The sequence below is a fragment of the Bartonella vaga genome, from assembly GCF_037070895.1.
Classification (GTDB): domain Bacteria; phylum Pseudomonadota; class Alphaproteobacteria; order Rhizobiales; family Rhizobiaceae; genus Bartonella.
Window position 1 is genome coordinate 57,672 of sequence record NZ_JAYMZK010000001.1, and the last position, 57,671, is coordinate 115,342.

The window sequence follows — 57,671 nt, forward strand, 5'->3', positions numbered from 1 at the left end:
AATATACAGCATGAATTTATACAAGGACGTACATTAGACAATTATATAATTAAAGACATCCTTACCATTATTGGTGCGATTTTGCTCATTCTGCCCGGATTTATAAGCGATATATTTGGAATATTACTTCTCATTAAACCAACTCGTAATATTATCTGGTCTTTGTTTATAACATTGAACAATAAACCCAGCTGCCATACTAAGAACAATACTAATACCAAAAATCAATTTGAAAAAGTAATTGAACTTAACAAAGAAGAATACAAAGTCGATAATGTCAAAGAATCGCCATGGTATAAAAATGATGATAATGATCACTGAAATACCAAGAAAATCGTGACGAATATAAAAAATAATTTAAAGAGAAAAAGAGAGCGTTTCTTGCAACCTTTTGCAAGGCGTGATAATCACCTTTGTCCTTGGATCTTAAACAAAAATATACACGTGATTATAAGAGGTTTTTAATTATGCTCAAAAGTGAAATTAATAACAATGGTGAAGAGCCTGTTTTTTCTGTATTGACACAATATTTAAAAGATTTTTCATTTGAGAATCCAAGTGCCCCAAACTCACTACGTGCACGTGAAAAGGCGCCACAAATTGACATCAGTATTAGTGTCAATGCTAATCCAATTGGTGATGATAATTATGATGTCGTTTTATCTATCTCAGTCAAAGCCAATGATGACAGCGAAACATTGTTCCACGTAGAGCTAATTTATGGTGGTGTTTTCCATCTTGAAAATATTCCACAAGAACATGTTATGCCACTAGTCTTTATTGAATGTCCTCGTCTTTTGTTCCCATTCGCTCGACAAATCATATCTAATGCCACACAAAATGGCGGTTTTCCGCCCTTGTGGATTGATCCGATTGATTTTGCAGCTTTGTTCCAAAAGCGTATTGCGGAAGAACAAAAAAACAACCAAATACGTCCATCTTAAAAAGATGTATTTCATTATAAAAAATCTCTGAAATATCAGAGTTTTTTTATAACCTTTTTGCATGGTAAGCGGCTAGTGTTGCAATATTAAGAATATCTGTATCGCCTTCACTCAATGGTGCGATTTGGATGGATTTTTCTAGTCCAACCAAAATAGGACCAATAACCGTTGCTTCACCAAGTTCCTGCAACATTTTTCCAACGATAGAAGACGTATGATATCCAGGCATCACAAGGATGTTAGCAGATTCCGTTAATCTCATAAAAGGATATTGTTGCATCAACTTAAAATTGAGTGCCACATCAACGCTCATTTCTCCATCAAATTCAAAATCAACCTTGCGTTCATGTAAAATATTAATAGCACCCCTAATATTCTTGGTAACCTGTCCCTCCATGTCACCAAAATTAGAAAATGCTACAAATGCCACTCTTGGCTGATATCCAAATCCACGGACAAAATAAGCCGTTTGTTCTGCTATATCAGCAAGTTCTTCAGCATTAGGATTCTCGTAAACAGCAGTGTCTGCAATAAACAAAGTTTGCCCACGGAAAATAGCCATCAAGATACCAATTAATCGTTCTTTTGGTTTCTCATTGATTACCAGCTGTATATCAGTCAACGTTGTTTCATAATTGCGTGTTACCCCTACAACCATCGCATCAGCATCCCCTAATGCGACCATACAAGAAGCAAAATAATTTTTATCATTACTAATACGATGGCGACAATCGCCTAATAGCCAACCTTTGCGCTTCATTCTTTTATAAAGGTAATTAGCATAGGCATCTGTCTGGCAAGAGAGCTCAGCATTCATAATAGAAATATCTTCATGCTCAAGATCAATTCCAGCAACAGCAGCAATTTCTCTCACTTGTTGTTCATGACCAATCAAAATTGCTTGTCCTAATTTTTGATGAACGTAGGAGACAGCAGCTCGGATCATCTGCTCCTCTTCACCTTCTGTAAAAACAATTTGTTTTGGCGCTTGGCGAACATGATTATAAACTCCACGCATTATAGAGGAAATAGGATCATGTTTTGCACTCAAATCACGTTCATAAGCCTCTAAATCATCAATATGCTTTTGCGCAACACCGCTTTCCATTGCTGCTTTTGCCACTGCCATTGAAACAACTGTGAACAAACGCGGATCGAAAGGAACGGGAATGATATAATTCGGGCCAAATTTCAATCGCTTTCCACGATAGGCTGCTACAACACTGTCAGGTATTTCTTCATGGGCCAAACCTGCAATAGCTCTTGCCGCAGCAATCTTCATATCTTCATTCACAACCGTCGCCCGCACATCAAGCGCACCACGAAATATATAAGGAAAACAAAGAACATTATTAATTTGGTTTGGATAATCCGAACGACCTGTCGCGACAATTGCATCATCACGCACTTGCATAATCTCTTCCGGCGTAATTTCTGGATCGGGATTGGCCATAGCAAAAATGATCGGCTGAGGTGCCATAGATTTTACCATTTCTGGGGTAACAGCACCTTTAGCAGAAACTCCGAAAAACATATCTGCACCTTCCATTGCTTCAGCAAGCGTGCGTTTATCTGTCCGAATAGCATGAGCAGATTTCCACTGATTCATTCCCTCTTCACGACCTTCATAGACAACGCCTTGCGTATCGCATAATATGATGTTTTCAGGCCGAAATCCCATCGCCTTCACGAGTTCAATACAAGCAATCCCAGCAGAACCAGCGCCATTACAGACTAACCGTGTATTCTGCATATCACGCCCTGTTAAATACAAGGCATTAATCACGCCAGCAGCGACAATGATTGCGGTACCGTGTTGATCATCATGAAAAACAGGAATATTCATGATCTCACGTAAGCGACTCTCAATTATAAAACACTCTGGTGCCTTAATATCTTCAAGATTTATGCCACCAAAAGAAGGCTCTAAATGACGCACAAGATTGATAAAACTTTCCGTATCATTCGTATCAATTTCCAAATCAATTGAATCAATATCCGCAAAACGCTTAAAAAGTACTGCTTTTCCTTCCATCACTGGTTTAGATGCCAATGCACCTAAATTTCCTAGACCTAAGATAGCGGTTCCATTTGATATAACAGCGACAAGATTCCCCTTTGCCGTATAGTCATAAGCCAAATCTGGATTTTGAGCAATTGCTTTAACTGGAACAGCGACACCTGGCGAGTAAGCAAGTGCTAAATCATGCTGTGTTTCCAGCGATTTTGTTGCAATAATTTCAAGCTTTCCAGGCCGACCACGGCTATGAAAATCAAGGGCCTCCTGCTCACTGGTAGTATAAGCCGTTTGATACGTTTTCTGATCCTGATCACTTTTTTTCATCTCACTTAACTCTCTCAAAAACAGTGTAAACTCTGTTTGACAATATGTGTAATTATCTGATTTTAAAATTTGCTTCATACGCCAGAAATCGCTATGCTTATTAAACAGCTATAGCCATACGCTCCAATACAGAGATAGTGAAAATAAATATTGAAGCAAATAAAAAAGCTACAAAACCCTCTATTGAAATAAATAAATGCTTAAAAATGTATAAAAAGACTGACAAGAACAATGATTTAATCCCAAATATCGCATCCTCATCTGCTCAAAATCGGGAACGCCTCACACCCATGATGGAGCAATATATAGAAATCAAAGCAATCAATCACGATTCTCTTCTCTTTTATCGTATGGGTGATTTCTACGAATTATTTTTTGATGATGCAGTTGAGGCCTCTCAGGCTTTAGGAATCACACTCACAACGCGCGGTAAACATTTGGGTAAAGATATCCCCATGTGTGGTGTTCCAGTTCATGCTGCAGATGATTATTTGCAAAAACTAATTTCTTGTGGTTACCGCGTCGCGGTTTGTGAACAAACAGAAAGCCCAACAGAAGCTAAAAAACGCGGAGCAAAATCAGTCGTTCGACGTGATGTTGTTCGTCTTGTCACACCTGGAACCATAACAGAAGAAAAACTTCTTGATCCAACGCGTGCAAACTATCTAATGACGCTTTCTCGTATAAAAACTAGCGACGGAGAAGAATTTGCTCTTTCTTGGATTGACATCTCAACAGGTATATTTCGTGTAACAGAAAGTCGCCATGAAAAACTTTTGGCAGACATTATGCGTGTAGATCCACAAGAAATTATTGTAGCTGATTCCTTTTTTCACGATAAATCTCACAAGTCGCTTTTTAATGTTCTTGATCGCATCATTTCTCCTCAGCCAGCGAATCTTTTTGACACAATCACAGCTGAACGCGAAATCTGCGACTATTTTAAACTTTCAACTCTTGAAGGTGTTGCTGATTATTCACGTCCAGAACTTTCTGCAATCGCTGCGGCTATTCGTTATATTGAAAAAACGCAAATTTCTCATCGCCCTCCTCTTATGCGCCCTGAACGACAAAACGAAAGTGCAACCCTTTTTATTGATGCAGCTACTAGATTAAATCTTGAGCTTGTTCGAACAACATCAGGTCAACGTGATGGAAGTCTATTAAAAGCTATTGATCGTACCGTTACAGGAGGAGGATCACGTCTTCTTGTTGACCGCTTAATTGCTCCTCTAACTACACCTGCAGCTATTGATGAACGCTTAGATTCGATTACTTTTTTTATGCAGAATACATCTCTTGCAGAAGGTATAAAGCTCATTTTAAAAGGGGGACCAGATATGCCCCGAGCAGTTTCACGTTTAGCTCTTGGACGAGGAGGACCACGTGACATGGCTGCAATTCAACGTGGCTTTGAAATTATTCGTGAACTCAACCAACTTCTTGACAATCAATTGCTTCCTCAAGAAATAAGCGATATACAGCAGGTTTTTTCACATTTACCTGCTGCTTTGCATTTGCATTTAAAACAAGCATTAGCCGATGATCTTCCACTGCTTAAACGTGATGGTGGTTTTATTCGCCCTCATTACCACAAAGAGCTTGATGAAATGCGTGCTCTGCGCGATGAATCTCGCCGTGTTATTGCAGAACTTCAAGCACAATATATTCGAGAGACAGACATTAAAACACTCAAAATAAAGCATAACAACATATTAGGCTACTTCATTGAAGTAACCAATTTACAAGCATCTGCCCTCACCGACACCCCGCAAGCAAAAGCACGTTTTATTCACCGACAAACAATGGCAAACGCTATGCGTTTTACAACAACAGAGCTGGCCGAACTTGAAAGCCGCATTGCTCATGCAGCCAGCCACGCCATGACTCTTGAGCTGGAAATTTTTGATACTCTTGTTAACGAAATTACAGAGCAGGTTGATTTCATTCGTAAAGCCGCTGAAGCACTTGCCGTTTTAGATGTATCCGTTGCTTTAGCGCACTTAGCAGAAGAACAAGGATATTGCCGTCCCAAAGTTGATCAGTCACTTACTTTTCATATCACCGCAGGCCGTCATCCTGTGGTCGAGCAAGCATTACGAAAGCAAATAGCAGCCCCTTTTGTTGCTAATAACTGCAATCTCTCTGTACAAGAAAAACATAAATATGCAGCAATTTGGTTATTGACGGGGCCAAATATGGGAGGAAAATCAACTTTTTTACGGCAAAATGCTCTCATCGCTATTATGGCGCAAATGGGCTCTTTCGTTCCAGCAACCGCAGCACATATCGGTGTTGTTGACCGTTTATTTAGCCGTGTTGGTGCTTCTGATGATCTTGCTCGGGGACGCTCAACCTTTATGATGGAAATGGTTGAAACTGCAACAATTCTTAATCATGCAAGTAGCCATTCCCTCGTTATTCTGGATGAAATCGGACGAGGTACATCAACCTTTGATGGACTTTCAATTGCGTGGGCAACAGTTGAGTATCTTCATGAGGTTAATCACTGTCGTGCTATCCTCGCCACACATTTTCATGAAATGACAACACTTACCGAAAAGCTTGATCGCCTTCATAATGTAACAATGAAAGTCAATAATTGGAATGGCGATGTCATTTTTCTGCATGAAGTCACACAAGGAGCTGCTGATCGATCTTACGGAGTACAAGTTGCAAAGCTTGCTGGGCTTCCTCCAGCAGTTATTACGCGTGCTACAGATGTTTTGCATCAATTAGAACAAAGCGACATAGTTGGAAAACGACATAAGTTAATTGATGATTTACCTCTGTTTTCCTTGAAAGAAACATCTTTTACCAATGAAAAAACAAACAAACATTGCGCACTTCATGAAGCTTTAAAAGATATCCACCCTGACGAACTTTCTCCTAAAGATGCTTTAGAAGCACTTTATCGTCTCAAACAACTTGAAAAAAGTAATCTCTGATAGAAAAATTCAAGGCAGTGTTTTTTGATTATTCTCACTGACTATTATATTTACTGCACTCTCTATATCTGCAAAGTATAAAGAGGAAAAACTTGCGCAAAACACCCTCTAATATATTTAGTTTCAATGTAAAATAACAAAATCTATATCAACCCTAAAGCTATATTGGCAATGAATTGAAATACCTCGCTAAACTAATAAACCATATGCTTAGAATTTAGAATATTGTAAAAAAATATGAAAGTACTGCAAAAATATTATTTACCTTCTTTAAGAAAACTTCTTTACCTATAAAACATTACGAACAGCACCCTTTGCAGCGGAAGTTGTCATAGCGGCATAAGCTTTAAGAGCTTTTGAAACTTTACGCTTACGCTCTTCAATTGGTTTCCACGCCGCCTTTCCTTTTTTTTCCATTTTAGCACGACGGTGCATAATATCAATATCATCAACTAACATGTTTATGGTACGGTTAGAAATATCAATTTCTATTATGTCACCCTCTTCTACTAAAGCAATTTCTCCGCCTTCAGCAGCCTCTGGTGAAATATGTCCAATCGAAAGTCCTGAAGTTCCTCCTGAAAAGCGACCATCTGTTATAAGTGCGCAAGCCTTTCCTAATCCTTTAGACTTAAGATAACTCGTTGGGTAGAGCATTTCCTGCATTCCAGGTCCACCACGTGGACCTTCATAGCGAATTAAAACGATATCACCTGACTTAATTTTGTTTGTTAAAATCGCCGAAACAGCAGACTCTTGGCTTTCAAAAATTTTTGCTGGCCCCCTAAAAGTTAAAATGGATTGATCAACGCCTGCTGTTTTCACAATACAGCCATCTTTCGCAAGATTTCCGTAAAGAACGGCTAATCCTCCATCTTGCGAATATGCGTGTTTAACATCTCGAATCACACCTTTTTCACGATCCAGATCAAGACTATTATAACGACAAACTTGACTAAAAGCTGTCAGCGTTGGAATACCACCTGGTGCTGCACGATAAAATTCATGAATTGCTGGCTCATTAACCTGTTTCACATCCCAGCGACGAAGGGCTTCTTTCATCGTTTTCGCATGAACAGTATAAACAGATGTATCAATGAGACCAGCTGCATCCAATTCACCTAAAAGCCCCATAATACCACCCGCGCGGTGAACATCCTCCATGTGTACATTAGCAACAGCAGGTGCAACCTTACATAAAACAGGAACCCGGCGCGAAAGACGATCAATATCCGCCATGGTAAAATCTACCTCACCTTCTTGCGCTGCTGCTAAAAGATGTAGCACAGTATTGGTTGATCCCCCCATAGAAATATCCACTGTCATTGCATTTTCAAAAGCCTTCCGCGAAGCAATAGAACGCGGTAAAACGGTTTCATCACCTTTTTCGTAATAATGCTTAGCCAAGGCAACAATTTTTCGTCCTGCTTCTTCAAAAAGCATTCGACGATCTGCATGTGTTGCTAACATAGATCCGTTTCCAGGAAGAGAAAGCCCTAATGCTTCTGTAAGACAATTCATAGAATTTGCTGTAAACATTCCTGAACAAGAGCCACATGTAGGACAAACCGCACGCTCCATTTCAGCAACTTCTTCTTCTGAATTATATTCAGAAGCTGCAGCAATCATCGCATCAACTAAGTCAACGTGCAGCTCTTGATTTTTCCATTTAATCTTGCCAGCCTCCATAGGACCACCTGAAACAAAAATTGTTGGAATATTTAACCGTAAAGAAGCCATTAACATCCCAGGCGTAATTTTATCACAGTTAGAAATACAAACTAGTGCATCAGCACAATGGGCATTGACCATATATTCAACAGAATCAGCAATAATTTCACGTGAAGGCAAAGAATAAAGCATTCCATCGTGTCCCATAGCAATTCCATCATCTACAGCAATTGTATTAAACTCCTTCGCAACACCACCGGCCATCGTTATCTCTTGTGCAACCAACTGTCCAAGATCTTTTAAATGTACATGCCCTGGCACAAATTGTGTAAAAGAATTAGCGATCGCAATGATGGGTTTACCAAAATCAGAATCTTTCATCCCTGTCGCGCGCCAAAGACCGCGAGCCCCTGCCATATTACGTCCGTGAGTTGATATTCTTGAACGGTAAGAAAACATTTTTTCCCCTCAAATAATTCCATTTGGGTCATTGTGTTACAATCCAATCCCAAAAATAAAAAAATCCTCTTATAGAAAACATTTAAATCACAAAATTGTTAATGTGTGTTTCAACTCAACATGGGACAGCTATTATTCATAAGCCAATAAAATTTTCTTAAGAAAAATTATCTAGTAATCATTGATAGAAGCAATAACCATTTCCCGCTATACAGAAATCTTTAGATTAATGCATAACACATAATTGAGTATAAGTGCGTTATAAAATTATTGGAAAATATAAGAAGAAATTGTCATAGAAAGTATAGTGCTCTCCATCAGCGCACAAATCCTTTCTTATAAAAGCAAACGCTTTATTGAGCAAATATCTTGATTTTTTTGGTGGAGCTAAGCGGGATCGAACCGCTGACCTCTTGCATGCCATGCAAGCGCTCTCCCAGCTGAGCTATAGCCCCACATAAAGAAATATCTCCCTTAAGTCAGTCAACAACCTTAGGGAGAATTTTGTAGAACGAGAAAAATTGAAGATCAAGAAGAATTTACATTCAATGAAAAGAAAATATCTTATTACTTCTCTTAAGAATCGTCATCGGTCGAAACACCACCTCCGAGAATATCAGCAACGTCATCATTCTCATCATCTTCATCGTGAGACAAAAATGTATCATCGTCATCACCGAGATCAACATCACTATTCTCCAAATCAGGGAGATCATCATCTTTAGCATCGTCAACATCTTCTTCAAGAAGCATAAAGGCAGATTTTTCAAGTGCTGTATCAAGCTCTTCAGTGTCAACATCTTCTTCACTATTTGCTTCAGCTGCAGCAACCTCAAAATAAGAACGCGGATAAGAAATTCCTGTATAAGGCGATACAATAGGGTCGCGATTAAGATCATAAAACTTCTTTCCCGTTTCTGGATCAATACGCTTAGTTCCAAGATCCTGTTTTGCCATGAACCGTACCCCTTTAATTAACTATAATTCCATTAAAAGATAAATTTTATGGTGCTTAATCAAAAAATAATGTCTTTGTCAAAAGATAAATATACCGTTCCACGTGGATTTCCTCATGACGCCGTTTAAAGCATGTGTTAAAGGATGTCGATTTAATAAGAATGTAGATAGAGCTAAATAGAGTTTCTATGCAAAAAGCAATACCCATCACTGCCTATAAATCTACTAGTCTTTCTGGAAAAATTAAAATACCGGGAGATAAATCAATCTCTCATAGGTCTCTTATATTGGGAGGATTAGCAAGTGGAAAAACACATATTCACGGACTACTTGAAAGCGATGATGTTCTCAATACAGCCGCTGCTATGCAAGCTATGGGTGCTTGTATTCATAGGAAAAAAGGTCTCTGGATCATTCATGGGACAGGAAATGGCTGTCTCTTAACTGCACAAAAACCTTTAGATTTTGGCAATGCTGGAACAGGTGCTCGCCTAGTTATGGGATTAGTTGGTCCATATCATATGAAAACAACTTTTATCGGAGATGCCTCTCTAACAAAACGCCCAATGGGACGTATCCTCGACCCATTACGTTTAATGGGCGTTGAAATTGAAGCAACACACGGCAATCATCTCCCTTTAACGCTTTATGGGCCGAAAATGGCTAATCCGATTCGCTACCGTATTCCAATGGCTTCTTCCCAAGTTAAATCAGCAATCCTACTTGCTGGACTTAATACAGCCGGGACAACAACTGTTATTGAACCGATTCGCACTCGAGACCACACTGAAAAAATGTTAAAAGCGTTTGGAGCTGAGATTGAAGTAGAAATCAATACAGAAGGTGTAAGTTTTATTCACTTGAATGGCCAACCACACCTGACCGGGCAAACTATTGATGTTCCGGGTGACCCTTCTTCTGCGGCTTTCCCATTGATAGCAGCTCTCCTTGTAGAAGATTCTGATATCATTATTGAAAATGTTCTTATAAATAATTCTCGAATGGGGCTTATCGAAACATTATGGGAAATGGGTGCCAATATTGAACTATTGAATCAACGCCAAACAGGTGGAGAAGATGTTGCCGATATGCGAGTCCAATCATCAATTCTAAAAGGCATAACTATCCCCAAAGAACGAGCTCCATCCATGATTGATGAATATCCAGTTTTAGCAGTAGCAGCGGCCTTTGCTGAAGGTAAAACAGTTATGTTAGGAATTGAAGAGTTGCGTGTTAAAGAATCAGATCGACTATCTGCTATTTCTCAAGGACTAACAATTAATCATGTAAACTGTGAAGAGGGTAAAGATTTTCTCATTGTTCATGGAAAAAATTCCTCAAAAGGATTGGGTGGTGGACATGTCACTACACATCTTGATCATCGAATTGCTATGTGTTTTCTTGTTTTTGGACTAGCATCAGAAAAACCTGTTACTATTGATGATAAACGCATGATAGCCACCAGCTTTCCAGAATTTATCCCTTTCATGCAACAACTAGGGGGACAAATTTCTTGAAACCTTTTGTTATTGCAATTGATGGACCAGCAGCATCTGGTAAAGGGACATTAGCACGAAAAATTTCTGCTCATTATCATCTTCACCATTTAGATACCGGCCTCACTTATCGTGGTGTTGCACATGCGCTTTTACGCAAAAAATTATCTTTTGATGATGAAAAAAATGCTGTTGCTTGTGCTATAGCACTCGATTTTAATACTTTAGATCCAAATGTTTTGTCTTCTCATGAACTTGGAGAAGCGGCTTCAAAAATAGCGCTCATACCAGCTGTGCGCGAAATTCTTGTTACAAAACAGCGTGACTTTGCTAAAACTCTGCCAGGCAGTGTACTTGACGGCCGTGATATTGGAACTGTTGTATGCCCTCATGCAGATATTAAACTCTATATTCTAGCCAACGTTCAAACACGTGCAAAACGTCGCTATCAAGAGATTTTGAAAAAAGGAGTCCAAGCAAATTATAATGAAATCCTCGTCAATCTTAAACAACGTGATAGTCGTGATATGAACCGCAAACAAAGCCCGCTAAAACCAGCAAAAAACGCCCACTTGCTTGATACGTCAGAATTGAGTATAGAAGCGGCATTCGTAACTGCATGCACTTTTATTGATCCCATCATAAAAGCGTATGCAGTTAGATGAAGTCGTTTTGGTAATTTCTAGCCTAGCGCTAATTTTTCTTTCTATATTGAGAAAAAAGGCAAGAACTTACCCTATATCAACACTAACCTAGCGCTTACACCTTTAAAATAAAGGTGTGTATCAGGAGTTTTTATGTCACAATACAATCCCACAACAGCGGATTTTGAAGCCCTTCTAATGAAATCCTTTCAAACAAATGATCTTAATGAAGGATCCGTTGTTAAGGGTCATGTCATTGCAATTGAAAAAGACATGGCTATCATTGATGCTGGACTTAAAGTCGAAGGACGTATTCCACTCAAAGAATTTGGAGCTAAAGGAAAAGATGGCTCCTTGCAAGTTGGCGATGAAGTTGAAGTTTATGTTGAGCGCATTGAAAATGCGATGGGTGAAGCTGTTTTATCGCGTGAAAAAGCACGGCGCGAAGAAAGCTGGATTCGTTTGGAAGAAAAATTCAATGCTGGCGCACGCGTCGATGGAGTTATCTTTAGCCAAGTAAAAGGAGGTTTTACAGTTGATCTTGATGGTGCTGTTGCTTTCTTGCCTCGCAGCCAAGTTGATATTCGCCCCATTCGTGATGTCTCACCTTTAATGCACAATTCACAATCCTTTGAAATTTTAAAAATGGATCGTCGTCGTGGTAATATTGTTGTCTCACGTCGTACTATTTTAGAAGAAAGCCGTGCTGAGCAACGTTCAGAAATCGTACAAAACCTTGAAGAAAACCAAATTGTTGAGGGTGTTGTTAAAAATATCACGGATTATGGTGCCTTTGTTGACCTTGGTGGAATTGATGGCCTCTTACACGTCACAGATATGGCTTGGCGACGTGTTAACCATCCATCTGAAGTCCTTACAATTGGTCAAACTATTAAAGTCCAAATTATTCGCATCAATCAAGATACACACCGTATCTCTCTTGGCATGAAACAGTTGGAAAATGATCCTTGGGAAAGCATCAGTGTTAGGTATCCAATTGGTAAAAAAATTACTGGTGCTGTAACCAACATTACTGATTACGGTGGTTTCGTTGAAATAGAGCCAGGAATTGAAGGATTGATTCACGTTTCTGAAATGAGTTGGACAAAGAAGAATGTTCATCCAGGAAAACTTTTATCCACATCACAAGAAGTGGAGGTAGTTATTCTTGAAATTGATCCTTCTAAACGACGTATTTCTTTAGGCCTAAAGCAAACATTTGAAAATCCATGGGTCGCTTTTGCAAATAAATTTCCTGTAAATTCGCAAGTTGAAGGAGAGGTCAAAAACAAAACAGAATTTGGTCTTTTCATTGGCCTTGAAGGCGATGTTGACGGCATGGTTCATCTCTCTGATCTTGATTGGAATCGTCCTGGCGAACAAGTCATCGATACTTACAATAAAGGTGATATCGTTAAAGCTGTGGTTCTTGATGTTGATATTGAAAAAGAGCGTATTTCTCTTGGAATTAAACAACTTTCCAATGATAAAGTTGGAGAAGCTGCAGCCTCCGGTGAACTTCGAAAAGGTGCTGTCGTAACATGTGAAGTTACCGCAATTAATGACAATGATATTGATGTAAAATTGATTGACCATAATCTTGAAACGACCATTCGCCGTGCTGACTTAGCTCGTGATCGTGATGAACAGCGTCCTGAGCGCTTTGCAATTGGTCAGAGAGTAGATGTCCGCATTACTGCATTTGATAAAAAAACACGTAAACTCTCAGTATCTATAAAAGCTTTAGAAATTGCAGAGGAAAAAGAAGCCGTTGCACAGTATGGTTCTACAGATTCAGGTGCTTCTCTTGGCGATATTCTTGGTGCAGCTTTGAAAAAACAAGAAAAAGACTAGTATTCAAACTATTAAAAATTATTACAATTAAGGCCACTCCAAAAATGAGTGGTCTTTTTTATTGTTCAAAGAAATTATCTGATTGCTTCTTCAATTATCTCATAAAAAATTGCAAATACTTTTAAATAAAAACAAGAAGTTTAATTATTTTATGAATTACTCATTACTAATGATAAAGCTATTTACAACCTATTAAATATACAAAGCCACATAATTGAATAATAATAGAATCTTATAGACAATATCTTTCATGAAGTATTTTTTCTAAAAAAACAAAAATCTATTTATCCTAATAAAAGTCACTTACATTTAAGCAAAATCCAAACAAAAAATTAAAGGATATAGTATGACAAATATTCACATGATCCTGCAAGGAGAAGGCGGGGTAGGGAAATCTCTTGTAGTTAGTCTTGTGATGTAATATTTACTAGAAAATAAAGCAGACGTTAAAGCGATTGATACCGATCCAGTCAATCAAACTTTTGCCAACTATAAAAATTTTAATGTAAAGCATTTAGAACTTCTCCAGAAAAGTGCAATAATTCCTCGTAATTTTGATGCCCTCATGGAAGAATTGCTTAATTCTGATTGCCAATATGTTATTGATAACAGGGCAACAACATTTTTACCTTTAGCTTATTATCTACAAGAAAATGAAGCTTTTGATATACCAGCCGATGCTAAAAAGAATGTAATCATCCAGACAATTATCACTGGAGGTCAAGCATTGGATGATACACTTTCAGGATTATTTTCTCTTTGTACAAAAATTCCATCAACAGTAAATATTGTTATTTGAAAAAATGAATTTTTTGGATAATTATATTGACCAAAGCATTACAGAAAATGATATCAAATTAATTTCTAGTGATTTTGTTCGCTATCTTAGAGACCCTTTACCATCTGCAACAACCATACTTATCGTGAAAGCAAATGAAACAGACGATAAATTTACTTCTCTGTTAATCAATATTTTTCAGCAAAATGGCTATGAGGTTCTTTATATAGACACACCAGAAAAATCTCAAAATCCTAGCGTAAATTTGACCTATAAAGTTATGCTAATGGATCATGGCATCGTCTTAGTTGCTAAGTATGGTGTAACCGAAGTAACGCGTTATTATATCCGTTTAACAACAGGAAATTTCTTTAAATGTAATGACAATAAATCCCAATTTAGTGAAAATTCGCATGTGCCTGGAGAAAAAATTCCTCTACAGACACCCATCAACCAAAAACTCAATTATTATTCAAGATTCAGATTCTATCGTTTTAAAATCGCTCTTTTAAAATCCTTCTCCTGAGCGTGAATTGACAAGTTCTCCTGAGAAAAATAATTCGGTATCTGCTTGTAATAAATTTTTACAATTTTTAGTTGGCTTCACGGAAAAACAAAGTGAACATTTTGGTCTCCATTCTTTTCTCAATTTTTCATATTTCCCCTTCTTAAAAAACTCTAGCCCTTTGATGATAACCTAAGCCATTACATCACATTAATATTTTTCACAAAAATACAAAAACTTAATAATAAAAACTACCAATGATAATTAAAAAATTTTTTCATATTTTTAGAAACTAATTTTTTGCTTTTATTCTAACCAATTGTTCCCCCCATATTGTTAATTCGCTTTAATTTTCACTATAAAATTTATTTTGCAACTATACAAAAAAAATAACAACGAAAACAATTTTTCTCTTTCTTTAAAGAATAAAGCGCTGCTTCAAGTTAAGCCAGAGACATGGACTAAAGCCATGTCTGATTGTACCTATTAAAGGCAAAGATAAAAGTTGATTACAGTCCGCTTTGCGTCCTGATAGATAAATTTGGTTATGGAAAACTATTATTTTCGTTAATGCTTTAGCTTACCCGTATCAGTCGGTCACTACAGCGCTATATAGAAGCGCGTTCCCTCCCCTTTATGTTGCTTCGCATAGCAAATGTAAAAAGACGAGCACTTTTTATTATTACTTATTATAGCATCACCTTTTTCTCATAAGCATTCATAAGAATTTCCCAAAATTCACTATGACAATAACGACCTTTTTTAGCCATAGTACCAAAACGATAGATGGTAGCCGCGTTAGCTTTTATATTTATCTGTTCATCATCTGACTTTTCACAGCTTGGAAACTCTTTTGTTGTATCTATTTTTTTGCATTTTGTAGTGTATTTAATAGATACACTTTCTCGTGTTTAAAAATCTTCAAGATCAGAAAAATTCAATGGATTTCTTTCATTAGTGATTATTTAATTTCCTTTCTTTTGAGCTAATTTTAGTTTTGTGATAACTTCTGAAGCCAATGATTTAACATTACCAATCACAATTTCTAAGTTATTGGTTTCTTTTAAATTAAGGTTGCTATAAGAACTATCAGTTGCAAAAATTGCAGAAAACACATCACGTTCGTTTATTTTTGTTTTAAAAACATCGATTTTTGGATTGCTCTTGAATTGATATAATATAAAGCAGCAGTCGTAGATTTTGCGACGACCTCTGATTGAGTAAACAAAACAGCATAAGATATAGAACGCCTTACGACTTTCATATCTCTATGAATTTCTTTAATGATTTCAAGAGCCGCTATAGTATCTTGCCATAATTTTTGTAAAAAAATTTCTAAGAATTTTTAAAATCTTTTGAAAAAGACTTAATAAGAAACATAAATATCGATTTTTAAAAAATATTTTATAAGATTTTGAAAGTTCAATAAAAAGGAAAAACAATTGGGGGAATTTCGTGTAGTACTTTTAACAAATAAAGATATAACTCTAAATCTTATTGAAGAGGGATAATCTCTAAAAGAAATTTTAAGAAAAAATCCAACCTTAAATATACCGTATCAATCTTTGGCAGCATATGTTGGAAATACTTACAAAATAAAGCTGAGACTACGCCAGTACCTACATTAACAAAAACTCAAGTTAAAAATTTTACTCCTGTTGATCCCATTAAAACAAAACAAAGTTATATACTCTCTTTATTTAACCTATAAATCGAATATGAATTTTCTAAAAAACACTCACTGCTACAGCCAATAGATTTCAAAAAGTTTTTGCCTTAAAAATTTATGAATTATGAGCTCTACCTTCAATCATGCAGTTACTATTAAACGAAATATTCGGCGCCTTTCATTGCGTATTGAACAAGCACAACACCTGCATCATCATACCCCTAAAGCAGCTGATACTATTTATCTTGTAGAAAATAAAACAAAGTCGCATGCTCTTTTTGCTCTGTATGAAAAATTAATTGCTGACTCAAATTTTTCAGTGCATTTATTTTATCATCTGCACATTACATCCGTAGATTCAAGAACAGCATTAACCGAGCTTAAAAAGCAATTACTAAAAATAATAACCTGAAGATTGTAACAACCAATGAGAATGCTCATTAAGCAACAGATAGTGTAATCATAGGCAATATTATTCATGCTCTTAAAGTTATTAAGAATGTTAATTAGAGAGTACAGTTTGAAGTAATCAGTTTTTTTAGATTCTATTTTATGTGAAATAGTGAGTTTTTCAAAGTTGATTCGAACTCACACAATATCTACAGAAATGACACACTTCTCCTCTAAAGATTTTCCTCATCATAATTACTCTTCTGGATATTTCTCCAGAGGTAAGCATTGGACTTGTTTAGATCTTACCTTTGAGAACACGGAGAACATGAAATCGTACACAGTCTTAAAACTTAAAAATAGAAAAAATAAAAATCTTGTTTACTCTTTCTCAAAGCTATAGAGTTTTTATAACTTTTGCATTCTCTATATTAATCGCTTTAGTATATAGTAATTTTAGATTCCACAAGACTGAAAGAAAACGGGTTATGAATCACCCAGATATTGCTAGACGTGTTTACAACCATACTTGGAAACTGGATCCAATTATTCGCTCACTTCTTGATACAGATTTTTATAAACTTCTTATGGTACAGATGATTTGGGGGCTTTATCCAAATGTAAATGTTACTTTCTCCCTCATCAACCGCACCAAAACAATACGTCTTGCCGATGATATTGATGAGGACGAGCTACGTGCTCAACTTGATCACGCTCTTAGTTTACGTTTTACTAAAAAAGAAATGATATGGCTTGCTGGTAATACATTTTATGGACGGAAACAAATTTTTGAACCAGATTTTCTTCATTGGCTTGAGAATTTTCAACTCCCAGAATACGAACTAACCCACAAAGACGGCCAGTATATTCTTCATTTTCATGGTTCGTGGCCCTACACTTCCATGTGGGAAATTCCTGCTCTTGCTATCATCAGTGAATTACGTTCACGTGCCGCTATGAAAAAACTAGATCGCTTTACTCTTGATGTACTCTATGCACGCGCTAAAGCAAAAATGTGGAGTAAAGTTGAACGTCTTAAAAAATTACCCAATATTAAAATATCTGACTTTGGTACAAGACGCCGTCATTCTTTTTTATGGCAACGTTGGTGTATTGAAGCATTAAAAGAAGGTATTGGCGATTCTTTTACTGGAACTTCCAATGTCCTTCTTGCCATGGATACAGATTTAGAAGCCATTGGGACCAATGCACACGAATTGCCCATGGTTATTGCTGCTCTCACAAATAGTGATAATGAATTGCGTAACGCCCCTTACCAAGTCTTACAAGATTGGAATCGCTATTATGGTGGAAATCTTCTTATTGTTTTGCCTGATACTTTTGGTACAGAAGCATTTTTACGCAATGCGCCAGATTGGGTATCTGATTGGACAGGTTTCAGACCTGATAGCGCTCCTCCCATTGAAGGCGGTGAACGTATTATTAAATGGTGGAAAGAAAAAGGGAAAGATCCACGAGAAAAATTATTGATTTTTTCTGATGCTCTTGATGTCAATACAATTGAAAAAACCTATCACCATTTCCATGGTAGAGTACGCATGAGTTTTGGATGGGGAACAGATCTTACTAATGATTTTGCAGACTGTGCACCCCAAGAAATTGCAGCCTTTGATGCTCTCTCTCTGGTTTGTAAAGTCACTCACGCCAACGGTAGGCCAACCGTAAAACTATCGGATAATCCTAAAAAAACTATCGGTAACTTAAAAGAAGTACAACGTTATCTCAATTTTTTTGGTAACAAAGAACGTGTTGCTAGACCTATAAGGACTTAATTGTAAGCCCATTTGTACAAAACTTAAAGATAAACGATTACAAAATAAATCACTGCTGGATAATCTAGTAATCAGATGCAGATCCTCTCAGCAGCAATAAAAATAATACCTATCTATCATTTGACCTATCCATGTTAGTAAAAGTGACTTAACAAGTATTTTCTTAAGATATTCATACCCAATTCTTTCTGTTAATAAATTCTTGCACAACCATATCATTTCATCCAGAGAACAATTCTAAAAAACTGATTATCTAATATACACCTTTTGTATAGAGACATTATCCTTAAATTTTTAGAAAAAAACCTTTGTTAAGTAAGTCTAACAAACCAGCAAGGATAAAAAGAGTATTTAGTTAACCAAGTCTTTTATTGCTAACATTATGAAGATGGACGCGTCATAATGTAAATGGCAATCACCATCAAAACCGCCGCAACCAATAAGGCAAACCACAAAGCAGGATGCACCATAACCCAAAAGGATAAAAAACCAGCCCCCATACTTATCACCGCAAAAATTTTAATAAATGTGGAAATAGCCCTCTTCTCTTCCCATTGCTTAATAGCAGATCCAAAAACACGATGATTATGCAACCAACGGTGAAAACGTGATGATGAACGAGCAAAACACCATGATGCAATTAACAAAAAAGGTACAGTTGGCATAATAGGTAACACTATACCGATAACACTCAATACAATCATTGCCCAACCAAGTATAAAAGTGCAAATACGTAAAAGATGAGATGTCTTAAAATTTTTTTCCATCCTTGAGTGCTATTTTCCTTTACGAAAGACTATTATATATTTTCTTGCTTTTCGCATACTTTAGTACACAAATAGATCTCAACACTGCTTTATGCGTAAATATATTTCCTGTGACAACTTCTTCCACAGTATAAAACAGCCTATGCAATATAAAAATCACTTTAAAATTTTCAAGAAAGAAAAATAAAAAGGCTGCACAGCAAATCAACGCAGCCTCTCAATTACGAATGCAGTCTTTTTTTTTGGGGGGGGGAGGAGAATTATACTGCACCCAACGGCTAAGCACTAGGAGGAAACGGCCCAGCAAAATTATTGTAGTTAAAATAAACGTTAAAAACAATACATAAAAATGCATATCTGATATGCATCATTTTCATTACATTTATATCTCCTGAACCCTAACCTGACGAAAAAAAACTGATATGAAAATGACTATAAAAATCAGTGTCAAAATCAATACAATCGTAGAAGCAGAATCAGAACCAAGAAATAAGCTTAAATAAACACCCAAAAAACCAGACAAAGCTGCAACAAATATAGAGATTATCAGCATAAAAGAAAAGCGCTTCGTGACAATATAAGCAATTGCTCCCGGCGCTATTAATAAAGAAATAACGAGTACAATTCCAACAGCTTTCAAAGCAGCAACAATAGTGAGAGAAATCATCGTTAAAAGAGTATAATGGAGTGCTGATATAGGCAACCCCACTGCACGACCTTGAATTGAATCAAAAACATACAGCATAAAATCGCGCCACTTTACTCCCAGAACAAATGTAACAATCACAGAAATTATAGCAGTCTGTGTAATATCAAGCCAGTTAACGCCTAAGAGATTACCAAATAAAATATGATTTAAATCTAAACTACTATAAATAGCCGTTGCCAAAACAAGTCCCAAACCAAACATAGATGAAAAAACAACACCCATTACTGTATCTTGCTTGATACGACTATTGCTTCCTAAAAAACCTGTTGCAAGCACACAAACCATGCCCGCAATAAAAGCACCGCAAGTAATCAAAGCCATTGTAACATTAGCCGGACGCATACTCTGAAGCCAAGCAAATGGCACAAAAGTCAAAAACGTTATTACCGACGACGATGCCATATAACCAACAACGACACCAGGAAAAACTGCATGAGAAATGGCATCGCCTAAAAGCGCCCATCCTTTCAAAATAAGAAAACAAGAAAGCATTGCCATCGGAACAGAAAGAATCATGACAATAAGCATGCCCTTAAGCATAAAAGAAAACTGAAAAGGAAGTAGTAATTGATCAATCATTATAACATCACACCTTTTTTGCCGCTTTTATACGTAAGCGCGCAGCAATAAACCCGTATTTAGGAGCAAAAATAAAAGCTAAAATAAACAGAAATGCCTGAAAAAGAACAACAACACCACCTGTTTGCGCATTCAAAAAATAACTCACATAAACACCTAATACGCTTGTGAATGTTCCAAGCATAACAGCAATAACGACAACATTTATAAAACGATCACTTAAAAGGTAAGCTGTAGCTCCAGGCGTAACAACAAGACAAATGACCAAGAACGCTCCAACTGTTTGCATAGCGGCAACGGTACAAGCTGCAAGCAACGTAAAAAAGAGAATCTTTAAAAACTTTACATTTAATCCAATAGCACGCGCATGTGTTTCATCAAATAAAGAAACAAGAAGATCCTTCCATTTCAAAATTAATATAAGCAAAGAAAAAAAACCAATAAAAGCCAATTGTACAATATCTGATGAACTAACTGCTAAAATATTTCCCAAAACAATGGTATCAATATTAACAGCCATTGGTTTTAAGGATTTAAGAAACAAGCCAAAAGCAAAAAAGGAAGAAAAAATTAAACCAATAATTGTATCTTCTTTTAGTTTTGTCCGCTGATTAAAAAAGAACATTGCTGCTGCAGCAAGCCCACCAGAAAAAAACGCTCCAAGCGAAAAAGGTAATCCTAAAAGGTAAGCTCCCGCAACCCCAGGAACAATAGAGTGAGAAAGCGCATCACCAATCAGCGACCACCCTTTCAACATCAAAAAAGCAGAAAGAAAGGCACAAACACACCCAACTAACCCTGAAACCCACATCGCATTAACCATGTATTGGTAACTTAAGGGTTCAAGCAACCAAGTAATCATGCAACATGCTCCACTCTTTGGATATCTTCAGAAAATAGAGAGCGTTCTCCCTGTATGAAAACACTACTTTTTTTTGTATTTTGAAAATCAAAAATATGATGGTGCAAAGCGCCACCAAAAGTTTTCTCAAGATTTTTCTTCGTAAAGACAACTTCAGTTAAACCGGAAGCTAAAACTGTCCCCTTTATTAAGACTGTGTGATCACAAAACTCACGAATAGACCCTAAATTGTGAGTAGAAACCAATATTACAGCACCTTCTTTACGTAAATCTTGCAATAAGGCTATGATTTTATCTTCTGTGGTAACATCAACCCCTGTAAATGGTTCATCCAATAGAATAGCTTTTGCTTGCTGCGCAAGAGCACGCGCTAAAAAAACGCGTTTTTTCTGTCCACCAGAAAGTTCACCAATTTGACGTTTAGCAAACTCCAACATATCAACACGTTCCAACGCAACGCGAACAGCATCATAATCTTGTGCTCGTGCATAACGAAAGAAATTCATATGGCCATAGCGCCCCATCAAAACAACATCTTCAACAAGAACAGGAAAATTCCAATCCACATCCTCACTCTGAGGAACATAAGCAATAAGATTTTTTTTCAAAGCTTCTGCAACAGGTAGACCAAAAATGCGAATCTTTCCTCTTGATGGTCGTACAAATCCCATAATAGCTTTAAACAATGTTGACTTACCTGATCCATTAACGCCAATCAATGCTGTAATAGAGCCCTTTGGGCTTTCAAAATTCACTTCACGTAAAGCTGTGTGTCCATTACGATAAGTTACTGTTATTCCTTGGGAAAATATTCCAGATCCTGTCATTGACCTTTTACTCCATCCAATAAAGCATTGCTAATACGTGTGCTTGTAACACGTAGTAAATCAATATAGGTTGGCACCTCACCGTTTTTCTCACTCAAAGAATCGACATAAAGAATACCACCATATTTAGCCCCTGTTTCTCTCGCAACCTGTTTGGCAGGAGCAGGAGAAATCGTGCTTTCAGAAAAAACTGCTTGGATATTGTATTTACGAACCATATCAATGACATACTTAACCTGCTGCGGTGTCCCTTGCTGGTCAGCGTTAATTGGCCATAAGTAAAGCTCTTTTAGATCAAAATCGCGGGCTAGATAACTAAATGCACCTTCACTCGTCACAAGCCAACGCTTATCTTTGGGCAATGCTTCCAATTCAGTTCTGATTGGGTCAATCATTGCACTAATCCTCTGCTTATAAATTTCGGCATTTTCTTTATAAATATCAGCATTCTCAGGATCGTATTTCACAAAAGCATCGCGAATATTATCAACGTAAATAAGAGCAGAAACTGGTGACATCCAAGCATGAGGATTAGGCTTACCACTGAAGGGACCTTCACCAATTTTAATTGGTACAATACCTTTTGAAACAACAACACTTGGTACATCTTTAATATTTTGAAAAAACTTTTCAAACCAAAGCTCTAACTCCAATCCATTCCACAATATAAGATTAGCACCTTGCGCACGCATAAGATCACGAGGAGTAGGTTGATATTCATGAATTTCAGCACCTGGTCTCGTAATTGATTCAACATCAGCAGCGTCACCCGCTACATTTCGCGCCATATCAGCAATGATAGTAAATGTTGTAACAGCTTTAAATTTACCAGCAGATAAAGCAAAATTTGGTGTCAAAAAAATAATACTTCCCCAAACTATAGTAAAAAACGTTTTTATGTTCATCAGTCCTCTCTTTATTGCGAATGATTTGCATTACCATTTAGAAATACCAGTTATCTTTCACATTTGCAATGAAGGATTTTTACAAAAAATAAATTTTTCAAGCTGTTTTAAAAATATTCTTTTTCAGCCTGAAAACCCTATAATTTTAAAGAAAGCTCGCTTTGGTTATTTCAATAAACTCTATAAATCTCGAGTGTAAAAAAAAGGAGCACTCAAAGAAGCTCCTGTTTTATAAAATAATCCAATAAAAAAGAAATATACTCAATGACGCAAAGAAGCACCTGTCGTTTTGGTGACATTTTTTACCACTTTTAAAGCTATTTCTTCTAGGTCTTTATCTGTCAAAGTACGCTCAATTGGCTGAATAGAAACTTCAATTGCGATAGATTTTTTATCCTCACCAAGCATTTTATCTTCAAAAATATCAAAAACTTTTACTGAGTGAATGAGCTTTTTATCCGCTCCACTCGCAGCACGAACAATACGAGAGGAAGCAACCGTTTTGTCAACTACAAACGCAAAATCACGACGCACCATTTGAAAAGGTGATAACTTCAAAGGAGAACGGCGTTTCGTTGTATTTTTCTTTGACTCTGGAATCCGATCTAGAAAAATTTCAAAACCACACAAAGGACCACTAACATCTAACTTTTCTAATGTAGCAGGATGAAGAACACCAAAAAAACCAAGAACAATTTTTGATCCAAGCTTCATGACTCCTGAGCGACCAGGATGATACCAATCAGGTGCCCCCTCTTCAATCTGTACCTTATCGATATCCATATTACACGCTTCTAAAACAGCTAAAGCATCTGCTTTGGCATCAAAAACATCAACTTCTTTTGCGTTTCCATTCCAAAAGCGCCCTGCTCCTTTAAATTGCTCCACACCACGACGAATACCACTAACAACACGTTGTTGTTTATCAGGTATATCACCTTCATATATGCTGGAAACTTCAAATAATGCAAGATCTGGAAAACCACGATCAGCATTTCGCTGTGCAGCAACGAGCAAACCAGGTAAGAGGGAAGGACGCATTACTGACATATCAGCAGAAATAGGATTTACTAGTTTAAGTTGAGATTGACCACCTCCAAAAGCACGCGCCTGAGTTTCAGAAATAAAAGACCACGTCACTGCTTCTTTCATACCACGATGCGCTAAAATCAAACGTGCAACACGTGAACGAAACTGTAAATAGGTTAAAATTTGATCTTGTTTCTCTGAAAAATTTTCCAATGGGATAGGCTCAATTTCATCTAACCCATAAACCCTTATCACCTCTTCCACTAAATCAGCTTTTCCAGAAATATCAGGGCGCCATGTTGGTACTTTAACCGTAACTACATCTCCTTCCCCCTCAACATAAAATCCAAGCTTTGTTAAAATAGTAATGACCTGTTCCCGCTCTATTTCCAAATTCGTCAAACGTTTAATTTCAAAAAAGGGAAAAGCAATCTGTTTGACTTCTGGCTGCCGATAACCAACAATCTCTTTCTTGGATACATCACCACCACAAAGTCGTAAGACTAATTCTGTCGCAATATCAAGCCCCTTTTCCATAAAAGCTGGATCAACCCCACGCTCAAACCGATAACGCGCATCACTGACAAGTGCCAATGCACGCCCTGTTTGTGCAATGCTCCGCGCATCCCAAAGCGCAGATTCAATAATAACCCGGTGTGTCGTCTCATCACAGCTCGTTCTTTCGCCTCCTATGATACCAGCAATCGAAACAACCCCTTCTTCATCTGCAATAACACAATCTTGAATACCTAAATTATATACTTTTCCATTAAGTGCCTGCAGCTGTTCACCTTCACGACCACAGCGTATACTTAAATTTCCTTTAATCTTATCTGCATCAAAAACATGAAGTGGACGACCAAGATCAAAACTTATGTAATTGGTTATATCAACCAACGCATTAATCGGCTTCAAACCAATAGCATTCAAACGCTGTTGAATTAAGCGTGGTGATTCACCATTTTGAACATTACGTACTTCGCGCCAAGCAAAGCCTAAACATAACGATTGGTTCTGTGAAAAATCTAGCGAAACATGAAGAGGCGTCTCAAAGAAAGCCTCAAATTTTGGCAAAGACAATTCTCTCAATCGCCCGATTCCAGTCGCAGAAAGATCACGTGCAATACCACGAACACCTGTGCAATCAGAACGATTAGGTGTCAAACCAATATCAATAACAGGATCATCTAAACCAGCGTAAGCCGCAAACGAGCTTCCAATAAGTACATCTTCCGAGAGCTCAATAATCCCATCATGCTCGTCCAATAATCCAAGCTCCGCTTGTGAACACATCATTCCAAAACTTTCAACACCACGAATTTTACCGATAGTTAATGTTACATCAAGTCCAGGAATATAAGTGCCAGGCAATGCAAGAACACCAACAAGCCCCACACGTGCATTTGGTGCTCCGCAAACAACTTGCACCGGCGTACCAGATCCTATATCTACAGACAAAATTTGTAATTTATCTGCATTGGGATGTTTAATAGCTGTTAAAACTTTAGCAATTACAAAACCTTTTAAAGAAGAACGGTCATCAACATGATCAACCTCAAGACCAATAGCTGTTAGTTTACTACAAATTTCATCCAAAGATGCATCTGTCTCTAAGTGATCTTTTAACCAAGAGAATGTAAATTTCATTTTAAAACCTCACATGAACGCTACTAAAAGATCACACATTTCCTAAACTAGAAAAAAAAGTAGGCATATCAAAGCAGCGAAAACCATAATGGTCTAGCCAACGAATATCAGCATCAAAAAAAGCCCGTAGATCAGGCATTCCATACTTTAACATAGCAATACGATCAATGCCCATTCCCCATGCAAAACCCTGATACTCATCGGGATCTAAGCCAACATTTTTTAACACATGAGGATGCACCATGCCACATCCTAAGATTTCTAGCCAATCCTGTCCTTCTCCGAATTTGACCTCTGAACCAGAACGGTCACATTGAATATCCACCTCCATCGATGGTTCAGTAAAAGGAAAAAACGAAGGACGAAAACGCATTTTCACAGAAGAAACTTCAAAAAAAGCCTTACAAAAAGTCTCATGAAGCCACATCATATGCGCAATAGTCGATGTTTTATCAATAACAAGACCTTCCATCTGATGAAACATTGGTGAATGCGTCGCATCTGAATCCATCCGGTAAGTTTTTCCAGGAATAATAATACGTATAGGCGGTTGTTGTTTTTCCATTGTACGAATTTGTACAGGAGATGTGTGCGTGCGCAATAACTTCCGCTCTTGTGTTTTATCGGCATTAAAAAAGAAGGTATCATGCATTTCACGAGCTGGATGACCTTCAGGAAAATTCAATGCAGTAAAATTATAATAATCTGTTTCAATATCAGGTCCCTCTGCAAGTGAAAAACCCATATTCGTATAAATAGCTATAATTTCTTCAATCACTTGGGAAATAGGGTGAATACGTCCTCTCTCAATAGGAGAAGAACGAACAGGTAAAGTTACATCAACTGTTTCGCTAGCAAGCCGGGCATCCATTGATCGACGCTTAAGAAAATCACGCTTTTGCATCCATAATTCTAAAACGCGATTTTTAAATCCATTAAGAACTGGCCCAACTTTATGGCGTTCTTCAGCGTCCATCTTTCCTAACGCTTTTAACTTCTCAGAGATGCTACCTTTTTTCCCTAACGCTGCAATGCGCACCGTTTCAAGTTCCTGTTCATCATTAGCTAATTCTAAAGCTAAACAAATTTCTTGTTCCAGACGCTCAATATCGCTCATATTTTTTGCCTATTTTTTAAAATAAAAAACCCGTACTAGTAATATACCAGTACGGGATCCCGAATAAATGAATGCTTTAAGAGAACGCGACTGGTTTACTTGACAGCACCTTCAAAAGCATTAGGCGTTGTGTCTTTTAAATATTCCAAAGCCTTCTTTGCAGAAGCTACTAAAGAAGAAAATGTTTCTGCCTCGTGGATGGCTATATCCGAAAGGATCTTACGATCAACCTCAATACCGGCTTTAGATAAACCATCAATAAAACGTCCATAGGTTAAGCCTTCTGCACGAACAGCCGCATTGATTCTTTGAATCCACAAAGCACGGAAAGTACGTTTCCTATTTTTGCGATCACGATAAGCGTACTGCTTTGAACGATCAACCGCTGCCTTAGCCGCACGGATAGTATTTTTACGCCGACCGTAAAAACCTTCAGCCTGTTTAAGAACCTTTTTATGCTTAGCGTGCGCAGTTACACCTCTTTTTACACGTGCCATGAATTATCTCCTAAAAATCAAAAGCGTAAGGTTTAAACACCATTTGGCAAATAGTATTGAACAACTTTTTTAGCATCTTGCTCAGCTAAAACCATCGTTCCACGCGCCTCGCGAATAAACTTATTTGAACGTTTAATCATACCGTGACGTTTACCTGCAGCTGCTACTTTAACTTTGCCTGACGCAGTGATTTTAAACCGCTTCTTAGCGGATGACTTGGTCTTCATTTTGGGCATTTTGCTACTCCATACATTTTTTATTCAGTCAAGTGGACCAATTCATTCAAGCGGACCAACGCTCGAATAAGCATTTTAAAGCCTAGGCATGCCCTGCCGAACGACTCCAACAGCGTTCTCATAAGCCAGTATATACAAAATAGCAAGACCGTATTAAAAAAAAATCGGAGATCCATTGCCTTGAACTTCAATCAAAGGTGCTGGAATTGCATTTGTTTTTATTGCGGCTTTACATAAATCTGCAATAATGCACTGCGTACATTGCACTTTACGTGCTTGGCAAATATAACGCCCATGTAAAATAAGCCAATGATGCGCATGATAAAGATAATGAATCGGTATAATCTTTAGTAACTTTTCTTCAACAATTTCTGGTGTTTCACCAGGTGCTAAACCAAGGCGGTTCCCAAGGCGTAAAATATGCGTATCTACTGCTATAGTAGGCTTACCAAAAGCAACATTCAAAACAACATTTGCAGTTTTACGTCCCACACCAGGAAGTGCCATAAGTGCTTCACGCGTATTAGGAACTTGACCGCCATACTGGTCAATTAAACAATTACAAAGTGCGTAAATATTGCGCGCTTTCACCCGCCAAAGACCAATTGTACGAATATGACGTGCAATCTCTTCTTCTCCTAATGCAACCATTTTTTCTGGTCGATCAGCTACGCTAAATAATTTTTTTGTCGCTTTATTAACACTTGCATCTGTCGCTTGAGCTGAAAGAACAACAGCAACTAAAAGAGTAAAAACATTGGTATAAATAAGGTCACTCTTAGGAGTAGGACGTTGAACCGAAAAACGCCGAAATATTTCTTCAATTTCGTTTTTGCTATACAATATTCCAGAAGATTTTCGCGTCCTTGATAATTTTATTGTTCTTTGAGTCATTAAACTCTCTCATCTTCTCTCTTGAAGTTATTACCCACGCTCGCCATATTGAGGGAAATGCAGCAAACACTTTTTATAGAGCTTGGTCAAGTAGAGCCGCTTTGAAGAGGACACTCACAATGACACACGTGACACCTTTCTCTAATCCTTTTCTTTTAGGATTTGAAACGGTAGAAGAAACGTTGCGACGTATTGGTAAAGCCGATGAAACTTATCCGGCATATAATATTGAACGTTTACACAAAAACAACGATGCAAGCTATATACGCATAACTTTGGCTGTTGCTGGATTTACAGTAAATAATCTCAATATTTTGCTAGATGACAATCAGCTGATCATTCATGGTAAGCAAATAGACAACCAAAATCATCAATATTTACATCGCGGCATAGCTGCGCGTCAATTTCAACGCACCTTTGTTCTCGCAGAAGGAATGCACGTAACAAATGCTGAGTTGAAAAATGGTCTCTTATCAATTAACTTACATCAACCTAAATTAAAAAAACAAGTAAAGCAGATTCCAATAAAAGTCAGCAGCAGTGAGTAATATGCAGTCAAAGGTGTAAAGGAACAGTGAAATGGGAGAAAATAAACAAAACTTGTCGTTACAGAAAATTCCTGCCTCTGACGCGAAGCAAGTTGCTTATTTAAAAAAAGTTTGTACAGATGACCTTGCTAAAAATTTTCCGGATCTTCCACCAATGACTCCGGGTATTACAATATGGGCTCTTTTTGGTGAAACAGGCTATCCGATAATTTTATCTGATGAGCGATCTATCGCTCTTGCAGGAGCTAATGAGCATGAACTACAACTTGTAACCCTACACTAAATTGCTTCACAAAAATAATTGAAGTATCTTTATAGACTCTATAAGTCTTGCCTTAAAAAATGTAGCAATGGGCCTTTTCATGGATAAATTGAAAGCAAATATGCTTAACTTCGTGTTATCTTTTTACAGACTATAAATCCTTTTGAGCGACGATACCTGTTCTTTTTAAACGCTGCCATCTAATTTTTATATCAAACTTTATTTGCATTTTTTAAAGTCGCCCACATGCTTTTAATTGCTGTTCATATTGTATCGACATTCTTGCCATACGCCATGCTGCTTGTGTAAGCACAGCAGGTACATGCCCCTTACTGCGCGCATAAGCACCATGACCCATATGATAATTTAAATAAAGGGCGTATGCATCGTTAGGCCTCACACCATTGCGTTGAACACTTTGGCGATGATACCAAGCAACGAAATCAGCGGCATCTGCAAAATTAGTCCGCCATGCGAAAGACTTTCCTGTAGAGCGGAGATACATTGCCCATGTACCATCAAGCGCTTGAGCATAACCATACGCTGTCGACCGACGCTTCCATGGAATAAAGCCAAGAAGTTTTGTGCGTGGAGGACGTGCATTATGACGAAAGCTTGATTCCATATTAATGGTTGCAAGAATAATAGGGACCGGAATCTTGTAGCGCATTTCTGCTCTTTTTGAAGCTTTTTCCCAATTATTAAAAAAACCATTTTTTTGAGCTAAAATGGCGCAGGCATTACCTGTATAGGTCGGTGAAGTTGTTGCGCACCCTCCTAGCAGCAACACCAATGCCCCTAAAAAAAAGTGCTGCATATTCTTTCTTCCTCTTATTAGGAAACAATAGGATATGAGTACTAAAAAATTATTACCAATCCATAAATAATATTAACATATTTATAATTACTGAAAGCTTTTTTACTTCTCATCAAGAAAATGGAATTTTTGCGATTGAACAGATGTTTTTATTTCGGTTAGTTCAGGATTATGCTCTTTTAATTCAAAAGTTTCAATGTGGTTAGCTCGTTTCATAATTTTGGAAGATGAAATTAAAATCCCCTCTATATCTTCACCCGCTTTGTAGAAATGTTTCTGCAAAGCACGGACACGCGTATCCATTCGTCCCAAATCTTGCATCAATTTTGCCACTTCTGACTGAATCAAATGCGCTTGTTCACGCATCCGTGCATCTTTCATAATGGTTTGTACAACCTGAACAGATAACATCAATAAAGACGGAGATACAATAATCACATGTGCTCGATTAGCTTTTTGTACCAATGACTCAAAATTCTCATAGATCGTTGCGAAAATTGATTCCGATGGCACAAATAGAAAAGCAGTGTCATGTGTTTCCCCAGGAATCATATATTTTTGTGCAATATCACGAATATGCACTTCCATATCGGTACGAAATTGGCGTTCTGCCCCTTGACGTTCTTGATCTGATGTTGCTTTACGCATAGCATTCCAAGCTTCCAGAGGAAATTTAGCATCAACAACAAGAGAGGGTGCCTTATTCGGCATGTGAATGAGACAATCTGGTCGCTTTCCGTTTGAGAGAACGGCCTGAAAAACATAAGCATTAGCTGGTAAAGCATCAGCAATAATTGCCTCCATACGCCCTTGACCAAAAGTGCCACGCGTCTGCTTATTGCTTAAAATCGCCTGCAATTGAACAACCTGTCCTGTGAGCGATTGAATATTATTTTGCGCTGCATCAATCACTGCTAAACGTTCCTGCAAACGAGTTAAATTTTCATAAGTGGATTTTGTCTGCATTTGAAGAGTTTGCCCCAAATTAGCTGTCATTCCATTGAGTTGCTCACTGAGTGACTTGTTCAATTCAGCTTGTCTTTGACCAAAAATCTCTGCTATAGTCTGCATCCGCCCCTGCATTTCAGCTTGAGTTTTCAACAATGTAGCCATTTGCATTTGTGCTTCACGAGCACGTTCAGCAGTTTCACTTTCCCAAAGTGCTTTTTTTCGATAAGAACATATCAGCATAAAAAATATTAAACAAACAAGCACAAATAAAAGAAAAGCCATAAATTCACTAAAATATTCACCAAAAAATATATAAGAAAAAAACGAATCAAACATGAAGATGTAATATAATGCTCTTGCAATAAAAAAGTGCAAGAATCCATTATTCAATATTGACCCACAGCAAACCTTTGATTAATCTATACCGATGCCAATGAAGTCTTTAGTTACTTTACCTGATCCAATTCTACGAGAAGTTTCCAAGCCTGTCGAATGTATTGATTCCACTATCCAAAAACTCGCTGACGATATGCTGGAAACGATGTATAATGCTCAAGGCGTTGGGCTTGCCGCTATTCAAATTGGCATACCACTACGCATGTTGGTTGTAGATGTCTCTGGAAATGATGCTCCCAAAAATCCGCTTGTTATTATCAATCCGGAAATTTTATGGCTTTCAGATGAACGAAATATTTACAAAGAAGGTTGCCTTTCCATTCCTGAGTATTATGCAGAAGTTGAACGTCCTAAGGGCCTTTGTGTTCGCTATCAAGATCGTGAAGGAAAACCAACAGAAATTGAGGCAGATCAACTCCTAGCCACTTGTTTACAGCATGAAATTGATCATTTAAACGGCCATCTTTTTATTGATCACATTTCAAAAATGAAACGTGATATGGTGATACGTAAATTTAAAAAACGGGCAAAAGAAAAAAGTGAACAGGAAGTAATATTGTAATGGCATTGCGATTAAGTTTTATGGGAACGCCTGATTTTTCTGTTCCTGTTTTATATGCTTTGTTGGATGCTGGTCACGATATTGTAGCAGTTTACAGCCAACCTCCTCGACCAGCGGGACGTCGTGGACTTAAACCGGTCCCATCGCCTGTTCAAAATGCAGCACAAGCAAAATTTATCCCTGTGTTCACACCTCATACACTCAAAACAAGTGAACAACAAGCTCAATTTGCAGCGCTTTCTATTGATGTTGCTATAGTAGTCGCTTATGGGCTCCTCTTGCCAAAACCTATTCTTGAAACACCGCGTTTTGGCTGTTTTAATGCTCACGCTTCACTCTTACCACGTTGGCGTGGTGCTGCGCCTATTCAGCGTGCAATTATGGCTGGTGATAAAGAAACAGGCATGATGATTATGAAAATGAATGAAGGGCTTGATACAGGGCCTATCGTTCTCTCTCATTCCATCCCTATCACCGAAAACATGACTGCATCTGAACTTTCAGATAAACTTTCACATATAGCAGCAAAACTTATGGTAGAATCTCTATCAGATCTTGAAAAAGGAAAGCTTAAACTTACCCCACAATCAGAAAAAGGTATGACTTACGCTTCCAAGATAAACAAAGAAGAAACTCGCATTGACTGGACAAAGCCTGCAGAAGTTATTCATAGGCACATCCGTGCGCTTTTTCCTTCTCCTGGTTGCTGGTGCACCATGAATATTGGTGATAAATCAGAACGCGTAAAAATTCTTGGAAGTCGCTTAGCAATAGGCCCTTCTCTTGAAATTGGTCGTATAGAACCAGATTCTTTGATTGTCCATTGCGGACAAGGACGTCTTGAGATAACCCATCTCCAAAGATCTGGTGGTAAAATTCTTGATAGCGCAACATTTTTACGAGGCGCTCATATTTCTACTGTTTTTTAATATGCCACGTTTTAAACTCACTATTGAATATGATGGCTCAAATTATGCTGGCTGGCAACGTCAAGCAAAGCTCCACACCATACAAGGAGCTCTTGAAGAAGCTATTTTTCGTTTTTGCAACCAACAACTAACCATTACGACAGCTGGTCGAACGGATGCCGGTGTACATGCTACAGGACAGGTTGCACATGTTGATTTTGAAAAAAACTGGCACACGCATACTGTACGTGACGCACTTAATGCCCATCTGCAAAAACAAGGAGAAAATATTTCAATATTGAATGTACAAAATGTTCCGGATAACTTCGATGCACGATTTTCCGCGGTTAAACGCCATTATCTTTTTAAAATTCTTAATCGCCGTTCTCCACCAACCTTAAACGTAAAACGCGTATGGTGGTTACCAAAACCCCTCAATGCTGAAGCCATGCATGAAGCTGCCCAAAAACTTTTAGGACAACATGATTTTACAACTTTCCGCTCAGCACATTGCCAAGCCAAAAGCCCTATTCGCACTCTTGAACGTCTCGATGTGCAAAGAGAGGGGGAAAAGATCTTCCTTTATGCACAAGCTCGTTCCTTTCTTCATCATCAAATCCGTTCATTTGCAGGAAGCCTCATGGAGGTTGGTATCGGACGCTGGACGATACAGGATCTAGAAGCGGCTCTTCACGCTAAAGATCGTACGCGTTGCGGTGTTGTTGCACCACCTTCAGGACTTTATTTGACAAAAGTAGAGTATTAATTATCCCGCAAAAGTTTCTTTTTCAAAAGCAATTAAGAAAACTTATAAAAGGAACGAATTTCTTCAAAAGCTTCTGCTGCAGTATTGACAAATTTTACTAAATCAACATCAGAAGGAGAAATTGTACCTTGCGCTGACAAATAATTAAAATTGATAGCATTGTCCCAAAATTCTTTGCCAAATAGTAAAATCGGAACTGGCTCCACACGCCTTGTCTGCATTAAAGTTAACGTCTCAAATAACTCATCTAGGGTACCAAATCCTCCAGGAAAAACAGCAAATGCCTTTGCCCGCATTAAAAAATGCATTTTGCGTATCATCAAATAATGAAAATTAAAACATAAATGTGGAGTCACGTAAGGATTAGGCTCCTGCTCATGCGGCAAAACAACATTCAAGCCAATCGTTGGTGCACCAACATCAACAGCACCACAATTCCCTGCTTCCATTATCCCGGGTCCTCCTCCTGTGACAACAACAAATTCACGATACTCAGTTGTAGCAGAATAGTTTGAACACAGACGTGCAAACTCTCTTGCTTCATCATAATAATGTGACATAGCACGTAGATTTTTCTTCTGGGTCTCATTTTTTGCTGCCCATGCATCTTGCCCAGATTTAGGAATACGCGCACCGCCAAACAAAACAACTGTTGACTGTATATCACACTCTTGAAGTGTTATTTCTGGCTTTAAAAACTCAAGACCTATACGTTGTGAACGTAACTCAGGACGCATCATAAACTCCTGATCAATATAAGCCAAACAATAAGTAGATGAACGCATTTGTGCCGAATCAGAAGCTTTATGCGTCTGTTGTAAAGCATCCTTCTGAAGAGAAGGCATCAAATGATTCTCTTTTTCTCCTTTTATTTTTGCTTTATAATCCTTTTTCATGCGTCCTACTTCCTTATCTTTATATTGACTGAACACATTTCTTCGCTTAGTTCATAAAAAACAAATCTTCAAGCTTTTAACTCGTTGAACGGAACTCTGGTCATGACTAATCTTGCACAACTTGAAATAATCATTGAAAATGCATTTGACGACCACAATTCTATCAATACTACCACAAAGGGCGAAATTCGTGAGGGTATAGAGTACACATTAAACCTTCTTGATAAAGGTGAAGTTCGTGTAGCAGAACGTAAAAAAAATGGACAATGGCATGTACATCAATGGCTAAAAAAAGCCATCCTTCTCTCCTTTCGGCTAAACCCTATGCAAATTTTTACTGGTGGAGTAAATGGCACAAATTGGTGGGATAAAATTCCTTCAAAATTTTCTGGTTGGCAAGAAGTTGACTTTAAAGAAGCTGACTTCCGCTCAGTCCCTGGAGCGATTGTACGCCATTCTGCCTACATTGCATCCAAGGTTATATTGATGCCATCCTTTATAAATCTTGGCGCCTTTATAGATGAAGGAACGATGGTCGACACATGGAGCACCGTTGGTTCCTGTGCACAAATTGGTAAACATGTTCATCTTTCTGGTGGAGTTGGCATCGGAGGCGTTTTGGAACCACTACAAGCAAATCCAACGATTATTGAAGATCACTGCTTTATTGGTGCACGTTCTGAAATCGTCGAAGGCTGTGTTATCCGTGAAGGTGCTGTTTTAGGGATGGGGGTTTTTATTGGAAAATCTACAAAAATTATTGATCGCAAAACAGGTGAAGTTTTTACAGGTGAAGTACCAGCCTATTCTGTTGTCGTTCCAGGTTCTCTTCCTGGAAAACCACTGCCAAATGGTGAAATGGGGCCGAATCTCTACTGTGCGGTTATAGTAAAACGTGTTGATCAAAAAACACGAGAGAAAACATCTATTAATGATCTTTTGCGTGACTAAAAAACATTTTTTTAAAATCATTCATAAATAAAATCCAAAAGTACAATCAATGAGGGAGAGTCCTCCCTTTTTCATTATTTGTTCATTTTAAGCGCTTGAATAAAAGCCGACTGAGGAATTTCTACTTTTCCGAATTTGCGCATCTTCTTTTTTCCTTCTTTTTGCTTTTCCAAAAGTTTGCGCTTCCGCGTTACATCACCCCCGTAACATTTAGCCGTTACATCTTTACGTAAAGCACGAATTGTTTCGCGTGCAATGATTTTTCCGCCAATTGCAGCTTGTATCGGAATTTGAAACATGTGCTGGGGAATAAGATCCTTTAGTTTTTCGCACATAGAGCGCCCGCGTTTTTCTGCAACAGTACGATGCACAAGCATTGATAATGCATCTATAGACTCACCATTTACCAAAATGGACATTTTAACCAAATCTTCTTCAACATAGTTAGTCATCTGATAATCAAAAGAAGCATATCCCTTTGAGATTGATTTTAAACGATCATAAAAATCAAAAACAACTTCATTCAACGGCAGATCATAAGTCACCATGGCACGTGTTCCGACATAAGATAAACTCACCTGTACTCCTCGCCGTTCTTGGCACAACTCTAAAATTGCCCCCAAATAATTATCAGGAGTCATTATTGTGGCCCGAATCCATGGTTCTTCTATAGCAGAAATTTTAACAATATCAGGCATATCCGCTGGGTTATGCAATTCCTTAACAGAACCATCATTCATATTCATGCGATAAACAACAGAAGGTGCTGTCGCAATTAAATCCAAATTAAACTCGCGCTCTAACCGCTCTTGAATAATTTCAAGATGAAGAAGCCCTAAAAATCCACAACGAAAACCAAACCCCAAAGCTGCTGACGTTTCCATTTCAAAAGAAAAGCTCGCATCATTTAAGCGCAATTTTCCCATAGCTGCACGCAAATCATCAAAATCAGCAGCATCAACTGGAAAAAGTCCACAAAAAACAACTGGTTGCGCAGGTTTAAAACCAGGTAATGCCTCTGCACAAGGACGGCGCTCTTCAGTAATAGTATCACCAACCCGTGTATCAGCAACCTCTTTGATAGAGGCCGTTATAAAACCTATCTCTCCTGGCCCTAACTCATCAACCTGAATCATTTTTGGGGTAAATACCCCAACCCGTTCAACTGGATATTTCACACCTGTGCCCATCATGCGGATGATTTGGCCTTTCTTTAAGACACCATCTATTACCCGTACCAAAACAATAACCCCAAGATAACTATCATACCAGCTATCAACCAACATTGCTTTCAAGGGATTTTTAACATCACCAGTGCGTGGAGAGGGTAATTGTGCAACAATTGCTTCTAAAATGTCAGGAACACCTAAACCTGTTTTTGCCGATATTTCTATTGCCTGAGATGTATCTATACCGATCACATCTTCAATCTGTTCTTTAATCCGCTCGGGATCAGCTGCTGGAAGATCTACCTTGTTGAGCACAACAAGCAATTCATGAGAATTATCGATAGCTTGGTAAACATTAGCCAATGTCTGTGCTTCTACTCCTTGGCTTGCATCCACCACTAAAAGCGAACCTTCACAAGCTGCCAGCGAACGTGAAACCTCATAAGAAAAATCCACATGGCCAGGCGTATCAATAAGATTTAAAATATAGGAGTTACCATTCTTTGCTTTATAATGTAAGCGTACTGTTTGTGCTTTAATAGTAATTCCACGCTCACGCTCAATATCCATAGAATCGAGCACTTGCTCTTTCATTTCCCGTGTCTCAAGACCACCTGTCATCTGAATCAAACGATCAGCTAAAGTTGACTTTCCATGGTCAATGTGTGCCACAATGGAAAAATTACGGATATAATTACGATCTATTGTCATACGAGGCGATTTAGCAAAGAATAGCACAAAACGCAAAGACCAATTGCCAATTATTGCTCCTTTTAGAGCCTTTTAAAAAAATATAAGTAAAAAGAGCTTATAGAAACACAATTCATCATAACTTAAAAAATGAATCTTTTGTTTATTTAACTCAATACAAAAGTACTAAAACGCTCTTAATTTTTTCATATTCATTAGTCTTTTTACTCATATACCACTGCTCTATTAGAAATAGAGATTAGTTTAGACTGTTGGAAAAATGTACAAGAAGTGCTTTCTTATACTTTTACATAAAATAAACAAAGTCTAATATCGGAGCAATCAATCTTCTCAATTGTTAGAACTTTATAAATATACTTCCTTGAAAAACATCTTTTGAAACAGCACTGACTTAGTAAAAGATTCCTTCTCCTGCCTTTAAAGGTGGAAAAACATGAAAAACCACCTTAACTTTTTTTAAAAAACAGAAAAATAAAATCGTACCTGAAGAAAGATACAGCTAATCAATTTTTGCAATCACTTTATTTTTTTAAGCCATTGTGAAGGCTGTAATTCAGCCACAATGATTCCAATCAGAATAAGTAAACCACCTAATAAAGCTAAAGGGGATAAACGCTCTCCAGCTAAGCGCCCAACTATACCCGCCCACACAGGTTCACCTGCATAAATAAGTGTTGCACGCGTAGGTGAAATAGACTTTTGTGCCCAATTCATTGCCAATTGAATTATGGCACTCATTAATGCTAATCCTATACCAATACTCAGCCATACCCATGAGAATTCAGGAATACTTTCTCCCAGAAAAGGCATACAAAAAAATGAAAAAAGACCGCTAAAAAATAGTTGTATAATTGTTACTCGGCGGCTATCAACCTTGCTGGCAAAAACTCCAATAAGTATTACCTCCCCAGCAATTGCTAAAGCTCCCAACAAAGTCAAAATTTCACCCTTTGAAAAATCAAACCTTCCAAATTTTTGCCCAGAAACAAGTACAAGCCCAATAAAAGCGAAAACAATACCAAGCCAAGAAGCTAAGCGGGGCGACTTTTTAAAAACAATCCACTGCAGTATTGGAACCATAGGAACATAAAGCGCCGTTATAAAAGCCGACTGACTACTCATAATCGTTTGAAGCCCCATAGCTTGCAAAGCATAACCCAAAAACATTCCTAAACCGATAGATATCCCAGCAAAAATTTCATAAGCGGTTGTATTTTTCATAGAGCGTCCAAAAATAAGCCCACATATAAGTGATGCAACAATAAAACGAAATCCAACAAAGAAGAGAGGCCCACTATAACGGACTGCAATCTGGGTTACCAAAAATGTAATACCCCACAATATCGTTGCAGAAAACAATACTAACTCCGGCCTGCTTAATAAAGGATGTTTCAACTGTTTTATATTAATCATGAAAGGTTTTTTCCTCCAATTTTTTACACGCCTTACGAAACGATAAGTGTTCCAACTCCTTGTTCTGTAAACAATTCTAGCAAGACAGAATGGGGTGTTCTGCCATTTAAAATGACAACACCTTCTACACCATTTTGAAGGGCTTTTATACAAGTCTCTACTTTTGGAATCATACCATCTGAAATTGTCCCATTTTTAATAAGGTTTTCAGCTTCAGAAACTGTCAATTCCTTTAACAGCTTACCCTGTTTATCCAAAACACCAGGAACATCAGTCAGAAATAAAAGACGTTTAGCCTCCAATGCACCAGCAATAGCTCCAGCAAAAATATCAGCATTAATATTATAGGTTTTTCCATCACGGCCTGGAGCGACAGGAGCAAGGACTGGTATCATCTCAGAACACGCCAAAAGATCTAATAATCTGCGGTCAACTTCAACAGGTTCACCAACAAACCCCAAATCTAAAACACGTTCAATATGCGAATCTGGATCAATCACAGTTTTATAGGTCTTTTCGGCAAAAACCATATTTCCATCTTTGCCACACAACCCTATTGCCCATTCGCCTTCCGCGTTGATGAGAGCAACAATTTCTTTGTTTATGGAACCCGCCAAAACCATTTCAACTACTTCAACGATCCGCTCATCGGTTACACGTAAACCGTTTTCAAACCGCGACTCAATCCCCATTTTCATTAAAATTTCAGCAATTTGAGGCCCCCCACCATGAACGACGACAGGATTAATACCTGATTGCTTTAACAGAGCAATATCACGCGCAAATGCTCGTCCCAAAGCAGAATCACCCATAGCGTGACCACCATATTTTACAATAACTGTTTTATTTTCGTATTTTTGCATATAAGGTAAAGCAGACGATAAAAATGCTGCTTGTTGTTTCAAAACGTCCGCAACATCGTTTTTAATATCATCCATAAAAAGAGCCTCCTCATCACTTTTTACCCTCTATTAGTGAAGTTTAAAAAAAATGAAAATAAATTTTTAAACAAGTTTTACTCTATTTATTTATCCCCCCTGAAAAACATTAGTTTTTTCTTAAATGAAAACTAAAGCAATGACGAGATGACATAAAGGTAGCTTCCTTAAAAAGGACTTGCATCTAAAAGTTGAGCACAAAAATAGGCTCACAAAATATCATTGTTTTATGCTCTTATATATAAAATTTGGAAGCAGAATTCAGAGAAATTTCAAACCACACCCCACATTCAACTTATTTATTTTACCCTATGAAGCTTTAACAACAAATAAAAATATATATAACCACTGATTTCATAAGCCGAAAACAAAAATTTTTTTTCCCAATAATTACAAATTGGAAATTATCAATCGAAAAATCCATTAGCACAAATGTTGTAACTAACTATATTTCATTGATTTATAATGATCATTAATTATCGTGCAACTTAAGTGAAATCCCTAAATAATGGAATTAGCGTATAGATAAAACCATTCTAAAAAAATTAATAATGTTTCTTATTAAATTATTTACGCGCAGGAAAAGTCTTAAAATTGAAAACCAATAAATGAATGATAGTAGCAGCTCATTACAGTATCACCTTAAAAAATCTGTAGTTTAATCCAATATTGTCTTATTATAAGACCATACAGACTCTATCTAAACGATCCATAAAAATATTGGATTTTCTTTGACTATTAGCTATCCTGGTAATGATTGAACGCAGCCACATATAGAAGCAGAAAAGCATTATGAAAAAAACAAAAACACTCTTTCAAAAAATTTATATGATCACAATCTGTAAGTCATTTTATGCAGTAAATGCAAACAAGTAAATGATAAAGATGCTTATTTTTGATCTTTTCATATAAAACAAACATTATTCTCTGTACTCACCTATCTATCAACTAAATAAAATCACAGTAGTTAGCTCCGACTTAAACCATTTAAATTTGATCTATTCTGCTAATTTTTATCTCTCTTTTTCTTCGTAAAGCCATCTACTCCATTCTAAGAAGTAATGGTATTCTTTCATAAGTAATACTAAAGTTCTATCCATAACTCCTTCACCACCCATTCGAGTCAATGCAAGAGAAGAAAAAACCATAAAAACTATTCTTTCAAATAAAAATACTCAAAATGAAAGTTATTATTTTTTCTAGCTTACAGGAAAGAATACACATAACCCGTCAACTGATAAACACTTATATTTCAAAAATATATCAATCTAAATGAGGTTTTTGAAATATCGTTACAAGCTTTAAACAGCAAAGCATTGAGCAGATTCTTCAAATAATCCTTAATTCTGATAGGCATTCATGGATTTGGACCAGAAATATTCTCAAAAAACTCTTTCATACGTGAAAAAAAACCATGTGACCGTGGTGAATTTTCACAATTCGAAAGTTTATCAAATTTTTGCAACAATTCGCGTTGCTCTTGCGTTAGTTGTTGCGGTGTTTCAATAGTAATATGAATATAAAGATCACCTCTTGCTTGCTGACGACGCAACATGGGCATTCCTTTTCCTTTAAGGCGAAATTGACGTCCATGCTGCGTTCCTTCTGGAATCTTAACCCGTGCTTTAACACCATCAAGGTCGGAAACCTCAAACTCTCCTCCTAAAGCAGCTGTAACCATTGAAATAGGCACACGACAGTGAAGATCTGCCCCTTCTCGCTGAAAAAATTCATGTGGTTTAATAGAAAGAAAAATATAAAGATCACCGTTAGGACCACCACGAATACCAGCATCTCCTTCACCAGAAAGACGAATACGCGTACCATCGTCAATACCAGCTGGAACATTCACGCTCAATGAACGTTTTTTTTCTACCCGTCTCGTCCCCTGACATTTTTGGCATGGATCCGTAATGGTTTCACCACGTCCATGACATCCAGGACATGTGCGTTCAATAGAAAAGAAACCTTGTGCAGCACGTACACGGCCAGATCCATGACAAGTTTCACAAACTTGTGGTTTAGATCCTTTTTTTGCACCAGAGCCTTCACAAACATCACAAGTAACGGAACTAGGAATATTAATCTGTGCAGTTTTTCCTGAAAATGCCTCTTCCAAGGTCACTTCCATATTATAACTCAGATCTGCACCACGCTCGCGACCATCACCACGCTTACGGTGCCCCCCCCCCATAATTTCTCCAAAAAAATCTTCAAAAATATCGGAAAATCCACCACTACTGGAAAAACCACCAAAGGGGTTTGCTCTTTCCCCGTGATTATGTTCAAAAGCCGCATGCCCAAATCGGTTATAAGCAGCTCGTTTTTGAGGATCTTTGAGAACCTCATAAGCTTCGACAATTTCTTTGAATTTACGCTCTGCCTCTTTATCCCCCGCGTTGCGATCAGGATGATATTGCATCGCCAACTTACGAAAAGCTGACTTCAACTTTTTATCATCACATTCACGAGTTACGCCAAGAATTTCATAATAATCAAACTTCATCATGTATTCCTGATAATTTTTTATCGTCCATCTTAATGGGTAAAATCTGCTTTCAATTTATATTTTTAGTCACAAAGTTGCAACTAATCTCAAATAACAAAGCCCAGCCTTATATTTCAAAGACCGGGTTTGTTAATTAATTAATCCATTTGCTTATATTATTTCTTCTTATCATTAACTTCTTCAAAATCAGCATCGACTACATCATCATCATTCTTTGTATCTGTTTCAGTATCTGCATTTGCCGCTTGTGAAGCTTCATACATAGCTTGTCCGAGTTTCATACTAACTTCTGCTAATTTTTGCATTTTTGCTGTTATTTCTTCAGAATCAGTACCATCAAGTGCAGACTTCAAATCAGATATTGCAGTCCCAATCTGTTCCTTCTCTTCAGCTGATACCTTATCACCATACTCTGTAAGCGACTTTTCAGTTGAATGAACAAGAGCTTCCGCTTGATTTCTAACTTCTACACCTTCACGACGTTTTTTGTCTTCAGCCGCGTGCTCTTCCGCATCCTTGACCATTTTTTCAATGTCAGCATCACTTAGACCACCTGATGCTTGAATACGAATTTGGTGTTCTTTACCAGTTCCTTTGTCCTTGGCCGAAACATTTACAATACCATTTGCATCAATATCAAAAGTGACCTCAATCTGAGGTATACCACGTGGTGCCGGTGGAATACCAACAAGATCAAATTGAGCTAGTAATTTGTTATCATTAGCCATTTCGCGTTCACCTTGGAAAACACGAATAGTCACGGCACTCTGATTATCATCAGCCGTTGAAAAAACTTGTGATTTTTTAGTTGGGATAGTGGTATTGCGTTCAATGAGGCGTGTAAAGACTCCACCCAATGTTTCAATACCCAAAGATAAAGGTGTTACATCCAGCAACAATACATCTTTTACATCGCCCTGCAATACTCCACCTTGAATAGCAGCACCCATAGCCACGACTTCATCGGGATTAACGCCTTTGTGCGGATCCTTGCCGAAAAAGTTTTGCACAACTTCTTGAATCTTGGGCATACGCGTCATGCCACCAACCAAAACAACTTCGTCAATCTCACCAGCTTTCAGACCTGCATCTTTCAATGCGGCTTTACAAGGTTCGATAGTGCGCTGAACCAAATCATCAACTAGAGATTCAAATTTCGCCCGAGTTAATTTCATGGTTAAGTGTTTAGGACCAGATTGATCTGCCGTAATAAATGGCAAATTAATTTCCGTTTGTTGTGAAGAAGAAAGTTCAATCTTTGCTTTTTCCGCCGCTTCTTTCAAACGCTGCAATGCTAGTTTATCATTTTTTAGGTCAATTCCTTGTTCTTTCTTGAATTCATCGGCAAAATAACCGACTAAGCGCATGTCAAAATCTTCACCGCCTAAAAAAGTGTCTCCGTTGGTTGATTTAACTTCAAAAACACCATCTCCGATTTCGAGCACAGAAATATCAAATGTACCACCACCAAGATCGTAAACAGCTATAGTTTTTCCATCTTTTTTATCCAAACCATACGCCAAAGCAGCAGCTGTTGGCTCATTAATAATCCGCAAAACCTCTAATCCAGCAATTTTACCAGCATCTTTAGTAGCTTGCCGTTGAGCATCATTGAAATAAGCAGGAACAGTGATAACCGCTTGTTCAACTTTTTCACCAAGATAAGACTCGGCAGTTTCTTTCATCTTTTGCAAAATCATAGCTGAAATTTGTGACGGAGAATATTTCTTACCCGTTTCTTCAACCCACGCATCACCATTTTCGCCTTTAACAATTTTGTAGGGTACAAGCGCTTTATCTTTTTCAACCATAGGGTCATCAAACCGGCGACCAATTAAGCGTTTAACTGCAAAAACTGTTCCTTCAGGATTCGTAACTGATTGTCGTTTAGCAGGCTGCCCAACAAGCCGCTCGCCCCCATCAGTAAAGGCAACAACAGAAGGCGTTGTTCTCGCTCCTTCTGAATTTTCGATAACCTTTGCATTTTTGCCATCCATAACAGCAACACAAGAGTTAGTCGTCCCCAGATCAATACCAATTACTTTTGCCATATTATAATCTCCATTCAGCAAGCTATCTCAACCTTTATCAAGCATCTTTCTAAGAAAGCTCCTTTATAACACTTAAAGCCTGCACCTCACCTCAAGTTACACAAATAATAAACCACAAGTCGCAACAAGCCTTTCTATTTCGTATATAAGAACAGGCTTTTATCGCTACAAGAGAATAATTAAGAGAAACATTCTCAAAATAAAATTTTCTTTATAAAATAGACATTCTATTTACACACAAATATCCCCTTTATTAGTGAGATGAACATATCAGCAGCTTTTTCTGCGACTTTCATAAGTATATCAACCTATAAAAATTAAAAATATAAAAAGAATGATAAAGTATTTTCCTTGACCTCTCATAACCACACAAAATATTCACGTAAAAACTTTTAAAAAAGTTGTTCAGACACGCTAAATTTATGCCATGAATACTACAGGCTTTCTGAGAAAAATACTTCATTACCCGCTATATCCTCACCTAAAAAATGAGCCCAATGTTTCTTATATCGACAACTTCATGATGTTATCTTCTAAAACTAATATTTGTAAGGATATCATCTGTCAATCTACTCTTAATGGTTCTGTTTCTAAAGACCTAATCGCTTATGCTGTTTGAAAGTCACCTTATTTAATATATCCAATATAAACTTCTATTAACCTACATATTTCCCTCTTAAGGGCACTACTATTTCAAACCTTAATACTTCTTTTCCAAAAACCAATAAACCCATGAACTTCTACCCTCAGAAATATAACTTGAATAATTCTTCCTTTTATTTTGTACAAAAACTCTGCTAATAATTAAGTGTCTAAGTGAATCTAATTAAGGAGGGTAAATAAATGATGAGAATTATTATAAATAGAATAAAGGATTCTATATTTAAAAATCCTTATTATGCAGGATATTCACTCAAAAAAACTATTGTAAATGCTGTGTTTTTTCTTGGCTTTGTTTTCATAACTCTGCAGCCTACATTCGCTCACAAATACCAACTTAGCGACATAGAGATCATTCATCCTTGGACGAGAGCAACACCAAAAGGCGTAAAAATTGGAAGCGGTTATCTCTACATCATTAATCATGGTAGCACACCAGATCGTTTAGTTTCTGTCTCCACAAATGAGGCACAAACAACAGAAATTCACTCTATGACAGTTATTAACGACATCATGAAAATGGAAAAAATGCATAATGGCATCGAAATTCCAGGCAATGGTGAAATCACACTTAAGCCTGGTGGTAATCATATTATGTTCATGGGACTCTCACAACCATTCAAACAAGGTGACAAAATTAAAGCTACACTGACATTCGAGAAAGCAGGAACAATTGATGTTCACTTCTCTGTAGATTCTATGAGAGCAACATCACCTTCAAAATAAATTCCTGCGCACTAAACCCTTTAACCACCATTAATTCGAACATTCAAAAATAACTAAGAAGCGTGGAAAAAATTTTCACGCTTCTTCTTTTTTAATGGCAACATAGCATAGCGTAAAAAGCAAAGGACTCACCCTCTATCTGATCGGGCATGATCAATTTCAGGAATACGTAAAATTTGTCCAGGATAAATTTTGTCGGGTGATTTTAGCATTGGTTTATTAGCTTCAAAAATGAACGTATTTTTATCACCTTGCCCTTTTCCATAAACTTCTTCAGCAATTTTCCAAAGATTATCACCTGATTTTACTTCATAAAAACGAGATGCTTTCATATTTGAATCTTTTGTAATCTTTAATTTGTCAATATCAACAGAAGAGATACCTTGTGCATTACCTACAACTAAAAGTGCTTTTTCAAGGGTTTCTCTGTCTGGAACCTCACCACTCAAAGTAGCATGACCATCTTCAACCAAAACATTTACTTTTTCTGTGTCGAGATGAAAATTATTAAATGCAGCCTTAAAATCTTTTTCTTCTGGCTCGTGATTTCCAATGCCAAATTTTTCACCAACCGTTTTAACAAAATTAAAAAATCCCATTATAATCTCCTTTCGTGTAGTGGCGGCAAATTTTCTACACATATTATGTTACCCCCACTATATTTCTTTGCTTTTAAAACAAATAGGGGGGATTCCTAAACTTCAACGATCAAAAACGAACCTGTTCAATTCTGGGACAGAGACAAGAACAAACGTTAATAAAAAACGTTCCAATGAAAATTTTATCCTATGTGAAGGGATCTTAACACGCGCAAAAGCATTATCAAATTGCAAAGTTAAAACAAACTTTTACCGTAAAGATGAAAGGTTTTTTACTCTGCTATAATTTGTACCAGATTTATTTTGCAAAAAAAATGTAAGCTCCCATATAAATAGCGTGGGTAATTTGCTATCACAGCAATAGAAAGGTCTAAGAAGCCATGAAGGATACTACAACAATCACACAAACGATTGTACTTGTTGATGACGACCGCAATATCTTAACATCTTTATCTTTTGCACTTGAAACAGAAGGCTATCGAGTTGAAAGCTATACAGATGGAGCATCTGCACTTAAAGGTTTAACACTACATCCCCCACACTTAGCTATTTTTGATATTAAAATGCCTCGAATGGACGGTATGGAACTTTTGCGCCGATTGCGCCAAAAATCTGACATTCCAGTTATTTTTCTTACTTCTAAGGATGATGAAATTGATGAACTGTTTGGACTCAAAATGGGAGCCGACGACTTCATTACAAAACCTTTCTCTCAACGTCTTCTCATTGAGCGAGTAAAAGCTATTCTACGTCGCTCCAATGCCCGTAACCAACCGCTTGCAACAGGAACCTCGCCCGCTTCTTCTCTCAAACGTGGAGATCTTGTAATGGATCAAGAACGTCATACCTGTACATGGAAAGATAAACCTGTTATTTTAACTGTCACAGAATTTTTGATTCTACAGACCCTAGCACAAAGACCTGGAATTGTGAAAAGTCGTGATGCTTTGATGGATGCGGCCTATAATGATCAGGTCTATGTAGATGACCGCACTATTGATAGTCATATTAAGCGTCTGCGTAAAAAGTTTAAACAAGTGGATGATGATTTTGCAATGATTGAAACACTTTATGGTGTAGGCTATCGTTTCCACGAGGTGTGAAGCTATTTTGTCGCAAAAATTTGAACGGCGATCAAATCTATGACAAAAGATACTCAACAGGAAGCTCCGCGAAAAACAACATCAAATGGCATTCCTTCAAAACTGTTTTCTGTGTTTGCCCATTTGAATCTTCGAGTGCAACGTCTTCTCAGACAATTGCTTTTTTCCAGTCTTACACGCCGCATTGTTATGTTAAATATTGCTGCCCTTGCCGTTCTGGTTACAGGCATTTTATATCTTAATCAATTTCGCGATGGTTTGATTGAAGCAAAAATCAAGAGTTTATGCACTCAAGGAAAAATTATCGCTGGAGCCATTGCCGCTTCTGCAACTGTAGATACAAATTCTATCCTCATTGATCCGCAAAAACTTTTAGAGTTACAGGCTGGAGAAAGTGTGACACCGGCACCTCAATCAACAGACTCTTGGGACTTTCCCATTAATCCTGAACAAGTTGCTCCTCTTTTGCGACGCCTCATCACACCCAAAACAACAAGAGCACGTATCTATGATCGTGATGCTACTTTACTTCTCGATTCACGTGTTCTTTATTCTAGTGGTGAAGTTTTTAGCTATGATTTACCCCCGCTTAAAACCGAACAAAACATGTGGGAACGTCTTTATTCATGGTTCTCAAGTGCATTTTATGGCACTGGTATTGCTATTGATAGAGAGCAAACAAAAAAGAACACCAGTATAGCTTATCCAGAAGTTTACCGAGCACTAAATGGATCTCTTGCTACTGCCAAACGACGTAACAGACAAGGCCAATTAATTGTTTCTGTTGCCGTACCTGTTCAACGCTATCGTGCAGTTGTGGGAGCGCTTCTTCTTTCAACCACTGGTTCAGATATTGATAACATCGTAAAGGGTGAAAGGCTGGTTATTTTCAAAGTTTTTGCTGTTGTAGGCAGCGTGCTTTTGGTACTTTCTCTATTTTTAGCTCATACGATTGCACATCCACTAAGTAAATTATCTGCCTCTGCTAACCGTGTGCGTCATGGCAATAATAAACGCGTAGAAATTCCCGATTTTTCAATGCGTGAAGATGAAATCGGTCACCTTTCAACCTCTATTCGTGATATGACCAATGCCCTCTACATGCGGATTGAAGCTATTGAACGCTTTGCTGCTGATGTAAGCCACGAATTAAAAAACCCTCTTACCTCACTACGCAGTGCTGTTGAAACACTCCCACTAGCTAAAAATGAAGAAGCACAGAAAAAATTGTTTGAAATTATTCAGCACGATGTGCGCCGTCTTGATCGTTTGATTACTGATATTTCTGATGCCTCCCGACTAGATGCAGAGCTTGCTCGTGAAACTGCACAGATCGTTGATATGGCACTGCTTTTGGAAAGTCTTGTTCATGCCGTTCAAGAAGTATACCGCAATACGCAAAACATTGATATAAGCCTGAATATTATCCCACGCCCTCATGGAAAAGCTTATCTTGTATTGGGGCATGAACTCCGTTTAGGACAAGTTATTTCTAATCTCATTGAAAATGCACGCTCCTTCATTCCCCATGACAACGGTAAAATTTTTATAACCATGAAAAGTCATGCTTCAACTCTTATTTTAATTATTGAAGATAATGGCCCAGGTATTCGTTCAGAAAATATTGAACACATTTTTGAACGTTTCTATACAGATCGACCAAACGAAGATACTTTTGGACAAAATTCAGGACTTGGCCTCTCTATTAGTCGACAAATCATTGAAGCTCATAATGGAACAATTACAGCTGAAAATATTATTGACCTTGAACTTGGAAATAGTAAAACTGGCGCACGTTTTATTATTATGCTTCCCTTCGTAAAATAAATATTTAATCTAAAGCAAAAGGTATGAAAACAAAAAATGAAGTACTACACGCAAATTGCCTTCAGCTAGGTGGGAAGGGGTTATTGATTACAGGCCCGTCGGGATCAGGAAAATCAACTCTTACCCTTGCTTTGATTGACCGTGCTGAGTGGTCGCAACGTGAAGCAAAACTTATTAGCGATGATTATACAATGCTCCGTGTGGAAAATGGAAAACTTCATGGATACACTCCAGAAGGTTTACAGGGTGGAATTGAAATTCGTGGTGCTGGCCTTTATACAATAGAATTTGAAACACAAACAACTATTGATTGTGTTATTCTTCTTGGCCCTGAATATGAACGCTTATCCACAAATAAAACTTTTCAATTTGCAGACATACAGATCCCTCTTTTAAAACTTCCTAGTCTTCATGAAGCAGACTGTACAGCCATTTGTCAGGCTATTGAAGCATTCTTTTTTAGAAAAATATGGCGCAAATCTGTTTAATTTTCCTCTAAAGATAGAAAAAATCATTGTTTTTTCCTTTTTTTACAAATTTTTCTTGGCAGCAGAGCAAAGCCCTGTAAAATATCTTTTCTAACAATATGGTCGGATCTTTAGTGAACTGGAGTTTTTGAAAAATGATTGGACTCGTGCTTGTAACGCACGGTGAGCTGGCTATCGAATTTCTACATGCTGTAGAACATGTGGTTGGAACACAAGAGAAATTTGCAACAATATGCGTCTACCCAGATGATGATATGGATCAGCGCCAAGGTGATATTATAGCCGCAGTTTCCTCTACAGATACAAATCATGGAGTGATCATATTAACGGATGTATTTGGTGGAACACCATCAAATATGGCTATCCCTGCTATTGAAAAAGGACGTGTTGAAATGATTGCGGGTGTTAATTTACCAATGCTTATCAAGCTGATTTCTATTCGCCAATGCCCTGATATTTCATTATCAGAAGCTTTAAAAATAGCGCAAGAAGCAGGGCGTAAATATATTAATGTACCAAGTATGATTTCATAGCGGATAATTAATACCGATGCTTTCTAAAAATTCTCTCCCATGTACATTAAGTCGTCATTTCAATATTTCTAATAAACGTGGCTTGCATGCACGCGCCTCTGCGAAGTTTGTACGAACTGTTGACAACTTCAACGCTATTGTCGAAGTTGAAAAAGATGGAAAAGTTGTGGGCGGTTCATCTATTATGGGACTTATGATGCTAGCAGCTTCCCCAGGTTGTAATCTCACAATTCGCGTTTCAGGTCCAGAAGCAACTGACGCTCTCGATGCCCTTGAAAAACTTATAAAAAATAAATTTGGAGAAGAAAACTAAAGCTTTTATTTGGAAAATAATATTACTACCAGCTTTAAAAATGAAAAAGAATTTTTCTATACTATTATTTTTATTTATTTTCCTGTTCTTCTCTTGCCCACATCAGCGCTCATATCTGTAATTCTTTTAGCTTTACATAGTTATCACAGCTACAAATATCTTGGATATTAATGTTGTGTGTAAAACTGTATCAACGTTCATCTTCAATTGGTTTTATTTACTTGAATCTTTATTGATAATTACAATTATTACCTTGCTTAACCCTCATAAAGAAGGGAGCATACACCCTTCAATCCAATTTATAATCATGGTAATTACTTTTAAAACATTTTTTATCTTCATTCTCGTCGGAGAGATAATGATACTATCAACTTATCTGTACTTACGCTTGTAGTAAGACTTTTTTATGTATGAGAAGGTGTTGCGCTACGTTTGTTAGTGCTATTAGCTTTTTTTAAAACAAATGGCCTACAAAGAGGATAACGGATTAGTCTGCAAAGTTTTCATATATTTTGTTTTTTTTGATTATTCGTATTGAGCCTTGTGAAACCCTCAACCTTTTACACATAAAGATGTAATATATTCAGAGAAGCTTAAGATTAAAACCGAATCAAAAAGAACCCAGCCCGCCATATTATTCTTGCGTAGCCGACCAGGTATTAAACTTGAAGATCTACCTTCTTATCTATCTTTTCGGCACAATTCTTCGTTTCTTCTTTTCCTACTTGATCATTTTATTTTATTGTTATCGGCCATATTTCAAACAATATTATATATGTGAAGGCAATCTGAATACTTCGAGGATAAAAGGGTGCTAAAACACCCTTAAAGCTCTCTTTGATAAAATGCTTCATAAATATGAATGCACATAATGCCACATTTTTGCACTAGAGATTTTATTGCTGATGTGTTTCAAGCCGAGTCGGATTCAACAGGAACTTCTTTTGTTCCTCCTTTTGCTACACCAACTATCGCCGGACGAAGTACACGTTCACCAATAATATAACCCGCCTGCACAACTTGCTGAACGGTATTATCTGGAACATCGGGATTAGAAATTTCAAACATAGCTTGATGAAAATGAGGATCAAATTTTTGTCCCTCTGGAAAAATCTTCTTTACCCCATGACGCTCTAACGCGGCTATCATTGCACGCTCAGTCATTTCAACCCCCTCTGCTAGTGTTTTCAAACCAACATCATTTTCACGTGCCCCTTCTTGAATAGCCTCCAAAGCACGACTAAGGTTATCAGAAACAGATAACATATCACGTGCAAAATTAGCAATTGAGTAAGCCTTTGCATCTGCAACATCACGCGCAGTACGACGTCGCAGATTTTCCATATCGGCAGCAAGGCGTAAAAGTTGATCTTTCAGCTCTTTATTTTCATTTTGCAAAGCAGCTAAGGGATCTATAATTTCATTTTCTTTCTCTTCAACTTCTGCGCGAACCTCTGCTTCACGCGTTTTTAAAAACTCATCAGCTGCTTGTTTAAACGCATCACGATCAGCTGGGTTTTTCAAATCGGAATTTTCAAATGAAGCATCAGTAAATTTGTTTTTTTCATCAGACATAAAAATTCTATTCCTTCATAAGATTCATTATTATCGATATCGAAATTTTACAGACAAAAATCAAGGGGTATGTACGAATCTTAAATACAATAAGCGTTTATAATACAAATATCCACCTAGTCATTTAACGTAACAGCTGTGACAAAAGTTGAGCCGTGTAATCCACCATAGGCACGATCCTTGCATAATTAAGCCGTGTTGGCCCAATAACTCCTAAAGCTCCAATGACTCTTTGTTTTGAATCGCGATAAGGTGCCACAACTAAAGAAGAACCAGAAAGCGAAAACAACTTATTTTCTGAACCAATAAAGATCCGAACTCCCGAACCTTCATCCGTTAAATCAAGGAGCTGCACCATACTTTCACACGTTTCAAGGTCATCAAACAAATGCCGTAAACGCTCTAAATCTTCTTTTGCCTTCACATCTTCCAACAAATTACTTCGCCCACGAACGATTAAATGTATTTTATGATCAACATCTTCTCCTCCCCAAAGAGCTAACCCTGTTTCAACAAGGTGGTGAGATAAATGGTCTAATGCGGCTCGTGTTTCTGAGCATAAACGCGCAATTTCTCCCTTAGCTTCACTCAATGTGAGCCCCTGAATGTGAGCGTTGAGAAAATTCGTTGCCTCCGTCAATTGTGCATGAGTAACACCTTCTGGTAAATGAACAATACGATTTTCAACTTCTCCCTGTTGGGTCACTAAAACTGCAAGAGCATTCTCCCCATCAAGACGCACAAATTCAATATGCTTCAAGATTCCTTCATGTTTTGTCGCGAGGACGAGTCCTGCTCCACGTGAAAGATCTGAAAGAACTTGGCTAGCTTGGATGAGAAAATGTTCAACTGACTGCGCATGACCAGCCTCTTTAACTTGCATTTCGATACTTTCACGCTCTTCATTTGGCAAATCACCCATTTCCATAAATGCATCAACAAAAAAACGTAATCCTGATTGTGTAGGCATTCGTCCTGCAGACACATGAGGTGCATAAATTAGACCAAGATGTTCAAGATCACTCATCACATTGCGAATCGTCGCAGGCGATAATGTCTGTCGTAAAAGCCGCGAAAGATTCCGTGATCCGACAGGTTCACCATCATTAAGATAAGCTTCAACAATATGGCGAAATATATCACGCGAACGCTCATCAAGGTATTTTAGTTCATCATCAATAGGTTTGTGCTTCATCACAATTGTTTCACTACTTCAAAAAAGTTTCTTTCTTATATAAGCTTTGCCAAGATTTGGTCAAACAGTCCTAAGTAGTGCAAAAACATATTATACATTTATAATGAAAAATGCTATCATCAAAAAAGAAACCGCCTATATGTATTTTCAATCATTGTCCTCATAAAATATAGGATATTTCATTTAAATGAAATATCAATAAATATGCAAGAGAATCGTCTGCCTAAAATCTAGTAAAGCCTGTATATATAATCATTTAATATGATTTTTAAACAATAATAGCCCCCCTTTCATTTCTGGAAAAATGTATATGAGAAGTATAACAGCTAAAAAACTCGTCATTGCTACACATAACACCGGCAAATTACATGAAATCACAACTTTGATTGCTCCCTTCGGTTTAACAATACAGTCAGCAAAAGAACTCGGATTACCGGAGCCAAAAGAAACGGGAACAACTTTTGAAGAAAATGCATTCATCAAAGCCTTTGAAGCAGCAAAAAGTACAGGACTTCCTGCCCTCTCCGATGACTCTGGCATGGAGGTGGATGCACTAGGTGGCGCGCCAGGCGTCTATACAGCCGATTGGGCATTGCAACCGGATGGCACACGTAACTTTTCAAAAGCTATGCAAAAAGTAGAAGATGAACTCCAAAAAATCGGAGCATGTGAAAAAAGCCAACGGAAAGGCCGGTTTATATCAGTCATCTGCATTGCATGGCCTGATGCTCACGCAGATTATTTCCGTGGTAGCGTTGAAGGAACATTCATTTGGCCTCCACGTGGAGACAAAGGTTTCGGTTTTGACCCCATTTTTTTACCCGATGGATACGAAAATACCTTTGGCGAAATGTCAACGAAGCAAAAACATAGCTGGAAACTCAATAATGAAATACCTCTCTCGCATCGCGCACGTGCTTTCAAGCTTTTAGCAAAAAGCCTTTTGACACTCTCATGAATGAATCTTTTGGCATTTACATTCACTGGCCCTTCTGTGCTGCAAAATGTCCTTACTGTGACTTTAATTCACATGTTCGGGTTCATGGCGTTGATCAACCACGTTTTGTAACCGCCTTTGAACGCGAAATAGAAACGCAGTACCATAAAATAGGCCCACGGCATATCACAAGTATTTTCATTGGCGGGGGAACTCCTTCTCTGATGACGCCTCAGACTGTTGATGCCTTGTTGCAAGCAGTTTTAAGAAAGTGGACAATCGATAATAAAACAGAAATCACACTGGAAGCCAACCCCTCTAGTGTAGAAGCAGAGCGCTTTCGCGGATACCGTGCGGCGGGGGTTAATCGCTTGTCCTTAGGTGTACAAGCACTTCATGACAAAGCTCTACGAAAACTTGGCCGCCTCCATGATGTGAAACAAGCTCTTCATGCTATTACGTTAGCACGGCAAATCTTTCCACGTTTATCTTTTGATTTAATTTATGCTCGCCCTGAACAAACACTTAAACAATGGAAATCTGAACTTCTTCAAGCCATTGATTTAGCAGCGGATCACCTTTCTCTTTACCAGTTGACTATAGAAGAAGGCACAGCTTTTAAACGTCTTCATGCTGCAGGAAGACTCACCCTCCCCGCTTCAGAACTCGCAGCAGACTTGTATCATCTCACCCAAGAAATAACAGCTGCGCACGGGCTTCCAGCCTACGAGATCTCAAATCACGCAATCCCTGGCGCCGAATCTGCTCACAATCTTCTTTATTGGCGCTATCAAGAATATGCTGGCTTTGGTCCTGGAGCACATGGACGCTTTATAAAGTTTCCACAGAACAATTTTTCTGCCTATTCAAAAGCATCTTTCTCTCAAAGTAGACATTGTGAACGTTATGTCACAATAAATGAAAAATATCCAGAACATTGGCTTGAATTGGTAGAAACTAAAGGACATGGCTGTATTGAAACAGAACATTTGTCCGCAATGCAACAAGCAAACGAAATGCTCCTTATGGGTTTGCGTCTTTCGGAAGGTTTGGATCTTTCACGTTATGAAACCTTAAATCCCAAGAGCTTACCAATAGAAAAACTTACCTATTTACAACAGCAAGGACTAATAGAAATGATAGGAAACCAGCGCTTAAAAGCGACAGCCACAGGACGCATCTTTCTTGACCACATCATAAATCAATTGGCAAGCTAAAATCTCTATGATTCTAAGCTGCTATTATATCAATTGTGATAGAACATTAACCGTTTTCACTGTGTTAGAAGGATTTTTAAAAATAATCACTTCTTCTATGCAAAAAAATCAATAATGAAGCGCTCATAAATAGCAGTGAGGGTTTCCATTGCATAAAGGGGTACACACTCATCTACCATATGAATCGTTTGCCCCGGTAAACCAAATTCAACCACTGGGCAATAATCCTTAATAAATCGTGCATCTGAAGTTCCACCTGAAGTTGAATACTCAGGTACATTTCCTGTCACATTTTCAATAGCCTTTGATAAAATTGTAACAAGTTTATCATTTTTTGTCACAAAAGCCCCCCCAAAACTTGGAATCCATTCAAGCCGATAGTAGGGCAATTGATCACTATTGTTTTTTGATTGCACTGAAGAAAGACGCTTTTCAATTTCCGCAATAAGCGCTTCTTTTGTCCAAAGATCATTGTATCGTATATTAAAGCGAATCGTTGTTTGCGCTGGAATAACATTAACTGCAGAATTACCTGTATCAATAGCTGTTAATTCCAAATTACTTGGTTGGAAATTTTCAGTTCCTTTATCCAAAGTAGTTCGTGTCAATGCTTGAATAAGCTTACTTGCTAAGGGCAATGGATTGGCAGCTCGCTCAGGAAAAGCTACATGCCCCTGACAACCTTGAACCGTAACGATACCAGAAATTGATCCCCGACGACCAATTTTTATAACATCACCAACAGTTTTTACGCTCGTTGGCTCTCCCACAAGAGCTGCAGTCCATTTCTCGCCTTTTTGTTCTGCCCATTTGAGAACTTTTGCCGTACCGTTAATAGCAGGACCCTCTTCATCACCAGTAATCAAAAGACTTACCATTCCTTTAATGGACTGTTTTTCAAGAACCCGAGCAAGCGCTGCAATAAAACAAGCAATTCCGCCCTTCATATCAACAGAACCCCGCCCGTATAATTTTCCTTCATTTATTACGCCTGCAAAAGGAGGATATGTCCAGTCTTCTAACTTACCTGGTGGTACCACATCAGTATGACCTGCAAACATAAGGTGTGGCCCCTTTTTTCCCATTTTTGCATAAAGGTTTTCGACATCTTCTGTATTTTTATCCGAAAAAATAGGACGCTCAACACAAAACTGCATCTTTGTTAAAAATGATTCCAAAGTCGATAGAGCACCCGCTTCACGAGGCGTAACAGAAGGACAACGAATAAGCGCTTGTAATAGCTGAATAGGATCTGTAAGGATAGGCATAAGTGCTCTTCCGATATAAACTTGAAGAATTATATAAGGTTATTAAGCTGAATTACAAAAAAAAGAAAGAAAAAACATTGAAGGCATTCAGCAAACCAAGTAGGGGAAAAACAATCGTGCTAAGCCTTCAATGGCTTCCTCATCATGCGACGAAGCATATAAGTAATGGAATGCTAAACAGAAAGTTCCACTGCGTATTATATTTTTAAAATTTTTTTCATATTTTCAACTTATATGAATGAAAATTGATTGCTTGCAATGTGTGACCATTTTCTTTCAACCAAACGCGATATTTTTTACTGTCAGGACAAAGTTTTTCACACAGAGCCCAAAATTTCGATCCGTGATTCATTTCGATAAGATGGGCAACTTCATGCGCAACAACATATTCAATAATTTCTTTTGGTGCCATAACAAGACGCCAAGAAAAAGAAAGGCGCCCATCTATTGAACATGAACCCCAACGGCTCTTGGTATCTTTATAACAAATTGATTTTACTTTACGTTCGACTTTACGCGCATAATCTTCTACCAACGGCGTTATAAGAATTTTAGCCTGTTTTTTTAAAATATTAGCAACGCGCCTTGGCAAATATTCCAATCGACTATAAACAATAATTTCTGGCTCTTTCCCCATATTTCCGGTAATGATTTCTGCTATCCCACGTCCTTCTTTATGCCTTATCGTATGAGCAACACCCAATAAAGGTATCGTTTGACCTTCTTTGATATAAGAATTTTTGTGAGAAACTTGTAGGTGAACAATACGTGCCTCGATCCAAGATCGGTGCTTTTCGATAAAATCTTGAACCGAACAAAGACTTATCATCGGTGGTGCTGTTACATAAATTTCCTGGCCTC

The 57,671-nt window shown here is 37.7% G+C and carries 49 protein-coding genes, 1 tRNA gene and 1 pseudogene (2 of these 51 cut by a window edge); 24 read left to right on the plus strand and 27 right to left on the minus strand.

All coding sequences use genetic code 11. The annotated features are described in order from the left end of the window. Both WCP76_RS00225 and secB read left to right on the plus strand, forming a co-directional pair. Positions 1-321, plus strand: partial view of an FxsA family protein gene (locus WCP76_RS00225; protein WP_336293680.1) — the 3' portion only. Its footprint begins 189 nt before the window's first position; the window shows 321 of its 510 coding nt (coding positions 190-510); its start codon lies beyond the left edge, outside the window; the stop codon is at positions 319-321. A gap of 146 nt (positions 322-467) precedes the next feature. Continuing rightward, positions 468-944 carry a protein-export chaperone SecB gene (secB, locus tag WCP76_RS00230; RefSeq protein ID WP_336293681.1) on the plus strand — a complete coding sequence of 159 codons (477 nt, stop codon included), beginning with the start codon at positions 468-470 and terminating at the stop codon, positions 942-944. Between the two features lie 46 nt (positions 945-990). Here secB and WCP76_RS00235 read toward each other — a convergent pair whose 3' ends face one another. Then, positions 991-3,288: an NADP-dependent malic enzyme gene (locus WCP76_RS00235; protein WP_336293682.1), complete on the minus strand. Its 2,298-nt coding sequence runs from the start codon at positions 3,286-3,288 to the stop codon at positions 991-993. A 206-nt stretch (positions 3,289-3,494) separates the two neighbouring features. Here WCP76_RS00235 and mutS point away from each other — a divergent pair, with 206 nt between their 5' ends. Next, a complete protein-coding gene (mutS, locus tag WCP76_RS00240) occupies positions 3,495-6,236 on the plus strand; it encodes a DNA mismatch repair protein MutS (RefSeq protein WP_336293683.1) in 2,742 nt (913 codons plus the stop codon). 288 nt (positions 6,237-6,524) lie between these two features. Here the strand turns inward: mutS and ilvD are convergent, their stop codons facing one another. The 3 genes from ilvD to WCP76_RS00255 all read right to left on the minus strand — a co-directional run bounded on the left by ilvD (position 6,525) and on the right by WCP76_RS00255 (position 9,323). Then, entirely contained in the window at positions 6,525-8,366 is a 1,842-nt protein-coding gene (gene ilvD, locus WCP76_RS00245; RefSeq protein WP_336293684.1) for a dihydroxy-acid dehydratase, read from the minus strand. Between the two features lie 379 nt (positions 8,367-8,745). Continuing rightward, a tRNA-Ala gene (locus tag WCP76_RS00250) sits at positions 8,746-8,821 on the minus strand. A gap of 121 nt (positions 8,822-8,942) precedes the next feature. Further along, positions 8,943-9,323, minus strand: coding sequence for a TIGR02300 family protein (locus WCP76_RS00255; protein ID WP_336293685.1), 381 nt, complete (start codon positions 9,321-9,323; stop codon positions 8,943-8,945). Positions 9,324-9,511: 188 nt separating this feature from the next. Here WCP76_RS00255 and aroA point away from each other — a divergent pair, with 188 nt between their 5' ends. The 7 genes from aroA (at position 9,512) to pncB (ending at position 18,452) form a co-directional block, all read left to right on the plus strand. After that, complete coding sequence (aroA, locus tag WCP76_RS00260; RefSeq protein ID WP_336293686.1) at positions 9,512-10,840, plus strand: 3-phosphoshikimate 1-carboxyvinyltransferase; 1,329 nt, start codon at positions 9,512-9,514, stop codon at positions 10,838-10,840. Beyond that, positions 10,837-11,484: a (d)CMP kinase gene (gene cmk, locus WCP76_RS00265; protein WP_336293687.1), complete on the plus strand. Its 648-nt coding sequence runs from the start codon at positions 10,837-10,839 to the stop codon at positions 11,482-11,484. The genes aroA and cmk overlap by 4 nt, the downstream gene beginning before the upstream one ends. 132 nt (positions 11,485-11,616) lie before the next feature. After that, positions 11,617-13,317, plus strand: a complete 1,701-nt coding sequence (rpsA, locus tag WCP76_RS00270) for a 30S ribosomal protein S1 (protein WP_336293688.1) — start codon at positions 11,617-11,619, stop codon at positions 13,315-13,317. A gap of 565 nt (positions 13,318-13,882) precedes the next feature. After that, a complete protein-coding gene (locus WCP76_RS00275; RefSeq protein ID WP_336293689.1) occupies positions 13,883-14,116 on the plus strand; it encodes a P-loop NTPase family protein in 234 nt (77 codons plus the stop codon). 13 nt (positions 14,117-14,129) lie between these two features. Next, a complete protein-coding gene (locus WCP76_RS00280) occupies positions 14,130-14,621 on the plus strand; it encodes a conjugal transfer lipoprotein TrbH (protein WP_336293690.1) in 492 nt (163 codons plus the stop codon). 1,772 nt (positions 14,622-16,393) lie between these two features. Further along, positions 16,394-16,681, plus strand: coding sequence for a hypothetical protein (locus WCP76_RS00285; RefSeq protein WP_336293691.1), 288 nt, complete (start codon positions 16,394-16,396; stop codon positions 16,679-16,681). A gap of 466 nt (positions 16,682-17,147) precedes the next feature. Further along, complete coding sequence (pncB, locus tag WCP76_RS00290; protein ID WP_336293692.1) at positions 17,148-18,452, plus strand: nicotinate phosphoribosyltransferase; 1,305 nt, start codon at positions 17,148-17,150, stop codon at positions 18,450-18,452. A gap of 380 nt (positions 18,453-18,832) precedes the next feature. Here the strand turns inward: pncB and WCP76_RS00295 are convergent, their stop codons facing one another. The 10 genes from WCP76_RS00295 to nth all read right to left on the minus strand — a co-directional run bounded on the left by WCP76_RS00295 (position 18,833) and on the right by nth (position 28,521). Further along, on the minus strand, positions 18,833-19,219 hold the full coding sequence (locus WCP76_RS00295; RefSeq protein ID WP_336293693.1) for a YbaN family protein: 387 nt from the start codon (positions 19,217-19,219) through the stop codon (positions 18,833-18,835). A gap of 382 nt (positions 19,220-19,601) precedes the next feature. Further along, positions 19,602-20,507, minus strand: coding sequence for a metal ABC transporter permease (locus WCP76_RS00300; RefSeq protein WP_336293694.1), 906 nt, complete (start codon positions 20,505-20,507; stop codon positions 19,602-19,604). Between the two features lie 7 nt (positions 20,508-20,514). Further along, entirely contained in the window at positions 20,515-21,369 is an 855-nt protein-coding gene (locus WCP76_RS00305) for a metal ABC transporter permease (RefSeq protein WP_336293695.1), read from the minus strand. Further along, positions 21,366-22,196, minus strand: a complete 831-nt coding sequence (locus WCP76_RS00310) for a manganese/iron ABC transporter ATP-binding protein (protein ID WP_336293696.1) — start codon at positions 22,194-22,196, stop codon at positions 21,366-21,368. The genes WCP76_RS00305 and WCP76_RS00310 overlap by 4 nt, the downstream gene beginning before the upstream one ends. After that, positions 22,193-23,101 carry a metal ABC transporter substrate-binding protein gene (locus tag WCP76_RS00315; protein ID WP_336293697.1) on the minus strand — a complete coding sequence of 303 codons (909 nt, stop codon included), beginning with the start codon at positions 23,099-23,101 and terminating at the stop codon, positions 22,193-22,195. Before WCP76_RS00315 ends, WCP76_RS00310 begins: the two co-directional genes overlap by 4 nt. Before the next feature lie 261 nt (positions 23,102-23,362). Then, positions 23,363-25,777, minus strand: a complete 2,415-nt coding sequence (pheT, locus tag WCP76_RS00320; RefSeq protein ID WP_336293698.1) for a phenylalanine--tRNA ligase subunit beta — start codon at positions 25,775-25,777, stop codon at positions 23,363-23,365. A 31-nt stretch (positions 25,778-25,808) separates the two neighbouring features. Further along, entirely contained in the window at positions 25,809-26,894 is a 1,086-nt protein-coding gene (gene pheS, locus WCP76_RS00325; RefSeq protein WP_336293699.1) for a phenylalanine--tRNA ligase subunit alpha, read from the minus strand. 95 nt (positions 26,895-26,989) lie between these two features. Continuing rightward, on the minus strand, positions 26,990-27,391 hold the full coding sequence (gene rplT / locus WCP76_RS00330) for a 50S ribosomal protein L20 (protein ID WP_336293700.1): 402 nt from the start codon (positions 27,389-27,391) through the stop codon (positions 26,990-26,992). A gap of 32 nt (positions 27,392-27,423) precedes the next feature. Further along, the gene (gene rpmI, locus WCP76_RS00335; protein WP_336293701.1) at positions 27,424-27,627 is read right to left on the minus strand and encodes a 50S ribosomal protein L35; all 204 of its coding nucleotides are present in this window, start codon (positions 27,625-27,627) and stop codon (positions 27,424-27,426) included. A gap of 153 nt (positions 27,628-27,780) precedes the next feature. Further along, positions 27,781-28,521, minus strand: a complete 741-nt coding sequence (gene nth, locus WCP76_RS00340) for an endonuclease III (RefSeq protein ID WP_336293702.1) — start codon at positions 28,519-28,521, stop codon at positions 27,781-27,783. A gap of 119 nt (positions 28,522-28,640) precedes the next feature. On the opposite strand from nth, the gene WCP76_RS00345 reads away from it, so the two are divergent. Both WCP76_RS00345 and WCP76_RS00350 read left to right on the plus strand, forming a co-directional pair. Continuing rightward, on the plus strand, positions 28,641-29,069 hold the full coding sequence (locus WCP76_RS00345; RefSeq protein ID WP_336293703.1) for an Hsp20 family protein: 429 nt from the start codon (positions 28,641-28,643) through the stop codon (positions 29,067-29,069). A gap of 31 nt (positions 29,070-29,100) precedes the next feature. Next, entirely contained in the window at positions 29,101-29,352 is a 252-nt protein-coding gene (locus tag WCP76_RS00350) for a BQ00720 family protein (protein ID WP_336293704.1), read from the plus strand. 211 nt (positions 29,353-29,563) lie between these two features. Here the strand turns inward: WCP76_RS00350 and WCP76_RS00355 are convergent, their stop codons facing one another. Further along, positions 29,564-30,148, minus strand: coding sequence for a transglycosylase SLT domain-containing protein (locus WCP76_RS00355; RefSeq protein ID WP_336293705.1), 585 nt, complete (start codon positions 30,146-30,148; stop codon positions 29,564-29,566). A gap of 102 nt (positions 30,149-30,250) precedes the next feature. Continuing rightward, complete coding sequence (locus WCP76_RS00360; RefSeq protein ID WP_336293706.1) at positions 30,251-31,435, minus strand: DNA recombination protein RmuC; 1,185 nt, start codon at positions 31,433-31,435, stop codon at positions 30,251-30,253. A 91-nt stretch (positions 31,436-31,526) separates the two neighbouring features. Here WCP76_RS00360 and def point away from each other — a divergent pair, with 91 nt between their 5' ends. From def to truA, 3 genes are read left to right on the plus strand one after another with little or no spacing between them, the layout of a single operon-like run. Next, the gene (gene def / locus WCP76_RS00365) at positions 31,527-32,057 is read left to right on the plus strand and encodes a peptide deformylase (RefSeq protein ID WP_336293707.1); all 531 of its coding nucleotides are present in this window, start codon (positions 31,527-31,529) and stop codon (positions 32,055-32,057) included. After that, positions 32,057-32,986: a methionyl-tRNA formyltransferase gene (fmt, locus tag WCP76_RS00370; RefSeq protein ID WP_336293708.1), complete on the plus strand. Its 930-nt coding sequence runs from the start codon at positions 32,057-32,059 to the stop codon at positions 32,984-32,986. Before def ends, fmt begins: the two co-directional genes overlap by 1 nt. A 1-nt stretch (position 32,987) precedes the next feature. Next, complete coding sequence (gene truA / locus WCP76_RS00375; protein ID WP_336293709.1) at positions 32,988-33,731, plus strand: tRNA pseudouridine(38-40) synthase TruA; 744 nt, start codon at positions 32,988-32,990, stop codon at positions 33,729-33,731. A 32-nt stretch (positions 33,732-33,763) separates the two neighbouring features. On the opposite strand, the gene WCP76_RS00380 is transcribed toward truA, so the two are convergent. Further along, positions 33,764-34,627 (minus strand): LOG family protein, encoded by an 864-nt coding sequence (locus WCP76_RS00380; RefSeq protein ID WP_336293710.1) that lies wholly within the window; start codon positions 34,625-34,627, stop codon positions 33,764-33,766. A 102-nt stretch (positions 34,628-34,729) separates the two neighbouring features. Here WCP76_RS00380 and dapD point away from each other — a divergent pair, with 102 nt between their 5' ends. After that, on the plus strand, positions 34,730-35,578 hold the full coding sequence (gene dapD / locus WCP76_RS00385; protein ID WP_336293711.1) for a 2,3,4,5-tetrahydropyridine-2,6-dicarboxylate N-succinyltransferase: 849 nt from the start codon (positions 34,730-34,732) through the stop codon (positions 35,576-35,578). 74 nt (positions 35,579-35,652) lie between these two features. On the opposite strand, the gene lepA is transcribed toward dapD, so the two are convergent. The 5 genes from lepA to dnaK form a co-directional block, all read right to left on the minus strand. Beyond that, positions 35,653-37,458 carry a translation elongation factor 4 gene (lepA, locus tag WCP76_RS00390; RefSeq protein ID WP_336293712.1) on the minus strand — a complete coding sequence of 602 codons (1,806 nt, stop codon included), beginning with the start codon at positions 37,456-37,458 and terminating at the stop codon, positions 35,653-35,655. Positions 37,459-37,974: 516 nt separating this feature from the next. Continuing rightward, positions 37,975-38,871: a DMT family transporter gene (locus WCP76_RS00395; protein WP_336293713.1), complete on the minus strand. Its 897-nt coding sequence runs from the start codon at positions 38,869-38,871 to the stop codon at positions 37,975-37,977. Positions 38,872-38,903: 32 nt separating this feature from the next. After that, positions 38,904-39,809 carry an acetylglutamate kinase gene (argB, locus tag WCP76_RS00400; protein WP_336293714.1) on the minus strand — a complete coding sequence of 302 codons (906 nt, stop codon included), beginning with the start codon at positions 39,807-39,809 and terminating at the stop codon, positions 38,904-38,906. A 1,357-nt stretch (positions 39,810-41,166) separates the two neighbouring features. Next, complete coding sequence (gene dnaJ, locus WCP76_RS00405; RefSeq protein ID WP_336294002.1) at positions 41,167-42,315, minus strand: molecular chaperone DnaJ; 1,149 nt, start codon at positions 42,313-42,315, stop codon at positions 41,167-41,169. Positions 42,316-42,473: 158 nt separating this feature from the next. Next, on the minus strand, positions 42,474-44,369 hold the full coding sequence (gene dnaK / locus WCP76_RS00410; protein ID WP_336293715.1) for a molecular chaperone DnaK: 1,896 nt from the start codon (positions 44,367-44,369) through the stop codon (positions 42,474-42,476). 843 nt (positions 44,370-45,212) lie between these two features. Between dnaK and WCP76_RS00415 the strand changes: the two genes are divergently transcribed. Further along, positions 45,213-45,755 (plus strand): copper chaperone PCu(A)C, encoded by a 543-nt coding sequence (locus WCP76_RS00415; protein ID WP_336293716.1) that lies wholly within the window; start codon positions 45,213-45,215, stop codon positions 45,753-45,755. A 128-nt stretch (positions 45,756-45,883) separates the two neighbouring features. On the opposite strand, the gene lysM is transcribed toward WCP76_RS00415, so the two are convergent. Further along, the gene (gene lysM, locus WCP76_RS00420) at positions 45,884-46,354 is read right to left on the minus strand and encodes a peptidoglycan-binding protein LysM (RefSeq protein ID WP_336293717.1); all 471 of its coding nucleotides are present in this window, start codon (positions 46,352-46,354) and stop codon (positions 45,884-45,886) included. A gap of 380 nt (positions 46,355-46,734) precedes the next feature. On the opposite strand from lysM, the gene WCP76_RS00425 reads away from it, so the two are divergent. The 5 genes from WCP76_RS00425 (at position 46,735) to WCP76_RS00445 (ending at position 50,618) form a co-directional block, all read left to right on the plus strand. After that, positions 46,735-47,457, plus strand: coding sequence for a response regulator transcription factor (locus WCP76_RS00425; protein ID WP_336293718.1), 723 nt, complete (start codon positions 46,735-46,737; stop codon positions 47,455-47,457). A gap of 39 nt (positions 47,458-47,496) precedes the next feature. Continuing rightward, positions 47,497-49,284, plus strand: a complete 1,788-nt coding sequence (locus WCP76_RS00430) for a sensor histidine kinase (protein ID WP_336293719.1) — start codon at positions 47,497-47,499, stop codon at positions 49,282-49,284. 23 nt (positions 49,285-49,307) lie between these two features. Next, on the plus strand, positions 49,308-49,772 hold the full coding sequence (locus WCP76_RS00435; RefSeq protein ID WP_336293720.1) for an HPr kinase/phosphatase C-terminal domain-containing protein: 465 nt from the start codon (positions 49,308-49,310) through the stop codon (positions 49,770-49,772). 134 nt (positions 49,773-49,906) lie between these two features. Continuing rightward, entirely contained in the window at positions 49,907-50,305 is a 399-nt protein-coding gene (locus WCP76_RS00440; protein WP_336293721.1) for a PTS sugar transporter subunit IIA, read from the plus strand. A 16-nt stretch (positions 50,306-50,321) separates the two neighbouring features. After that, positions 50,322-50,618 carry an HPr family phosphocarrier protein gene (locus tag WCP76_RS00445; RefSeq protein ID WP_336293722.1) on the plus strand — a complete coding sequence of 99 codons (297 nt, stop codon included), beginning with the start codon at positions 50,322-50,324 and terminating at the stop codon, positions 50,616-50,618. A gap of 912 nt (positions 50,619-51,530) precedes the next feature. On the opposite strand, the gene grpE is transcribed toward WCP76_RS00445, so the two are convergent. Continuing rightward, entirely contained in the window at positions 51,531-52,193 is a 663-nt protein-coding gene (gene grpE, locus WCP76_RS00450) for a nucleotide exchange factor GrpE (protein ID WP_336293723.1), read from the minus strand. A 124-nt stretch (positions 52,194-52,317) separates the two neighbouring features. Further along, positions 52,318-53,388 (minus strand): heat-inducible transcriptional repressor HrcA, encoded by a 1,071-nt coding sequence (gene hrcA, locus WCP76_RS00455; protein WP_336293724.1) that lies wholly within the window; start codon positions 53,386-53,388, stop codon positions 52,318-52,320. A 310-nt stretch (positions 53,389-53,698) separates the two neighbouring features. Here hrcA and rdgB point away from each other — a divergent pair, with 310 nt between their 5' ends. Both rdgB and hemW read left to right on the plus strand, forming a co-directional pair. Then, entirely contained in the window at positions 53,699-54,346 is a 648-nt protein-coding gene (gene rdgB / locus WCP76_RS00460) for an RdgB/HAM1 family non-canonical purine NTP pyrophosphatase (RefSeq protein WP_336293725.1), read from the plus strand. Then, positions 54,343-55,542: a radical SAM family heme chaperone HemW gene (gene hemW / locus WCP76_RS00465; protein ID WP_336293726.1), complete on the plus strand. Its 1,200-nt coding sequence runs from the start codon at positions 54,343-54,345 to the stop codon at positions 55,540-55,542. The genes rdgB and hemW overlap by 4 nt, the downstream gene beginning before the upstream one ends. Before the next feature lie 95 nt (positions 55,543-55,637). On the opposite strand, the gene dapE is transcribed toward hemW, so the two are convergent. Further along, positions 55,638-56,810 (minus strand): succinyl-diaminopimelate desuccinylase, encoded by a 1,173-nt coding sequence (gene dapE / locus WCP76_RS00470; protein ID WP_336293727.1) that lies wholly within the window; start codon positions 56,808-56,810, stop codon positions 55,638-55,640. A gap of 217 nt (positions 56,811-57,027) precedes the next feature. After that, positions 57,028-57,671, minus strand: a pseudogene (locus WCP76_RS00475) (M48 family metallopeptidase) (it continues 104 nt past the right edge of the window).

Coding starts and splice junctions, on each gene's coding strand:
- secB (WP_336293681.1), top strand. CDS start 468: ATGCTCAAAAGTGAAATTAATAACAATGGTGAAGAGCCTGTTTTTTCT.
- WCP76_RS00235 (WP_336293682.1), bottom strand. CDS start 3,288: ATGAAAAAAAGTGATCAGGATCAGAAAACGTATCAAACGGCTTATACT.
- mutS (WP_336293683.1), top strand. CDS start 3,495: ATGTATAAAAAGACTGACAAGAACAATGATTTAATCCCAAATATCGCA.
- ilvD (WP_336293684.1), bottom strand. CDS start 8,366: ATGTTTTCTTACCGTTCAAGAATATCAACTCACGGACGTAATATGGCA.
- WCP76_RS00255 (WP_336293685.1), bottom strand. CDS start 9,323: ATGGCAAAACAGGATCTTGGAACTAAGCGTATTGATCCAGAAACGGGA.
- aroA (WP_336293686.1), top strand. CDS start 9,512: ATGCAAAAAGCAATACCCATCACTGCCTATAAATCTACTAGTCTTTCT.
- rpsA (WP_336293688.1), top strand. CDS start 11,617: ATGTCACAATACAATCCCACAACAGCGGATTTTGAAGCCCTTCTAATG.
- WCP76_RS00275 (WP_336293689.1), top strand. CDS start 13,883: ATGGAAGAATTGCTTAATTCTGATTGCCAATATGTTATTGATAACAGG.
- WCP76_RS00285 (WP_336293691.1), top strand. CDS start 16,394: ATGAGCTCTACCTTCAATCATGCAGTTACTATTAAACGAAATATTCGG.
- pncB (WP_336293692.1), top strand. CDS start 17,148: ATGAATCACCCAGATATTGCTAGACGTGTTTACAACCATACTTGGAAA.
- WCP76_RS00295 (WP_336293693.1), bottom strand. CDS start 19,219: ATGGAAAAAAATTTTAAGACATCTCATCTTTTACGTATTTGCACTTTT.
- WCP76_RS00300 (WP_336293694.1), bottom strand. CDS start 20,507: ATGATTGATCAATTACTACTTCCTTTTCAGTTTTCTTTTATGCTTAAG.
- WCP76_RS00305 (WP_336293695.1), bottom strand. CDS start 21,369: ATGATTACTTGGTTGCTTGAACCCTTAAGTTACCAATACATGGTTAAT.
- WCP76_RS00310 (WP_336293696.1), bottom strand. CDS start 22,196: ATGACAGGATCTGGAATATTTTCCCAAGGAATAACAGTAACTTATCGT.
- WCP76_RS00315 (WP_336293697.1), bottom strand. CDS start 23,101: ATGAACATAAAAACGTTTTTTACTATAGTTTGGGGAAGTATTATTTTT.
- pheT (WP_336293698.1), bottom strand. CDS start 25,777: ATGAAATTTACATTCTCTTGGTTAAAAGATCACTTAGAGACAGATGCA.
- pheS (WP_336293699.1), bottom strand. CDS start 26,894: ATGAGCGATATTGAGCGTCTGGAACAAGAAATTTGTTTAGCTTTAGAA.
- rplT (WP_336293700.1), bottom strand. CDS start 27,391: ATGGCACGTGTAAAAAGAGGTGTAACTGCGCACGCTAAGCATAAAAAG.
- rpmI (WP_336293701.1), bottom strand. CDS start 27,627: ATGCCCAAAATGAAGACCAAGTCATCCGCTAAGAAGCGGTTTAAAATC.
- nth (WP_336293702.1), bottom strand. CDS start 28,521: ATGACTCAAAGAACAATAAAATTATCAAGGACGCGAAAATCTTCTGGA.
- WCP76_RS00345 (WP_336293703.1), top strand. CDS start 28,641: ATGACACACGTGACACCTTTCTCTAATCCTTTTCTTTTAGGATTTGAA.
- WCP76_RS00350 (WP_336293704.1), top strand. CDS start 29,101: ATGGGAGAAAATAAACAAAACTTGTCGTTACAGAAAATTCCTGCCTCT.
- WCP76_RS00355 (WP_336293705.1), bottom strand. CDS start 30,148: ATGCAGCACTTTTTTTTAGGGGCATTGGTGTTGCTGCTAGGAGGGTGC.
- WCP76_RS00360 (WP_336293706.1), bottom strand. CDS start 31,435: ATGTTTGATTCGTTTTTTTCTTATATATTTTTTGGTGAATATTTTAGT.
- def (WP_336293707.1), top strand. CDS start 31,527: ATGCCAATGAAGTCTTTAGTTACTTTACCTGATCCAATTCTACGAGAA.
- fmt (WP_336293708.1), top strand. CDS start 32,057: ATGGCATTGCGATTAAGTTTTATGGGAACGCCTGATTTTTCTGTTCCT.
- truA (WP_336293709.1), top strand. CDS start 32,988: ATGCCACGTTTTAAACTCACTATTGAATATGATGGCTCAAATTATGCT.
- WCP76_RS00380 (WP_336293710.1), bottom strand. CDS start 34,627: ATGAAAAAGGATTATAAAGCAAAAATAAAAGGAGAAAAAGAGAATCAT.
- dapD (WP_336293711.1), top strand. CDS start 34,730: ATGACTAATCTTGCACAACTTGAAATAATCATTGAAAATGCATTTGAC.
- lepA (WP_336293712.1), bottom strand. CDS start 37,458: ATGACAATAGATCGTAATTATATCCGTAATTTTTCCATTGTGGCACAC.
- WCP76_RS00395 (WP_336293713.1), bottom strand. CDS start 38,871: ATGATTAATATAAAACAGTTGAAACATCCTTTATTAAGCAGGCCGGAG.
- argB (WP_336293714.1), bottom strand. CDS start 39,809: ATGGATGATATTAAAAACGATGTTGCGGACGTTTTGAAACAACAAGCA.
- dnaJ (WP_336294002.1), bottom strand. CDS start 42,315: ATGAAGTTTGATTATTATGAAATTCTTGGCGTAACTCGTGAATGTGAT.
- dnaK (WP_336293715.1), bottom strand. CDS start 44,369: ATGGCAAAAGTAATTGGTATTGATCTGGGGACGACTAACTCTTGTGTT.
- WCP76_RS00415 (WP_336293716.1), top strand. CDS start 45,213: ATGATGAGAATTATTATAAATAGAATAAAGGATTCTATATTTAAAAAT.
- lysM (WP_336293717.1), bottom strand. CDS start 46,354: ATGGGATTTTTTAATTTTGTTAAAACGGTTGGTGAAAAATTTGGCATT.
- WCP76_RS00425 (WP_336293718.1), top strand. CDS start 46,735: ATGAAGGATACTACAACAATCACACAAACGATTGTACTTGTTGATGAC.
- WCP76_RS00430 (WP_336293719.1), top strand. CDS start 47,497: ATGACAAAAGATACTCAACAGGAAGCTCCGCGAAAAACAACATCAAAT.
- WCP76_RS00435 (WP_336293720.1), top strand. CDS start 49,308: ATGAAAACAAAAAATGAAGTACTACACGCAAATTGCCTTCAGCTAGGT.
- WCP76_RS00440 (WP_336293721.1), top strand. CDS start 49,907: ATGATTGGACTCGTGCTTGTAACGCACGGTGAGCTGGCTATCGAATTT.
- WCP76_RS00445 (WP_336293722.1), top strand. CDS start 50,322: ATGCTTTCTAAAAATTCTCTCCCATGTACATTAAGTCGTCATTTCAAT.
- grpE (WP_336293723.1), bottom strand. CDS start 52,193: ATGTCTGATGAAAAAAACAAATTTACTGATGCTTCATTTGAAAATTCC.
- hrcA (WP_336293724.1), bottom strand. CDS start 53,388: ATGAAGCACAAACCTATTGATGATGAACTAAAATACCTTGATGAGCGT.
- rdgB (WP_336293725.1), top strand. CDS start 53,699: ATGAGAAGTATAACAGCTAAAAAACTCGTCATTGCTACACATAACACC.
- hemW (WP_336293726.1), top strand. CDS start 54,343: ATGAATGAATCTTTTGGCATTTACATTCACTGGCCCTTCTGTGCTGCA.
- dapE (WP_336293727.1), bottom strand. CDS start 56,810: ATGCCTATCCTTACAGATCCTATTCAGCTATTACAAGCGCTTATTCGT.